This is a genomic window from Methylobacterium sp. Leaf117, from assembly GCF_001422985.1.
GTDB lineage: Bacteria > Pseudomonadota > Alphaproteobacteria > Rhizobiales > Beijerinckiaceae > Methylobacterium.
The window spans coordinates 1-41,519 of the sequence record NZ_LMNL01000007.1 but is presented as its reverse complement, the minus strand read 5'-3'; the positions used below and the strand labels follow the sequence as shown (position 1 = coordinate 41,519).

Sequence of the window (41,519 nt, the reverse complement as noted above, 5' to 3'; positions counted from 1 at the left end):
GCATCGCCACCCGCTACGACAAGCTGGCCCGAAACTACGCCTCGGCCGTCGCACTCGCTGCCGTCATCGCCTTCTGGTGCTGATCGAGTCCAGACCCTAGCACGGCGCCACGCGCTCGGGATGGAGCAGGTGGCGCCGGCACGCGCGCCCTACTCCGCTGCCTCGCTGTAGGAATCCATCGGCGGGCAGGAGCAGACGAGATTGCGGTCGCCATAGGCGTTGTCGACGCGGTTGATCGGGGGCCAGTACTTGTCCATCCCGAGGCTGCCAGACGGGAAGCACGCGGCCTCGCGGGAATAGGGACGCTCCCAGGTCCCGACGAGGTCCCGGACCGTGTGGGGCGCGTGCTTCAGCGGGTTATTCGCCTTGTCCATCTGCCCCTCCTCGATGGCGCGGATCTCCTCGCGGATCGCCAGCATGGCATCGCAGAAGCGATCGATTTCGCCCTTGGTCTCGGATTCGGTGGGCTCGATCATCAGGGTACCGGCCACCGGCCAGGACATGGTCGGCGGGTGGAAGCCGCAATCGATCAGGCGTTTGGCGATGTCATCGACGCTGACGCCCGCGCTTTTCTGGAACGCGCGCACGTCGATGATGCATTCGTGCGCCACGCGGCCTCCTGCGCCGGAATACAGCACCGGGTAGGCGCCCGCGAGGCGGGCCGCGATGTAGTTGGCGTTGAGGATGGCGATGCGGGTCGCCTGGGTCAGGCCGCGCCCGCCCATGAGCAGGCAGTAGCTCCAGGAGATCGGCAGGATCGAGGCCGAGCCGTAGGGAGCGGCCGAGACCGCGCCCTCTTCACCCGTTTGCGGGTCGGAGGGCAGGAACGGGATCAGGTGCGCCTTGACGCCGATCGGACCCATGCCGGGGCCTCCGCCGCCGTGGGGAATGCAGAAGGTCTTGTGCAGGTTGAGGTGGCTGACATCGGCGCCGATGTCACCGGGCCGGGCAAGGCCCACCAGCGCATTGAGGTTGGCTCCGTCGAGGTAGACCTGCCCGCCATGGCCGTGGACGATGTCGCAGATCTCGCGGACCTGCACCTCGAACACCCCATGCGTCGACGGATAGGTGATCATGCAGGCAGCGAGCTTGTCCGCGTGCTGCTCGGCCTTCCGGCGGAAGTCCGCGAGGTCGACGTTACCCTGGGCGTCGGCGCCCACCACCACCACGCTCATGCCGCACATCTGGGCCGAGGCCGGATTGGTGCCGTGGGCCGAGGATGGGATCAGGCAGACCGTACGGTGCGCTTCGTTCCGCGACAGGTGGTAGGCCCGGATGGCGAGAAGCCCGGCATACTCTCCCTGCGCCCCCGAGTTCGGTTGCATCGAGATCGCGTCGTAGCCGGTGATGGCGCAGAGCTTTTCGGAGAGGTCGTCGATGAGCGCCCGATAACCCAGCGCCTGGTCTAGCGGGACGAAGGGGTGGATCTCAGAGAATTCCGGCCAGGAGATCGGCAGCATCTCGGCGGTGGCGTTCAGCTTCATCGTGCAGGAGCCGAGGGGGATCATCGCTCGATCCAGCGCCAGGTCACGATCCGCGAGGCGGCGCATGTAGCGCGTCATCTCGCTCTCGGCCCGGTTCATGTGAAAGATCGGGTGCGTCAGATACGGGGAGGTGCGCACCAGGGCTTCCGGTAGGCGGGCTTCGGGCCAGGCCTCGTCGTAGGCCGGGTCCTTGGCTCCGAAGGCGCGCCACACGGCCTGGAGGATGTCGGGGCGGGTGCGCTCGTCCACCGTGATGCCGATGCGGTCGTCGCCAACCTTACGCAGGTTGACGCCGTTGGCCACCGCCTGTCCGAGTATCAGGCTCTGGAAGGCGCCGACCCGCACGGTGATCGTGTCGAAGAAGTGCTCCGGTTCCACCGTGAAGCCGAGGGCTTCCAGCCCAGCGGCGAGGCGCACGGCGTCGCGGTGGACGCGGGCGGCGATGGCCTTGAGACCGCGCGGGCCGTGGAACACCGCGTACATGCCGGCGATGACCGCGAGCAGGACCTGCGCGGTGCAGATGTTCGAGGTCGCCTTCTCGCGCCGGATATGCTGCTCGCGGGTCTGGAGCGCGAGACGGTAGGCCCGGTTGCCGCGGGCATCCACCGAAACACCGACCAAGCGCCCCGGCAGGGTCCGCTTGTGCGCGTCGCGGGTCGCCATGTAGGCGGCGTGCGGGCCGCCGTAGCCCATCGGTACGCCGTAGCGCTGCATCGAGCCGATGGCGATGTCGGCGCCCATTTCACCGGGGGACGTCAGCAGCGTCAGCGCCAGAGGGTCGGCCGCCACGACGGCGACCGCGCCGGCCGCGTGCAGGTCGGCGATGGGCTGTGTCAGGTCGCGGATGCCACCGCAGACGCCGGGATACTGGAAGATCGCGCCGAAGACCTGCCCCGGATCGAGATCGGTCGCGGGGTCGCCGACAATGATCGTCCAGCCCAGGGGCGCGGCGCGGGTGCGCAGCACTGCGATGGTCTGGGGCAGGCACTCGGCATCCACGAAGAAGGTTGTCTTCCCGTTGCCGGCGATGCGATAGGCCATGCCCATGGCTTCCGCCGCGGCGGTGGCCTCGTCCAGGAGCGACGCGTTGGCGATGTCGAGGCCGGTGAGGTCGCAGACCAGAGTCTGGAAGTTCAGCAACGCTTCCAGCCGACCCTGGCTGATCTCCGGCTGGTAGGGCGAGTAGGCGGTGTACCAGGCCGGGTTCTCGAAGATGTTGCGCTGGATCACGGGCGGCATCGTCGTCCCGTGATAGCCCTGTCCGATCAGCGAGACGAGGAGCCGGTTCTTGTCGGCGATGCCCCGCATGTGCTCGATGACCCGGCGCTCGGTCATGGCGATCCCGAAGTCCAGGCGCTCTTCCTGGCGAATGTCGGCTGGCAGGGTCTCGTCCATCAGAGCGTGCAGGCTGTCCGTGCCCACGACGCCGAGCATCGCGTCGATTTCCTGCGTCGTTGGACCGATGTGGCGGCGGTTGGCGAAATCGTAGGGGTCGTAGCGGTCGGTGGTCATGGGGGCCTCGAATGGTGAATTGTCGGGACTGCGCCGACGCTCTCACGGGTCTTTCCGAAAGGGAGCGGACGTCGCGAATGGCGTGTCCGGTAATCGCCTGAAGCGCCGCGTTATCCTGGGGCCGCGCAGCGGAGCCCCGGATCCCGAACCGCATGGGGGGCGCGGTCCGGCGCCGCAGGCGGTTCTAGATTGCACGCCACTGGAGCGCCCCTTCGGGTGCGGGCTCGCCTGCGGCGACTTCGAAGGCGCGCGCAGGGAGACGGTCGTCGTCATGCGCCAGCGGGGCGCTACTTCGCGAAGTCCGCGTAGGCCGCCTCGTCCATCAGCTCGTCGAGGCTGGCGGGATCGTCGAGGCGGATGCGATAGAGCCAGCCGGCGCCCTGCGGATCGGCACCCACGCTGGACGGGTCGGCCACAGCTGCCTCGTTAACCTCCGTAACCTCGCCGGAGACGGGTGCGTAGACGTCCGAGGCGGCCTTCACCGACTCGACTACCGCTGCGGCTTCGCCCTTCGTCAGCCGGGCGCCGATCTTCGGCAGCTCGATGAAGACGAGGTCACCGAGCTGCTCGGCGGCATGGCTGGTGATGCCCACCGTGGCCACGTCGCCGGCGCAGTCCAGCCACTCGTGCTCGTCCGTGAACTTCCGCATCGCTCTCTCCTGATTGTTGACGTGCGTTGGGGGTCGACGTGAAAGGGGGGTCAGGCGCGCTTGAAGCCCGCCGGAACGAAGGGCAGTGCCGAGACCACGACGGCGAGGCGCTTGCCGCGCACCTCCGCGAAGACGCGGGTGCCGGGGGTGCTGAGCGCTGCCGGCAGGTAGCCCATGGCGATGGGCGCCTGCAGGCTCGGTCCGAATCCACCGGAGGTGACGTGGCCGATCGCCTCGCCAGTCTCGTCGCCGAAAAGCGGCGCGCCGGCCCGAACGGGCGTCGGTCCCTCGGGGCGAAGGCCGACGCGCTTGCGGGGCGGCCCGTTCTCCAGGGCGTCCAGGATGCGCGCGGCGCCGGGGAAGCCGCCGCTCCGAGCGCCGCCACGCCGTCGCACGGCGGAAATCGCCCAAGACAGCCCGGCTTCCACGGGGTCGGTTCCCGCATCGATGTCGTTGCCGTGGAGGCACAAACCCGCCTCGAGGCGGAGCGAGTCGCGGGCTCCGAGCCCGATCGGCAGCACGGTCGGATCGGCCAGCAGTGCCTCGGCCAGGGCCTCGGCCCGGTCCTCCGGCACCGAGATCTCGAAGCCGTCCTCGCCGGTATAGCCGGAGCGGCTGACGATGGCGGCTGTGCCGAGAAGGCCGAGCATCCGCACGTCCATGAAGCGCATCTCCGTCACCTCCGGCACGAGGCGGGACAGGGCCGCTTCGGCGCCTGGCCCCTGGAGGGCGACGAGGGCGCGGGCGAGGACCGTCACCTTGCAGGCATGGGACAGGTGGGCCCGCAGATACGCCTCGTCGGCAACCTTGTTGGCCGCATTCACCACGAGGAAGAGGCTGTCGCCGCAATGCGCGACCATGAGGTCGTCGCGAATGCCGCCGGATGCGTCGAGGAGGAGTCCGTAACGCTGGCGACCTGGCCTCAAGCCGAGCACGTCGATGGGCAGCAGAGTTTCCAATGCGCGCGCCGCGTCCTCGACGTCGCCGGAATGCGGCGTAAGTCGAATCTGACCCATATGCGACACGTCGAACAGGCCCGCATGAGACCGGGTGTGCAGGTGTTCCTTCATCAGGCCGGCCGGGTACTGCACCGGCATGGCATAACCCGCGAATGGCACCATCCGGCCGCCATGGCGCAAGTGCAGCCCGTGCAGAGGTGTGCAGGCAACATCAGGGGACATCGGATGACTCCACGACACAAAGCTTCCGGATGCTCGGTTGAGCGTTTCCGGCTGCCCCCATCTGTCGCGGTTACCTGAGAGTTTCTCCCGGGCTGCGAGTGCGGCCCAGGATTTCTCCTTCGGTGGACGCCGTCAGGCGCCTCTCTCCAGATTGTCCAACGATACGGTGATTGTGCCTGAGAGTTTCCGGGGGTGGTTGCTCCGTCGGCGCCATGGTCCGGACGATTCGCTCAGCGAAACTTGCGGCCTGGGCTCTCCCGTATCGTCATTGCTGACCCGGACAAGGTTCCACACCGCACCGCGTCAGGCAAGCCGCCCGACCCCGCAAGCGTGTGACGCTTGTGGTGATCCGTCATTCCGAATGGTCTGCCGGCAGCTGACGATCGCCTGGGAACCGCGAAGACTCGGCAGGGATTCCCTCCGCATGCCGACCCCATCCGGGCACGACCTCGCCGGCCCCCGCCCTCGCCGGACCCGTTCCTCGAAACCGCCCAAGACGGAGGTCGATCCGGCCCTGACCGACAAGGCCCTGGCGATCCATGCGCGCCTCTGTCCGGTCTATGGCTGTCCGATCCCGTACTTCCACGCGCTCGATCCCTTGAGCGAACTCGTCTCGTCGCTCCTCTCGCACCGGACGCGCAACGCGGATTCGGGACGTGCCTTCAAAGCCCTGCGATCCCGCTATCCCGATTGGGACATGATGCTGGCGGCTCCCGTCGCCGAAATCCAGGCGACGATCGCGGGTGTGACCTGGCCGGAACTGAAGGCGCCGCGGCTCCAGGCGATCCTGTCCGCCGTGAAGGCGCGCCACGGCCGTCTCAGCCTTGACTTCCTCAGGGACATGGCGGTGGACGAAGCCCGGGACTGGCTGGAGACGATTCCGGGTGTCGGGCCGAAGACCAGCGCGGCCGTGCTCTCCTTCAGCGTCCTGCGGATGCCGGCCCTGCCAGTGGATAGCCACCATCACCGGGTCGCCCAGCGCACCGGACTCATCGGTTCGCGCGTCGACGTCGGACCGTCGCATCCGATTCTGCGGGCGCAATTGCCCGCTGACTGGAGCGCGCAGGCCCTCTACGACAATCATGAAGTGCTGATGCTGCATGGCCAGCAGATCTGCCACCATCGCAATCCGGCCTGCGGGCGCTGCGTGCTCCTCGACCTCTGCCCCGAGGGGCAGGCCCGAATGGGTGCTGGAGGCGCTATCCGCGAGCCCTGAACGCGGGTGCCTTCGCGGGCCTGGAGCCTTGACCGGTCCCGGCGCGGCGTCCAGAAACCGGCGCTTGGCTGCGGGATTGTTCGCCGGCGGCTGCCTCACCCCTATCCCTACGAGGACCACGCCGCGATGAGCGCGTTCAAGGAACTGGTGTTCTCGGGCGTACAGCCGACTGGGAACCTGCATCTCGGTAACTATCTCGGCGCCATCAAGCGCTTCGTCGAGATGCAGGCGCGCGACGCGCAGTGCCTGTACTGCGTCGTCGACATGCACGCGATCACCCTGTGGCAGGACCCGGCCGCGCTCAAGGGGCAGATCCGCGAGGTCACCGCCGCTTTCCTCGCCGCGGGCATCGATCCGAAGCGCTCGATCGTCTTCAATCAGAGCCAAGTGCCCCAGCACGCCGAGCTCGCCTGGATCTTCAACTGCGTCGCGCGCCTGGGCTGGCTCAACCGCATGACCCAATTCAAGGACAAGGCCGGCAAGGACCGGGAGAACGCCTCGATCGGGCTCTACGCCTATCCCGTCCTGATGGCAGCCGACATCCTGGCCTATCGGGCGACCCACGTCCCGGTGGGCGAGGACCAGAAGCAGCACCTCGAATTGACGCGGGACATCGCGCAGAAGTTCAACAACGATTTTTCGGAATCAATCGCCGCGCATGGGCACGACGAGGGCGCTGGCTTCTTCCCCGTCACCGAACCGCTGATCGGTGGGCCGGCCGCCCGTGTCATGAGCTTGCGCGACGGCACCAAGAAGATGTCGAAGTCGGATGCCTCCGACAATTCGCGCCTCAATCTCACGGACGATGCGGACGCCATCGCGGCCAAGGTGCGCAAGGCCAAGACTGATCCGGATGCCCTCCCCTCCGAGGTTGAGGGCCTCAGCGGCCGGCCCGAGGCCGACAACCTGGTGGGCATTTTCGCCGCCCTGAAGGATATCTCGCGCGAGGACGTGCTGCGCGATTACGGCGGCGCGCAGTTTTCGGCCTTCAAGGGTGCGTTGGTCGAACTCGCCGTCGAAACTCTGGCGCCCCTGGGCGCCGAAATGAAGCGCTTGGTCTCAGATCCGGCCGAGATCGATGCCGTGCTGGCCGATGGCGCCGAACGCGCCGAGGCCATCGCGGCCCCAACCCTCGATGCGGTCAAGGACATCGTCGGGTTCGTCCGCCGGGGACCGCGCCTGCGGATGGTGTGAGGCGTTCCGCCCTCTCCCATGCAGGGAGAGGGCGGGGCGTGATGTCAGCTCTCGCCGCGGGCGACCCGGGCCTCGTATTCCGGAAGTTCGAGACGTCCTTCCTTCTCGACGCGGGCCTTGTCCGCTTCGGGAATGACGTCCGCGACCATGTCGAGCCGCTTCCACAGGGCGAGAGGCGTCTCCTTGTCCGGGGTCGGTACGTACTTGTTCTGCGCCACCTTCTGGTACTTGTGGATGTAGCGTGGGCAGTTGACCCAGGCCTTCGTGACCTCGACGCGTACGAGGTACTTGGCCTCGGTGTACTCGGCCATCAGAGGATCGTCGCGAAGCATCCGGGCATGGCCCTGGACGCGGACCCTGTGCGGGGTCTCGAAATCGATGAACAGCAGGCCGACCTTGGACTGCCCCTCAATGTTGCCCATCGAGTACCACATGCCGTTGCCGTCGAAGCCCGGGAAGACGAGGGTGTTGTCGTCGAGCACCTTCACGAAGCCGGGGCTGCCGCCCTTGTAGGAGACGGTGGGCATGCCGTCGGGATCGACGGTGGAGAGAAAGAACATGTCTCGGTTGCCGATGAAGGCGGCTTCATCCTTGCCGATCGCGTCATGCACCCAGCCGGTATCCAGGCGCTCGGCGAGCTTGACGGTCTTGTACTCCTCCTGCAGCGCGCGATGCTCGTCGTAGTATAGCGATGCCATGGGTGTCCTCCGCGTTTCGGCTGCTCTCAAGATGGGCGGCCGTTGCGGAGCATGATCGCGGGAAAGCTGTTTGAGCACAACAGGCGGGACGTCTTGATCACGTCTCAGTGACGGCTGCGTGTCCGATGATCGACGCATGAAAAAGCCGACGCCGCTTGCGCGACGCCGGCTTCATCCGCAACCGGAGGCCGAGCGAAGCCGGCCTCCCAATCCCGAATTAATTCTTGGCTTTGTCGACCAGGGCCTTCTCGGAGATCCACGGCATCATGCCGCGCAGCTTGGCGCCGACCTCCTCGATTGGGTGAGCGGCGAGCTTGGCGCGGGTGGCCTTGAACGAGGTCTGGCCAACCTTGTTCTCGAGCATCCAGTCACGGGTGAACTTACCCGACTGGATATCGTTGAGGACGCGCTTCATCTCGGCTTTGGTCTCCGGCGTCACGATGCGCGGGCCGGTGACGTACTCGCCGTACTCGGCGGTGTTCGAGATCGAGTAGTTCATGTTGGCGATGCCGCCCTCGTAGATGAGGTCGACGATGAGCTTCACCTCGTGCAGGCACTCGAAATAGGCCATCTCGGGGGCGTAGCCGCCCTCGACGAGGGTCTCGAAGCCAGCCTTGATCAACTCGACGAGGCCGCCGCACAGCACGGCCTGCTCGCCGAACAGATCGGTTTCGCACTCTTCCTTGAAGGTGGTCTCGATGATGCCGGCGCGGCCGCCGCCATTGGCCGAAGCGTAGGACAGGCCGAGATCGTGCGCGTTGCCGGAAGCGTCCTGCGCGATGGCGATCAGGGTCGGCACGCCGCCGCCCTTGAGGTACTCGCCGCGCACGGTGTGGCCGGGGCCCTTCGGCGCGACCATCAGCACGTCGAGGTCCTTGCGGGGCTCGATCAGGTTGAAGTGGACGTTGAGGCCGTGGGCGAACAGGAGGGCGGCGCCCTGCTTCATGTTCGGCTCGAGCGACTCCTTGTAGATGTCGCCCTGTAGCTCGTCCGGGGTCAGCATCATGACGACGTCGGCCTGCTTGGCGGCGTCGGCGACGTTCATCACCGTGAAGCCCTCATGCTCCGCCTTCTTGGCGGTGGCGGAGCCCTCGCGCAGGGCGATGACAATGCCCTTGACGCCCGAATCGCGCAGGTTGAGGGCGTGGGCATGGCCCTGACTGCCGTAGCCGACGATGACGACCTTCTTGCCCTTGATCAGGTTCAGGTCGGCGTCACGATCGTAATAGACCCGCATGGCGGTACCTTCTCTTTTCTCTCGATTGAGCATGAGTGCGCTCCGGCGCCCTCATCTGAAACGACATCCGCGCGGCCGTGCGATCCGCGGAGCTTTTAGCGAGGCGATCCCCTTGACGGAAGGGGAATTGTCGCATGCCCCGCGCTTTGCTTCGCCTTCCGGTACTCAGGCCGGCAGTTTCAATCCCTCGCGGGCGAAGACCGCCTGCACGGCGGGACGCGCAGCCATGGCGCGGGCATGCGCCGTCCAGGCGGGGAAGCGCGCCGCCATGTCGAAGCCGAGGGCCGGGCCGCGGCCCCAGGTCCAGAACAGCAGGAGGTAGGGATCGGCGACACTGTATGTCTCGCCGATGGCCCAGCCGCCGTTGGAGAGCTTGACCTCGGTCATCGTGAAGAGGTCGCCGCAGGTCTCCGCACCCTTGGCCTGGATGCCCGGATAGGCTGCCTCGTCTCCACTGTAGCGCTCCGCCCGGCGGATATGCGCGTAAGCGATGTGGTGGCCGGTGGAGAGCCAGCCGAGCCATTCGTCGACCCGGGCCTGGTCACGCGGCGTCTCGGGCCACAGGCCGGCCTGCGGGTGAAGGCGCGCGATGTGGCGAAGGATCGCGGTGTTCTCGGTGAGCACCCAATCGGCCTCCACCAGCGCCGGCACGCGGCCGCGCTCGTTAACGGCGAGGTATTGTGGGGCCCGCTGATCGCCCTTGGCGAGGTCGAGCCGCACGGTCTCGTAGGGCGCGCCGGTTTCTTCCAGCGCGATATGGGAGGCAAGCGAGCAGGCGCCGGGGGCGTAGTAGAGGGTGGTCATGTGGCTTCGTCTTCCTCCGCCAGGTCGATCACCGGTACGCCGATGAGGGTAGCCAGTTTCGATCAGGCTTCTGCAAGGATGTTTCTCGGAACTCTGCCGAGGCGTCGGTCTGTTCCGGTCCGGAGATCGATGAAGCGAACCTGATCAACCAGGATCGCTTCGGACGCCTTCCGCGCGTTCAGATCCAAGCTTTCAGATCTAAGTGTTCAGATTTAGGACCTGGATCGGAATGAACGCGCGTCCCATCGCTGGCGGTCCAGGAGACCAGTGGGGATCGTCGTCCTTGATGATGTCGGAACCGCCATCCGCCCTCTCTGTTTGCGAATTCCCGTCACATCGGCTCGGCGCCACGTCCCATTGCGGCGATCCCGGTGCGGGAGATCTCCACGAGGCCGATCACCGTCATCAGGCCGATGAAGCGATCGATCTCCTCGGTGGTACCGGTGACCTCGAACACGAAGGAGTTCAGGGTCGCGTCGAGGGTCTTGGCGCCGAAGGCGGCCGCGAGGGTCAGCGATTCGGTGCGGTGCTCGCCGGTGCCCGCGACCTTCACGAGGCACAGTTCGCGCTCGAGGGCCTTGCCCTGGAGGGTCAGGTCAACCACCCGGTGCACGGGCACGAGGCGGTCGAGCTGCGCCTTGATCTGCTGGATCACCGCGTCGGTTCCGGCGGTGACGATGGTGATGCGGGAGAGATGGCGCGCCACCTCGGTCTCCGACACCGTCAGGCTCTCGATGTTGTAGCCGCGTCCCGAGAACATACCCGAGATCCGGGCGAGCACGCCGGGCTCGTTGTCGACGATGACAGCCAGGGTGTGCCGGTTGATCGGCTCGACCCGGCCGGCATCGGGATAGTGCGTATTCATGGCGTTCATGGGCGTGCCCCGGATCTTCGTCTGCGATGGCGTGTCGTGGGTGGCCCGGCGGGGCCGATGGAGAATGAAGGGGTCGGCCGGGCGTGTCACCGCCCGGCCCGGCTGCGCCTGGAGGCTCAGACCAGCATCTTACCCTCTTCGGAGATAACGTCGCCGATCTCGACCCCAGTCTCGCCGAGGTAGTCGGACAGCAGCATCTCGTTGTGCGCCTTGCCCGACGGGATCATCGGGAAGCAGTTCTCCTTCTTGTCGACGATGCAGTCGAAGACGACCGGACCGTCATAGTCGAGCATCTCGGCGATCGCGGCGTCGAGATCGCCCGGCTTCTCGCAGCGGATGCCCTTGGCGCCGTAGGCCTCGGCCAGCTTGACGAAGTCGGGCAGGCTCTCGGAGTAGCTCTGCGAGTAGCGCGAGCCGTGCAGCAGCTCCTGCCACTGGCGCACCATACCCATGTACTCGTTGTTCAGGATGAAGATCTTGACCGGCAGGCGATACTGCACCGCCGTCGACAGTTCCTGCATGTTCATCAGGATCGAGGCCTCGCCGGCAATGTCGATGACGAGGCCGTTCGGGTGGGCGAGCTGCGTGCCGATGGCCGCCGGCAGGCCGTAACCCATGGTGCCGAGGCCGCCGGAGGTCATCCAGCGGTTCGGCTCGTCGAACTTGAAGTACTGCGCCGCCCACATCTGGTGCTGACCGACTTCGGTCGTGACGTAGGTCTCGCGATCCTTACAGGCCTCGTAGAGGCGCTGGACGGCGTATTGCGGCTTGATGATCGTGCCCGATGGCCAGTAGGCGAGGCAGTCGCGCGCCTTCCAGGTCCGGATCTTGGTCCACCAATCCTCAAGGCGAGCCTTGTCCGGCTGTCGGGGCAGCGCGGTCCAGGCGGCGAGCATGTCTTCCAGCACCGAGCCGCAATCGCCGACGATCCCGACATCGACCTTGACGACCTTGTTGATCGAGGAGGCATCGATATCGACGTGGATCTTCTTCGAGAACGGCGCGAAGGCATCGAGCCGGCCGGTGATCCGGTCGTCGAAGCGAGCGCCGATGCAGACCATGACGTCGCAATCATGCATCGCCAGGTTGGCCTCGTAGGTTCCGTGCATGCCGAGCATGCCCAGGAACTGGTCGTCCGAGGCCGGAAACGCGCCGAGACCCATCAGGGTCGAGGTAACGGGAAAACCAGTCTCGGCGGCGAGCTTGCGCAGCAGCGCCGAGGCGTGCGGCCCCGCATTGATGACACCGCCGCCCGTGTAGAGGATCGGCCGGCGTGCGGAAGCCATCAGTTCGACAGCCGCCTGGATCTGGGCCGCGTCTCCCTTGAAGGCCGGCTTGTAGGTCTTGTGGCCGTTCTGGGTCGGGCGCTCGTAGACGCCGGACGCGAACTGGATGTCCTTCGGCAGGTCGATGACGACCGGGCCGGGCCGCCCGTTGGCAGCGACGTAGAAGGCCTCGTGCAGGATGCGCGGCAGGTCGTCGATCGATTTGACCAGATAGTTGTGCTTCGTGCAGTGGCGCGTGATGCCGACCGTGTCGCACTCCTGAAAGGCGTCCGTTCCGATCAGGTGCGTCGGAACCTGACCGGTGATGCAGACCAGCGGGATCGAATCGAGCAGCGCGTCGGTCAGGCCCGTGATGATGTTGGTGGCGCCGGGTCCCGAGGTGACGAGGACGCAGCCGACCTTGCCGGAGGAGCGGGCATAGCCCTCCGCCGCATGGACGGCGCCCTGCTCGTGGCGCACGAGGATGTGCTTCAGGGTCTCCTGGTGGAACAGTGCATCGTAGATCGGCAGCACCGCGCCGCCGGGATACCCGAACAGCGTATCGACACCCTGATCCTGAAACGCCCGGATGACCATTTCGGCCCCGGTCATGACCTCGCCGCCCATCGTCCTGCTCCTTGAAACCTGTCTGTGCTGCTCGTGTCGTCCAGCGCGTCGCGGCAATAAAAAAGGGTCCCGAGGGACCCTGCATGCGCCACCATCCGGATCGCGGACCCTGCTGTCAGGTCCGCCCCGTCGGTGGCGCTTCCGTTACGATAAGGATGGCACGCATCGCGTTGTCGTCTGCCCTGTTCGTTCGCCAAGACGGCGAATCGAAAATCGTGTGGGGTGTCATACTGGAGGCGAGGTCCCCGGTCAACGCGCAGGGCGCACAATCGTGCAGGTTCAGACGTCGCGATGTGGGTATTGCGACGGTAAAACCGGCCACCCTATTCGACTGGAACCTCGCCGAGGATCGCACCGGTTCTCGGATCGGCATCGAAGGTCATCCGCCGCCCGTTCTTGATGCCCTCGCCGTCCCAGTGACCATCATCGGCTTCGAGCTTGGTGATCTCGCTGTAGCCCGCGCTTTTCAGAGCTTCCTTCGTCTGCGCCGGGGTCAGCCAGTCGGCACCCGGCATCTCGGCCGATGCCGGCAGAGGCGCGGCAAATGCGACGATCGCCAGGAAAGCGAGACCGTATCGGATTGGACGGGACATGCGGGCGATCCTTGCAGGATGAATCTGGCGGGGCGGGCCTGGCGAGACGGGTCTGGCAAGGCGAGTCTGGGTAGGGCGGTTCTTGCGAAACAGGCTTTGCGAACGGTGACGCCCGTGGATGGCGTGGTCTGACCGGGAATACCCGACATCGCAAGACGGCGGGCTCGGCCGGAGATTCAGATTTGCCCGGTCCCGTCTCCCCGTCCTATCAAGGCCGGAGGCTGCGAGAGGTTCGCGCCCGACCCCGGTCCTCTACCGAACAAGGATATCCAATCCTGCCCGAGACCACCGCCTTTCTCCTCCTCGACGTGGCGGGTGTCGCCTGCGCTCTGGCGCGGACGTCGGTGAGCGAGGTCCTGCCGCTGCCAAATCTACATGCTCCGCCAGCCGGAGGCGGTCCCCTGGAGGGCTTCCTCAACCTCGGCGGCAATCCGATTCCAGTCGTCGACCTCGCCCGTCTTCTCGGCCTCCGCGCGGGCGGCACCGAGTCGGAGGCTACAAGTGCCTACCGGCATATCGTGCTCGATGCGCAGGGGAGCACCGGCTTCCTGGTCGACAGGGTCGAGGACCTCATCTCGATCGAGGCCTCCGCGATCCGGGCGGTCTCACCGGAGCGGACCCTCAACGGTTGCGTCATATCCGAGATCGCGCACGACGACGGCCTGATCCACGTGCTCGGCTTGTCCCATCTCCTCACGTCGGAGGAGCGCCTGCGCTTGGCGGCGCTGGCCGATGCGGCGGCCGAGCGCCTCGCCGCGTTGTCCGCAGCCTGAGCAAACAGCGACGCGAAATGCAGCGCCCATGACGCGTCCGCCGCGCTCCGGTCCGGAGGTCGATCCGGGCTTCCCGGCTCTCAAGGCCCGGATCATCGCCCGCACCGGCCACCATTATTACGCCGACAAGGACGATCTTCTCTTCGATCGCCTGCGCAAGCGTTTCCGGGTGCTCGGGCTCACCGATTCGACAGCTTACGCCGCATGGCTCGACGACCGGTTGGCGGGCGGCCCGGAATGGGCTGCGTTGGAGGCCGAGATCACCATCGGCGAAACGTTCTTCTTCCGCTACGCCGAGCAGTTCGCCGCCCTGCGCACCACGATCCTGCCCACCCTGATCGCCGCTCGTTCGACCGAACGTACCTTGCGAGTCTGGAGTGCCGGCTGCTCCACGGGGGCGGAGCCCTACTCCATCGCCATTTTGCTGCACGAGCTTCTCGGCCCCGCCCTCCCCGATTGGCGCCTCTCGATTCTCGGGACCGACATCAGCACGGCGGCCCTCGAGACCGCCCGGGCGGGGATCTATGGTCGCTGGGCCCTGCGGACCCTGCCCCCCGGGGAGCGCCTCCGCTATTTCGTCCCGGGGCCGCCCGTGGCGGGATCGGGCCGCGATGGCACCTATGCCCTGCGGCCGGAATTTCGCCGGATGGTGCGCTTCGAGCGGCGCAACCTCATGGACCTCATCGACGTCCGGGCGGTTCAGCCCCTGGCCGACTTCGACCTGATCCTCTGTCGCAACGTGCTGATCTATTTCGAGGCCGAGGTGGTCCTGGGGATCGTGCGCGGTCTTGGTCGGCGCCTGACCCCGGAGGGCTGGCTCCTCATCGGCCATGCCGAGCCGAATCCGGCCATCTCCGCCCTGCTCGAACCCGTCAACCTGCCCGGAACCGTGGCTTACCGTCCTTGGGGTGCACGGGCTCCGATCGCCCCTGCCCCGTCCTGGCGGCCGGAGCCGGTGGTTGCGGCGGCTGCAACGTTCCGGCTGGCAGACCCGCTTCCCCCCGCGATGGCCACCGGGGCGTCGTCCAGGTCCGAGGCCATGTCCTCTGATGCCCGGGAATCTCTGGCCGAATCTTCGTCCGATCCCTTGCCCGATCCACGGCCCGAGCCAGGATCTCATTCCAGCGAGCCGGCGGCTGTGCTTGCGCAGATCCGCGTGCTTGCGGATTCCGGAGACACGGCCGAGGCCTGGCGGGCTCTGCGGCGGGCAATTCCCGCCTCACCCGCCGATCCGGTGCTGCACTATTACGACGGCCTTCTCGCCCACAGCCTCGGACGCGAGGTGGAAGCCGAGCGCGCTTGGCGCGGCGCACTTTATCTCGACCGGGACTTCGTCATGGCCCACTACCAACTCGGCCTGCTGATGCTCGGCCTCGGTCGGTCCGCGGAAGCGGTCCGGGCCCTCGACAATGCCATCCGTCTGGCCCAAGCCCTGGCGCCCGATGCCAGGGTGGCAGAGGGCGACGGGATCGGTCCGTACGAGCTCGCGCGTAGCGCAGCCCTCGCCCGCGCTGCCGCGAAAGGAAAGGTGCCGTGACGGAGTTTGGTGGCGGCGAAACCGCCTCTCTGAACCTGCAGGTCTTGCGTGAGGAGCGCTCTCGCCTGCTCGCCCGTCGCGGGCACGCGAGGGCGGGGGCCGCGGGCGCGATGCGCGCCCTTCTCGTCTGCGCCTGCGGAGACGAACGCTTCGCCCTCCCCCTGACCCATGTCGCTCAGGTGCTGCCGGCCCGAACCGTGACGCCACTGCCGGACGCTCCTCCCGCGATCCTCGGGCTCATCGCGATCTCCGGCCGGGTCGTCAGTCTGATTGCCCTGGGGCGCGCGCTCGGGCGTGCTGCGAATGGAGGAAGTGAGGCCGGGCACGTGGTCCTGATGCGCGGGTCCGGAAGTCCCGTCGCGCTGGCTGTCGATCGGGTGCTCGGCGTTGCGGAGGTGGCGGAGGATTCGACTGACCTGACCTTCGGCGAGGCGGGTTTGAGCACCGAGGCGGTTTCGGGCTATGCCGCCCCCGGCGCCGGACCTGACGCGACGTCCGGGTTCGTCGTCGTCGACCTGCCGCGCCTGCTGCGCCAATTCCTGCCGTGAATTCGTCCCGTTGCGTGTCTCGCTGAGGCGCCGCTTCGGCTGAGACCCTTGTGAGGCTGACCCGGGCGCCGCCAGCCGGGATGTCAGTCGATTTAGCGAAGCCTGGAGCCACCTGTGTCGATCTCGATCGGAAAACGCATTCTCCTCGGCTTCGTCGCCATCACGGTGGTGAGTATCGCGCTCGGCCTCTACGCCCTCGGCCAGATCGCCGTCGTGCGCGACACCACGGACGGCATCGTCACCCGCGATCTCACCGTGGCGCGTCAACTCGACGAACTCGCGAACAAGGCCCGTGATATGGGTCTTCAGCGGCGCAACGCGATCATCGCCCTGCTGATGCGCGCGCGTGGCGGACCGGAGCGAGAGGATGTCTCCGGGAGCTGGCGCCGGGCGGCGACGGAAGCCGATGCGATCCTCGCCGACCTGATCCGCGCGAGCGATGGATATCAGAGCCGCTCAGCATCCGAGGAGCGCAGCCGGGCCTGGCGCAAGGTGAACGGCATCGCGCTCGAGGCCGCGGCCGATCTACGCGAGCTGCGTTCCGCCAGCGAGGCGCAGCTCGCTGCCGTCGCCGCCAAGGATATCGACGGTGTCGAGTCCCGGAACGACGCGGTGAATCGCAGTCAGGACGTGTTCCTCGCCGATGTCGAGCGCACGCGCTCTGCCCTTGATGAGGGCATCACGGCGGGACAACACCGGGTCGCCGACGTGTACGATCACAGCCGCTTCCTGATTCTGGCGACCCTCGGCGCCTGCATTCTCCTCAGCGTCCTCATCACCATCCTCATCAGCCGGGCGGTCGTGCGACCCCTCGAGGAGGTGATGGCCTTTGCCGAGCGCGTCGGCGAGGGCGACCTGTCGGGCACCCTGGATGCGCGGGGCAAGGACGAGATCGGACGCCTCGGGCGAACTCTCAACCGCATGGTCTCGGGTCTTGCCGATCTGGCGCGGACCAACCGGGCCGCCACCTCCGACCTGAATGCGGCGGCCGCCGAGATCCGCGCTTCCGCCCAGGAACAGGCGGCCAGTGTCGAGGAGCAGTTCGCCGCTGTGCAGGAGACCGCCGCCACCGTCGACGAGATCACCCATTCGGGCGCTCAGATCGGCAAGCGTGCCGGCGAGGTCATCGCCACCGCACAGTCGACGGCCCAGACCTCCCGCGCCGGTCTGCGCGCGGTGGCCGACACCGCGCGGGCGATGGATTCGATTCGCGAGCAGGCCGAGGCTGTGGCCGGCAACATCGTCGCCCTTTCGGAGAAGACGCAGGCGATCGGCGACATCATCACCACCGTCAACGACATCTCGGAGCGCACCCACCTCCTGGCGCTGAACGCCGCCATCGAAGCCGCGGCGGCCGGCGAGAGCGGACGCAGCTTCGCCGTCGTCGCGTCCGAGATGAAGCTCCTGGCCGATCAGGCCAAGGCGGCCACCGGACAGGTCCGCACCATCCTTGGCGAGATCCAGCGTGGCATCAATACCTCGGTGATGCTCACCGAGGAGGCGGTCAAGCGTGCCGCGACCGGTAAGGCCCGCTCCGACACGACGCAGCGGACCATCGAGGAGATCACCGCCCGGGTCGAGGAGAGCGTCCAGACCTTCCAGCAGATCGTCGCGTCGACGAACCAGCAGCAACTCGGCATCGAGCAGGTGATGGGCGCCCTGCAGAACATCCGTCAGGCGAGCCAGCAGACTGCGGCCGGCACCCGCGAGGTCGAGGCAGCCTCGGCCAACCTGACCGAACTCGCGCAAGCCCTGATGACGCTCGCCGAGCGCTACCGGCACTGATACGGCATCCGCACGAACCGAGCGGTTGTCGGGCAAGTCTCTATTGGGCAAGTCACTGTCGGGAAAGTCGCTGCCGGGTCACTCGACCCGGTGCGGTACTGGGGGCGGCTCGGATCACTCATTCGGATGGATCCGGGCGGATGGATCTGGGATGGGACGTTTTTCGCACTTCACCGGTCGTGAGAAGCCGGCGAAGCTCATCGCTCACGAATGGGTGGTCGGCTCTTCCGAAGTTTTGGGAGCCGCGCTGACTCCGAGGTGGCCCTAGGCGACGGATGGATATTCGCCAGCTTCTTCTTGCGGCATTCGAGGTCGAGCATCGCGAGCATGTCGATGCGATTCGCGCCGCCCTGGGTGGCGAGGCCAGCACGCACGCCCCCGATTGGAACGATATCTTCCGGCGGGCGCACAGCCTGAAGGGTGCGTCACGCGCCGTTGACCTGCCAGCGGTGGAGGCCGTTGCTCATCGGTTGGAGACCCTGTTCGAGCGCGTCGTCGCACAGGACGGGGGTCTGTCGCGCGCCGCCGCCGCTGCCGTGCATCTCGCCCTCGACCGGATCGAGGCTTATGTCGCCGGCCTTACCGATGGAGCCGGCCCGGACATGCCGGGCGATGCCCTCGCGGCGCTGGACGGAGCGCTCGACTCGAAGGCCGCGCTTGCGCCGGAACCAGCGCCGCCAGTACCCCCGGCCCCATCCCCTCCTCCTGTTGCCGCTGCCAAGCCCACGGCGACGGAGCCACCGGCCGAGGGGGTTCAGACCCTCCTGCGGGTCCCGGCAGACGCGGTTGAAGCCCTGACCCGGGCGACGCATGAACTTGCCAGTGCGCTTGGCGGCGAGGCCGTGCTGGCCGAAGGCCTCGCGCGGCTGGGCCGCCGTGCCAACGATCTCGCCCGCCTGATCGAGACGCAGCGCGGCAGCGTGAGGCGTCGAACCGCGGTTGCGCGCGGGGCACTCCGACAGGCCGGCTCGGACGCGGAGGCGCGCGCCCTCGAGACCGGTCTTCTCGCGCTCGCTCGCGATGCTGCCGATTTGGCGCGGGTGCGCGGCGCCCTCGCTTCCTCCGTCGACGGCGCCATGGCCCGGGTTGCGGGCGAAGCCGAGCGTTTGGCGCTCGTGCCGGCTGAGACCGCTTTTGGAGGCTTTGCCCGGACCCTGCGCGATCATGCGCGCGGCGAAGAGCGCGAGATCGAAGTGACGGTCCACGGCCTCGACCTTCCCGTCGACCGAGCGATGCTTCAGGTCCTCAAGGACCCTGTTCTACACGCCCTGCGCAACGCCCTGAGCCACGGCGCCGAACCGCCCGAGACGCGCCGACGCCTCGGCAAGCCGGCCGCACTGGCGATCGGTCTCGACGTCGCGGTTCAGGGCGGCCGCCTCGTCGTTCGCGTGCAGGACGATGGGCGTGGACCCGATTTTGCCGCCATCGCCGAGACCGCCCGGCACCGAGGGCTGCTGAATGGCGGCGCCGATCCCGCGCCGGAGGCGCTTCTCGCCCTGGTGTTCGAACCCGGATTCTCCACCGCCTCCGCCGTCGATACCCTGTCCGGGCGCGGGATCGGCCTCTCGGTAGTGGCCGATGCGGTGCGCCGGCTCGGCGGTGCCGTCCGGCTCGCGCCACGCGTGCCGTTCGGTACTGAACTGACCATGACGCTGCCGCTCTCGGCTGCGCGCCGGGCGATGCTCCTCGTCGAAGCAGCCGGTATCACCTACGCGATTCCAAGTGGATCGGCGGAGCGGTTGCTCCGGCTGGACCGACTCGACCTGATCTCCGTCATGGGCCGCACTGTGACACAGGTGGAGATCGAGGGACGCGCCATCAGTCTGCCGGTCCTTGATCTGAGGAGCCTTCTTGGATTGGCGGCCCAGTCCGACGAGACGGGGACGACACGTCCGGCGATTCTGCTCCGCGGCGGCGGGCGCCGCTGCGTGCTTGCCGTGGATGCGCTCTCGGATGTCGTGTCGCTGCGGGTGTTGCCGGCGCCCCCCATCGGCACCGATCCGCGCCTGATTTCCGGAACCGTGATCCTGGCCGGGGATAGGCCCGCCGTCGTCCTCGATGCCGACGGCCTCGTCGCACGAGCGGGTGAGGCAGGCCGCGCCGCGGCGCCGCAGCCGATAGGCCCACACGGAACGATCGCGCAGGGACCACGTTCGACGATCCTCGTCGTGGACGATTCCATCACCACGCGCACCTTGGAGAAAGGTATCTTGGAAGCCGCAGGATACCGCGTTGTCGTCTGTGTCGACGGTCAGGATGCGCTCGATCGTCTGCGGGCGGGCATCGAGCCGGTCGACCTCGTCGTCGCCGACGTGGAAATGCCACGCCTCGACGGCTTCGGCCTCCTGAAGGCGCTGCGCGCCGAGGAGGCGTTCGCGCGCCTGCCGATCATCCTGATGACCTCGCGCGGCGATGCGGAAGACGTGGCACGCGGCCTCGACCTCGGCGCGGATGCCTACCTGACGAAGCAGACCTTCGATCAGCGCAAGCTCCTCGACACCATCGGGCAATTGCTGTGAGCGGACAGGGACGGGACGGAGCGATTCAGGAGGGACGATTGGCGCGGGTGCGCGTGATGCTGGTCGAGGATTCCCTGGTGGTGCGGCAACTCCTCATCCACATCGTCGGACGGGATCCGCGCCTGGAAGTGGTGGCGGCGGTGGCGTCCGGCGAGGAAGCCCTCGCGACGATCAGCCAGGTTCGGCCGGATGTCGTCTCGATGGATATCCGTTTGCCCGGCATCGATGGTCTGGAAACCACGCGGCGGATCATGGCCGAGCATCCGACGCCCATCGTGGTGATCGCGGACTCGATCGAGGATTCATCCCTCCGCATCTCGATGAACGCCCTCAGGGCCGGTGCGCTGTCCGTGGTACAGAAGCCCGTAGCCACCACCCATGCGGGTTATGACGCGGCGGCCAGCGAGATCTGTACGCAGCTGCGCATCATGGCGGCCGTTCCGGTCATCCGGCGCCGGCCGATCGGATCGGAATGGGCCGGCCGGGCGGTCAACCCGGTGCCGATCGCCGCCGCACTCAAGGTGCCTGAATCGGCCAGTGTGCTCGCCATCGCGGCGTCCACGGGCGGTCCGCCAGCGCTGGCCCGGGTCATCGGTGCCCTGCCGGCAAGTTTTCCTCTGCCGATCCTGGTGGTCCAACACATGGGCCCGGCCTTCATGGAGGGCTTCGCGTCCTGGCTGAACGGCGTCGTCGGACTCACCGTGTCCGTGGCTCAGGAGGGTGAACGGGTGGCGCCCGGTCGTGTCTACGTTGCGCCGGGAGACCGGCATCTCGAGCTCGGCGGGGGTGGTCACCTGCGCATCACCGATGCCGCACCGGTCGGAGGCCAGCGCCCGGCCGCTACCGCCCTGTTTCGCTCCGTCGCCCGGCACGCGGGAACGCGCGGTATCGGAGTCCTGCTGACGGGGATGGGCGAGGACGGCGCGACCGGGCTCCTCGACATGCGCCTGGCCGGTGGCCTGACCGTCGCCGAGGACGAGAGCACGGCGGTCGTGTTCGGTATGCCGGCGGCCGCGATCCGCCTCTCCGCGGCCGGGAGCGTCTTGCCTCTGGACCGGATCGCCGCTCACCTCGTCCGCCTTGCGGAGGGGGGTCCGTGAGCGAGACCAATCCGGCGCGCCTCCTGCTCGTTGAAGATTCCGAGACCCAGGCGTTGGAGTTGCGGCTCCTGCTCGAATCGAAGGGGTTCGTGGTCGAGCGCTGCGCCACGGCCGAAGCCGCTCTCGATCACCTGAACACCCGCCTGCCCGATCTGGTGGTGGCCGACCACCACCTTCCCGGCATGAACGGGGACGAGTTCGCCCGGCAGCTTCGCCTCTCCCTGCGCACCCGCGCCCTGCCGCTCCTCATGCTCACCGGTGCCCGCGACGGGGAGCGGCAAGGACTGGAGAGCGGCGCCGATGCCTACGTAGCGAAATCCGCCGATCGCGACCTTCTGGTGCTCCGCATCCGTGCGCTTCTGCGCGAGCGCACGGGCGGCAGCGACGGTCCGGGCATCTCGGCGTTTCGGCGGGGCCGCGTCCTCGTGGTCGACGGGAGCGCGACCTACCGGACCTTCCTGGCGGGCCTCCTCGCCCATGAGGGCCACGAGGTCGCCACCGCGGACACTCACGCCGCCGCCATGGAAGCGCTGAGCACAGAGGGGGCGGCGTTCGACTGTGTGACGATCGACCTTCTCGCCACCCGCTATGACGGCCTCGCCCTGTGCCGGGCGATCAGCGAGCATCGCAATGCCGAGCTTGCGCGCCGCGAAGCTGGAGGCCCGACTTTCCAGGTGGTCGGCATCGCCGGCACCAGCCCGGCGAAAGACTTCCTGGTCGAGGCCTTTGCGGCGGGGGCCGATGACGTCGTCTCGAAGTCCGACGGCGAGATCCTCGTTCTGCGGGTCCGCAGTCTCGTCCGCCGCAAGCTGCTCGAGGAGGACAACCGCCGGATCGCCGGAGAATTTGGTGCACGCGAGCGGGCCCTCGAACGTGCCCGCGCCGAAGCCGAGGCCGCGGAAGCGCGCGCGGCTCTCGCGGGTGCCCTGGAGCAGGCCAATGCCGATCTTGCCACGGCCAACCGCAAGCTCACCGACGCCCAGGCCAAGCTGGTCCAGGCGGCCAAGATGGCGTCCCTCGGCGAGCTGGTCGCGGGCATCGCCCACGAAATCAACAATCCGCTGGCCTTCATCCTCGCCCATCAGGGTACGGTGGAGCGCATCCTGGGTGAGGTGTCCACGGCACCCGATGCTGCCGACAATCCCCGTCGCCTGAAGAAATGCGGCGATCGCGTCGGCGCTATGCGGATGGGCCTGACCCGGATCCAGGATCTCGTCCTCAACCTGCGAAAGTTCTCGCGCTTGGACGAGGGCGAGCGGACTCTCGTGCATGTCCCTGAGGCGATCGAAACGGTCCTCGCCTTGATCCAACACAAGCTTGGCGACCGGATCGCTGTGGTGCGTGATTTCTCAGGGCGGCCGGAGATCCACTGCACGCCGGCCCTGCTCAACCAGGTGGTGATGAACATTCTTGGGAATGCCGCCGATGCCATGCCGGAGACCGGGACCATCGTCATCGAGACCCGCAGCAGCCCTGACCTTGATCTGATCCGCATCAGCGACACCGGACCGGGCATCCCTGAACCCCTGCGTGAGAAGATTTTCGAACCCTTCTTCACCACGAAACCCGTCGGTTCGGGGACGGGCCTGGGTCTCGCGATTGCCTACAGTGTCGTCCAGGCGCATAGCGGCACGCTCAGTGTTGAGGCCGCTCCCGGAGGCGGAGCCTGTTTCGTGATCGGCATTCCACGGCAGACGGGTTGAGCATGTCCCAAGGCACGATCCTCGCCGTCGACGACGAACCGGACATCCTCGTTGCCCTCGAAGACCTGTTCGAGGACGCGTTCCGCGTGCTGACGACAACGAAGCCGGCGGAGGCCCTCGAAATTCTGGCCGGCAATCCGGATATCGCCGTCATCCTCTCGGATCAGCGCATGCCCGGCATGACCGGCGACGCCATGCTGGCGGAGGCACGCCGGTTCCACGATGCCCAGGCGATCCTGCTCACTGGCTACGCCGATATGAGCGCCGTGGTCGCAGCCCTGAACCAGGGTGGCATCACCGGCTATGCCACGAAGCCGTGGGACGCGAACCTCCTGCGCAATACGGTGCGGCAGGCCTTCGAGCGTCACCAGCTCGCCCGGGAACTCGCAACCGAGCGCGCACTGCTGCGTGGGCTCCTCGACAATGCCCAGGATGCCATTTCCTTCAAGGATTCCGCCGGCCGCTTCATCCGTCTCAATGCCTACAAGGCGGAGAGCCTGGGCAGCGACGTCTCCGACTGCATGGGGCGAACCGAGGACGACGTGCTCGGGCAGGATGGCATCATCCAGGCTGCGGACGTAGCCGCGATCACCACTGGGGCGCCGAGCGACAGCTTGGTATCCGAAGGGGCGGTGGGAGCTGAGCGCTGGCGCCACGTCACCCGCGTGCCGATCCGTGACGCGGCTGGGGGGATCACACATCTGGCGACGATCGAGCGGGACGTCACCGCGCAGAAGTCCCTGGAGGCACGCCTGCGCCAGTCCGACAAGATGCAGGCCTTGGGGACCCTGGCCGGCGGTATCGCGCATGATTTCAACAACCTTCTGATGGCGATCCTGGGGAGCCTCGAGCTGGTGGCGCCCAAGGTTGCGGATCAGCCGCGGGTGCAGCGCCTCGTCGGGAACGCGATGCAGGCGGCCCAGCGAGGCGCTTCCCTCACCAAACGCCTGCTCAGCTTCAGCCGATCGCGTGACTTGCGTCCCCGCGCCGTCGACGTGAACAGCCTGATCGAGGGAATGAACGATCTCCTTGCTGGCAGTCTCGGCGGCCTCGTCACCATCCAAACCACGCTCGCTCCCGAAGCGCCGGCGGCCTGTGTCGACCCCGATCAGCTCGAGCTCGCGATCCTCAACCTGTGCATCAACGCCCGCGATGCGATGCCGGAGGGCGGCCAGATTGCGATCGGCACCCGCAACCTCCGGGTAGCTGACGATCCGGACCTGGACCCTGGGGATTACATGATGGTCGAGATCGCCGATTCTGGCAGCGGCATCGCGCCCGAAATCCTCGCGCGGGTGTGCGAGCCGTTCTTCACCACCAAAGCGGTCGGCCAAGGCACGGGCCTCGGGCTTGCGATGGTTTTCGGTCTTGCGCAGCAATCCCACGGTCGTCTGCGCATCGAGAGCGAGCTTGGTGCCGGAACCCGGGTCCAGATCACCTTGCCGCGCGTCGAAGCTGCGGGACCGGCTGAGGTCCTGGCGCCCGGCCCGACAACTCCAGCAGTCCGCGGTGCCCGTATCCTCGTGGTGGATGACGACCCGGAGGTCCGGCATGTCACCGCCTCATTCCTGTCGAGCTTCGGCTATACCGAACGCGAAGCCTCCGATGGATCGACGGCCGTCTCCCTGATGGAGCAGGACGCCTTCGATCTCGTGGTGGCGGATCTCGCGATGCCGGGCATGACGGGCGTCGAGCTCGCCGAGATCGTGCGGACGCGCTGGTCCGATGTGCCGGTGCTCATCGTCACCGGCCATGCCGAGGCGATCCCGATTCCTCCGGATCTGCCTGTCCTGCGCAAGCCTTTCGAATCCGCCGAGCTCGCCGCAGAGGTCTCGCGCTTGCTCGATAGGGCGGCCTGAGCGAAGTAGAGACTTGCTCTTCACGGCAACCCATCTGGGATGGATGACGTGGCCGTGGCGACCGCAGCGACAACGAAAAAAGGCGGCCCAAGGGCCGCCTTTTCCTATCCAATGACGCGGACGCGTGATTTACGCGGCGTCGTCCAAAACCGGGCCGGAATCCTTACCGCGAGCGTCGACGTCACGATCAACGAATTCGATCACCGCGAGCGGGGCATTGTCGCCGTAGCGGAAGCCCGCCTTCATGATGCGGCAGTAGCCGCCCGGACGCGCGTTGTAGCGCGGGCCGATGACGGCGAAGAGCTTGCGGACCATGTCCTGGTCGCGGATTTGCGACATGGCGAGACGACGGGCATGCAGCGTGTCGGTCTTGCCGAGGGTGATCAGCTTCTCGATGACCGGACGCAGGTCCTTGGCCTTCGGCAGGGTGGTGACAATCTGCTCGTGCTTGATCAGCGCGGCCGACATGTTGGCGAACATCGCCTTGCGGTGTTCGGTGGTGCGGTTAAAGCGACGACCGCGAAATCCATGACGCATGATGGCTGATCCTTGGTTGATGGCCGCCGTGCCACGGTACGGCCAAGCGCCCCTCAGAATGGATCTTCGGGGCTGTTGATTCCGCGTAACCCTGCGGCGGGATTCCTTCACCCTGACGCTGACCGAACCGGGCTTGCGTCAGGCCTTGCTCATCCCGGGCTTCCCAAGGCGATCCCGGGAGGCGGATACCACAACACCGAACGGTCGAAACCATCGGCGTTCTGGTTGTCCGGGCTCTGCGGCGCAGCGCCGGGACAGACGTGCGGTGTTGCCTAGTAGTGCTCTTCGAAGCGCTTGGCGAGGTCTTCAATGTTCTCCGGCGGCCAGCCGGGGATATCCATGCCGAGGTGCAGGCCCATCGCGGCGAGCACTTCCTTGATCTCGTTCAGAGACTTGCGTCCGAAATTCGGAGTGCGCAGCATCTCGCCCTCCGACTTCTGGATCAGATCGCCGATGTAGACGATGTTGTCGTTCTTCAGGCAGTTCGCCGAACGCACCGAAAGCTCGAGTTCATCGACCTTCTTGAGCAGGGCCGGATTGAAGGGAAGCTGCGGCGCGAGCGGCTGAGCCTCTTCCTTGCGGGGCTCCTCGAAGTTCACGAACACCTGGAGCTGGTCTTGGATGATGCGTGCGGCATAGGCCAGTGCATCCTCCGGCGAAACGGCACCATTGGTCTCGATCGTCATCGTCAGCTTGTCCTTGTCAAGATCCTGGCCCTCGCGGGTGGTCTCGATGCGGTAGGACACCTTGGTGACGGGAGAAAACAGGGCATCCACCGGGATCAGGCCGATGGGCGCATCTTCGGGGCGGTTGCGCTCGGCAGGCACGTAGCCCTTGCCGGTCGCGACCGTGAACTCCATGCGGATCTCGGCGCCATCGTCGAGGGTGCAGATTACCAGGTCCGGGTTCAGGATCTGGACGTCACCCACCGTACCGATATCACCGGCGGTGACGATGCCGGGACCCGTCTTCCGCAGGGTCAGGCGCTTGGGCGCCTCGGTCTGGGAGCGAATGGCAATGGTCTTGATGTTGAGGACGATGTCGGTGACGTCTTCACGCACGCCCGGGATCGACGAGAATTCATGCAGCACGCCGTCGATCTGCACGGAGGTCACGGCCGCGCCCTGGAGCGAGGAGAGCAGCACCCGGCGCAGCGAATTTCCGAGCGTCGTGCCGAAGCCGCGCTCCAGGGGCTCGGCAACGACGGTGGCGACCCGCTTGGGGTCGTGTCCGGTCGAGACCTGAAGCTTGTTCGGCTTGATGAGCTCTTGCCAGTTCTTCTGAATGACCACGATGCTACCTCTCGCAAGATCGGCGCGGGCCCCACACGTGGTCCGCGCGTCGCCCGTCGACGCCGCGCCATCGGCGCCCGGCGGGCCTGAAACTGATGTGTCCGCGCTGAGCGCCGACAATTATTGCGCAGCGACCCAGAGTTCCGGGACGAAACGGTAACCGGCTCCATCCCGAGCAACGAAGCCCAGAGCGGGAAATTCCAGATGGGCACCTGCCACGAAGGCCCGGTCCTGAGAGACCGAATCAAGCATCCGGCGACGCACGTCGCGTGCCTGATTTTCATCGACGTCGAAGACCATACCGGCTTCCGGCTGCTTGAACTGGATCGCCGGCAGATGAACGATATCTGCCCACATCAAAAGCGACGCATTACCCGATGTGATGCGATAGCCTGTGTGTCCCGGAGTATGCCCCGGCAAAGGCACAGCCTCGATTCCCGGAGCGACGCTACCGCCCGTCATCGTGCGGATGCGTTCCGCGTAGGGTGCCGTCGCCTTTCTCGCCATCTCGAAGTAGGGCTTCGCTTCCTCGGATGCACGCGAGAGCGCCCCGTCGTCGAGCCAATGTGCCGCCTCGTCGGAATGCAGCACGAGTTCCGCATTCGGGTAGGCCGCCATCCCTTCGCCGGCGAGCAGCCCGCCGGCGTGATCTGGATGCAGATGCGTGAGCAGCACCGTCTCGATCGAGGCGGGCGCCACACCCGCTGCCGCGAGAGCCGCCGGAACGCGACCGAGAGACGGTCCGCCGAAGCTGCCCATCCCCGAGTCGATCAGGACCGGTTTGCGACCGGGGCCCGTGATTAGAAACGCGTTCAGCGTGATGCGAGGATCCTGCGCGCGAAAGCCGGCAGCCTGCAGGGCACCGGCCTCCTCGCGTTCGATCCCGGTGACGAGATCGAGCGACCCCTGAAGGTAGCCGTCATTCATCACCGTGATCGTGAGATCACCCAAGCTCCACCGCAGCACACCCGGAAGCGGATTCTGAGCATTCGACACGCGCGTCTCCGTGGCAGGCCCCAAGAGTTCGTGTTCGCTTTCGCTTAGACGCGACGACGCTTGCGCGGGCGGCAGCCGTTATGCGGGATCGAGGTCACGTCACGAATCGAGGTCACGGTGAAGCCGGCGGCCTGCAGGGCGCGCAGAGCCGACTCGCGACCCGATCCAGGACCGGAGACCTCAACCTCGAGGGTCCGCATACCGTGCTCGGCCGCCTTGCGGGCAGCGTCTTCGGCCGCAACCTGAGCGGCATAAGGGGTCGACTTACGCGAGCCCTTGAAGCCCATCGCGCCGGCAGACGACCACGAGATGGTGTTGCCCTGGGCATCGGTGATGGTGACCATCGTGTTATTGAACGACGCGTTCACATGCGCGACGCCCGAGACGATGTTCTTACGTTCGCGGCGACGAACGCGGGTGGTTTCCTTGGCCATGTGTTCTCTCGTCCTTCAGGCGCGCCCGTGATTCCAGGCGCTCGGGAGTCTTCTGATCTCGGCAAGCGAGCACTGGATGAACGATCCAGGACCGCCGTGCCGCCACGTGGTTCCCGATAACGGGATCCGCGACACAACAGAGGGGGGCCGTACGAAGCCGACCTGCCAATCTCGAATGATTACTTCTTCTTGCCGGCGATCGGCTTCGACTTGCCCTTGCGGGTACGCGCGTTGGTATGCGTGCGCTGGCCGCGGACGGGCAGGTTGCGGCGGTGGCGCAGGCCTCGGTAACAGCCGAGATCCATCAGGCGCTTGATGTTCATCGACACTTCACGACGCAGATCGCCCTCGACGATGTAGTCGCGGTCGATGGTCTCACGAATCGAGAGCACTTCGGCGTCGGTCAGCTGGTTGACGCGGCGCTCGGCCGGAATACCGACCTTTCCGGTGATCTCCTCGGCCTTCTTAGGGCCGATGCCGTGGATGTACTGAAGCGCGATGACAACGCGCTTGTTGGTCGGGATGTTGACGCCGGCGATACGAGCCAAGGGAACTCTCCATGAGGCACCGGGCGAAGGCACGGGCCAGAGTGTGACGCGCGTCCGGTGGAGACCGGCCCATGCACGCCGTCCGAAACGAAAAATCGGCCCGCATCAGCCCCTCAATGAGGCGATCCGAACCCACTTCCGCTGAACGAAGACCGGCCCACTAGCGCGGACCAGAAAATGTGTCAACCCGAGCAGCGGGTAAAATCGAAGACGCTACCGGCGCCTGATCAGGACGCGGCGGCGGCCGACAGACGATCAAGGCTCGCGACAAGATCCTCGGTTACGGCATCGACCGCCTTCATGCCATCGATCGTCTGCAGCAGACCGGTACCGGCGTAATAATCGGAAAGCGGCGCAGTCTGCTTCCGGTACGCATCGAGGCGCGTCTTGAACACCTCCGGCGTATCGTCCTTACGGACGGGCTGGCCGCGCGCCGCAGTCTCCTCGGCACGCCGGGCGATGCGGCCGACCAGGGCATTCTCATCGACCGCGAACTCGATCACGGTATCCAGGGCGATGCCCTTCTCGGACAGCATGGCATCGAGGGCCCTGGCCTGTTCCACGGTGCGCGGAAAGCCATCGAGGATGAAGCCACGTTTGGCGTCGGCCTCCTCGATCCGGTCTGCGACGATCCCGACCACGATCGCGTCCGAGACCAGTCCACCCGCCTCCATCACGCTCTTCGCCTGCAGGCCGACCGGAGTTCCTGCCGAAACCGCCGCCCGCAACATGTCGCCGGTCGATAGTTGTGGGATGCCGTACCGTGCAACGATCCGCTCAGACTGCGTCCCCTTCCCCGCGCCGGGGGGCCCAAGCAGGATGATGCGCATGGTGTCGTTTCCTCAGTACGTTTTGTCTTGATCGCTCGGCAGTCCGACCCGGGAAAGCCGGTAGTCTAGCAACGGGCGCGGCAGCCGGAAAACCACCGCGGCCGTCATGTCAGCGACGGCGCGATGCCCCACGCAGTTTGGCCTTCTTGACCAAGCCCTCGTACTGATGCGCCATCAAATGACCGTGGATCTGCGCCACCGTATCCATGGTCACGGAGACAACGATCAGAAGCGAGGTCCCGCCAAAGCCAATGCTGGCTGAGGAGTAGGAGGCCAGAATCTCCGGCACCAGGCACACGAAGGTCAGGTACAGGGCGCCGATTAGGGTAATCCGCGTCAGAACCTTGTCGATGAACGCAGCCGTACGCTCACCGGGCCGGATGCCGGGGATGAATCCTCCCTGCTTCTTCAGATTGTCCGCGGTTTCCTCGGGGTTGAACACCACCGCGGTATAGAAGAACGCGAAGAAGATGATCAGCGCCGCATAGAGGACCATGTAGAGGGGCCGGCCATGCCCGATATAGGTCGTGATCGTCGCCAGGATACCGGTGCCGCCATTGTTGGCCGAGAAGCTCGCGACGGTCGCGGGAAGCAGCAGCAGCGATGAGGCGAAGATCGGCGGAATGACGCCGGCGGTGTTGAGCTTCAAGGGCAGGAACGAGGTCTGACCCTCGTACATCCGATTGCCGACCTGCCGCTTCGGGTAGTTGATCAACAGGCGGCGCTGAGCACGCTCCATGAACACGATGAAGTAGACCAGCGCGATCGCCGCGACGCCCATCCCGAGAATCACCGCGGAGGACAGCGCACCGGTTCGGCTGAGCTCGAGAGCGCCCACGATGGCGACCGGCAGGTGTGCGACGATGCCGGCGAAGATGATCAGGGACGAACCGTTGCCGATGCCACGCGAGGTGATCTGCTCGCCGATCCACATCAGGAAGAGCGTACCTCCCGTCAGCGTGATCACCGTCGACAGGATGAAGAACGGACCTGGGTCGATCGCCGCACTCGAGCTCTGCAAGCCGAAGGCGATCCCCCACGATTGAACGAGCGCCAGCACCACCGTGAGATAGCGTGTGTACTGGTTGATGACCTTACGGCCCGACTCGCCTTCCTTCTTCAGCGATTCCAGGCTCGGGATCACCGAGGTGAGGAGCTGGATAATGATCGAGGCGGAGATGTAGGGCATGATGTTGAGCGCGAAGATCGCCATGCGCTCGACCGCACCGCCCGAAAACATGTTGAACAGGCCGAGCACGCCGCCCGCCTGCTGCTGGAAGTTCCGCGCGAACTGCTCCGGATCGATCCCGGGGATCGGGATGTAGGTGCCCAGACGGAAGACGATGAGCGCACCCAGCGTGAACCAGATGCGCTTCTTGAGTTCATCGGCCTTGGCGATGGCCCCGAAGTTGAGGTTCGCGGCGAGCTGCTCGGCGGCTGAGGCCATGACACCGTTTCCTGAGATGGGTCATACGGGAGCTGCGGATCGCCTCAGACGAGACGCTCACGCTCCCCGATAAAACGGGAACGGCGGCCACGCGCGAGGTCGCACGGGCCGCCGCTCAGAGCATCGACTTAAAGTCAGACTCGGGGCTACGCAACCACGCGGGCGGGCTTGCCGCGCGTGGAAACGCCGTCGCCGTAGGTCACGGTGACCGCACCGCCGGCCTTCTCGACACCCTCGATCGCCGACTTCGACGCGCGGGTGACCTCGAACGTCAGCTTGGTGGTCAGCTCACCGACGCCGAGCAGCTTCACGCCGTCACGGGCGCGAGCGCAGACACCGGCGGCGATCAGGGTCTCGACGGTGACGGTTGCGCCCGCCTCAATGCGGCCGGCATCGACAGCCTGCTGGACGCGGCCGAGGTTCACCTCGTTCAGGTCCGTCGAGTACAGGTTGTTGAAGCCGCGCTTCGGCAGACGACGATGCAACGGCATCTGGCCGCCCTCGAAGCCCTTGATGGAAACGCCAGTCCGGGCCTTCTGACCCTTCACGCCGCGTCCCGCGGTCTTGCCCTTGCCGGAGCCGATGCCCCGACCGACGCGCATCCGGTTCTTGGTAGCGCCGTCGTTATCGCGAAGTTCGTTGAGTTTCATGATGCCCTCCCTCAGGCCGCGTCGCTGACGACGCGCACGAGGTGCTGCACCTTGCGGATCATGCCGCGCACGGAGGGGGTATCCTCCAGCTCGGAAACCCGGTGCAGCTTGTTCAGCTTCAGGCCGATCAGCGTCGCGCGCTGGTCACCTTCGCGGCGAATGGGCGAGCCGATCTGCTCAACCCGGAGAGTCTTCTGTGCCATCGGACCCTCCCTTACGCTACGGCTGCTTCGGACATGTCGGACGGATCGGCATCACGACGACGGGCCTGGAGGGCCGACACCTTGAGACCGCGACGGGCCGCGACCGAACGCGGACTGTCTTCATTCTTGAGCGCCTCGAAGGTCGCCCGCACCAGGTTGTAGGGGTTCGAAGAACCCAGGCTCTTCGCCACCACGTCCTGCATGCCCAGCGTCTCGAACACGGCGCGCATCGGACCACCCGCGATGATGCCGGTACCCTGGGGGGCAGCGCGGAGAATCACCTTGCCGGCGCCATGACGACCATAGACGTCGTGGTGGAGCGTACGACCCTCGCGCAGTGCCACGCGGACGAGACCGCGCTTGGCAGCTTCCGTGGCCTTGCGGATCGCCTCCGGCACTTCGCGCGCCTTGCCGTGGCCAAACCCGACGCGGCCCTTCTGGTCGCCGACGACGACGAGTGCAGCAAAGCCGAAACGACGGCCGCCCTTCACCACCTTGGCGACACGGTTGATGTGGACGAGCTTGTCCACGAACTCGCTGTCGCGCTCCTCGCGCTCATCGCGACGGCCGCGGCCCCCGCCTTCACGTTCACGTGCCATTCTGTATGTCCATCTCACTGGCGCGGGTGGCGGACCCGCTCGCTTGAATCGTCTGGAACGGAGAGCGGCCGAAGCCGCCCTCCTCCGCCAATCTTAGAACTCGAGGCCGCCCTCGCGGGCAGCGTCGGCGAGCGCCTTGACGCGCCCGTGATAGAGGTAGCCCGAGCGATCGAAGATCACCTGGGTGACGCCCGCAGCCTTGGCCCGCTCGGCGACGAGCTTGCCAACCGCCTGCGCGGCGGAAACGTCGGCACCGGTCTTGAGGCCGGTGCGGAGATCCTTGTCGAGGCTCGAAGCCGAAGCGAGGGTCTTGCCCGCCGCGTCGTCGATGACCTGAACGTAGATCTGCTTGGATGAACGGAACACCGAAAGCCGGGGCCGCCCATTGGCCGCCGCCCGCAGCGCGCGGCGCACACGCGCCTTGCGGCGGTCGAGTGCATCGAATTTGCGTGACATGTTGGCCGGCCCTTACTTCTTCTTGCCTTCCTTGCGGAAGATGAACTCGCCCGCGTACTTCACGCCCTTGCCCTTGTAGGGCTCAGGGCCGCGATAGTCGCGGATCTCGGCTGCCACCTGTCCGACCACCTGCCGGTCGATGCCGGTGATGACGATTTCGGTGGGCTTCGGCACCGCGATCGTGATCCCCGCGGGGATCTCGTACTCGATGTCGTGGCTGTAACCGAGCGAGAGCTTCAATGCCTTGCCGGCCATCGCGGCGCGGTAACCCACGCCGGTGATCTCGAGCTTCTTCTCGAAACCCTTCGAGACGCCCTCGACGAGGTTCGCCACCTGAGCTCTGGAGGTCCCCCACAGCGAGCGGGCCTCCTTCGTCTGGTTCCGGGGCTGCACCGAAACGGCGCCATCCTCGAACTTCACGTCGACCACATTGGGAACGACGTACTGGAGCTCGCCTTTGGAGCCCTTCATCTTAACCGTCTGACCGGTCACCGTGGCCGTCACACCGGACGGGACGGGAACGGGCTTCTTGCCTACGCGAGACATCGCCTTATTCCTCCAAGTCCGAGATCAGAACACCTTGCAGAGCACTTCACCGCCGACGTTGCGCTCGCGCGCCTCGTGGTCGGCCATGACGCCCTGCGGGGTGGACACGATGGTGACGCCGAGACCGTCGGCGACGCGCGGCAGCTCGCCAACCGACGAGTAGACGCGGCGACCTGGCTTCGACACGCGCTGGATCGAGCGGATGACGGGCTGGCCGTCGTAGTATTTCAGCTCGATCGCGAACTCGGTACGGCCGTTGCCGTAATCCGTGGTCGCGTAGTCGCGGATGTAGCCCTCGGACTTGAGGACGTCGAGCACGCTGGCGCGCAGACGTGAACCGGGCGTCTGGACGACGTTGCGACGGCGCTGCTGACCATTGCGGATGCGGGTGAGCATATCACCCACGGGATCGTTGACCATGGTGGTTGCTCCTTACCAGCTCGACTTGACGAGACCGGGGATCAGACCCTGGTTGCCGAGTTCGCGCAGCGCGATGCGCGAGATGCCCATCTTGCGATAGAAGGCACGCGGCCGGCCGGTCATGCCGCAACGGTTGCGGATGCGGGTGGGGGACGAGTTGCGGGGCAGTTCCGCGAGCTTCAGGCGCGCTTCGAAGCGCTCCTCCATCTCCAGGGACTCGTCATTCGCCGTGGCAAGCAGCGCCTTGCGCTTGGGAGCATAGAGCTTAACCAGCGCTTCGCGGTGCTTGTTCTTCTCGATCGAGCTTTTCTTTGCCATTTCTCTCTCCGGTGTCCGCGTCTGAGACCCTAGCGGGGGCTCACTGCCGGAACGGGAATCGGAACTGCGTGAGGAGCGCGCGCGCCTCAGCATCGGTACGGGCCGTCGTCTGGATGACGATGTCCATGCCCCAGGTGGCCTCGGCCTTGTCGTACGAGATCTCCGGGAACACGAGGTGCTCTTTCAGACCGAGGGCATAGTTGCCGTTGCCGTCGAAAGAACGCGGGTTCAGGCCGCGGAAGTCGCGAACGCGCGGGAGGGCAATCGTGATCAGCCGATCCATGAACTCGTACATGCGCTGCTTGCGCAGCGTCACCTTGCAGCCGATCGGCATTCCCTCACGGACCTTGAAGGTCGCGATGGCCTTACGGGCCTTGGTGATGACCGGCTTCTGGCCGGCGATGAGGGCCAGATCGCCGGCGGCAACCGAAGCCTTCTTAGAGTCCGCGGTCGACTCGCCGACACCCATGTTGATCACGATCTTCTCGATGACCGGAACCTGCATGGGGTTCTTGTAGCCGAACTCTTCGATCAGCTTCTGGCGCACGACTTCATCGTAGTGCTTGCGCAGGCGCGGGGTGTACCCGTCAGTGTTCTTCTCAGCCATCGATCAGATCCCCCGAGCGCTTGGCGAACCGGACTTTGCGGCCGTCGTCGAGAATGCGGAAACCAACGCGCGTGGGCTGACCATCCTTGGGATCGGCGACGGCGATGTTGGACAGGTGAATCGCAGCTTCCTTGGAGACGATGCCGCCTTCCTGGTTCTGCGTCTGCTTCTGGTGCTTCTTCACCAGGTTGATGCCGCGAACGAGCGCGCGATCTTCCTTGGGGAGCACCTGGATGACCTCGCCGGAACGACCCTTGTCGCGACCGGTGAGGACGACGACCTTGTCGCCTTTCTTGACCTTAGCGGCCATTACAGCACCTCCGGCGCGAGCGAGATGATCTTCATGTGGTTGCGGGCGCGCAGCTCGCGCGGAACCGGTCCGAAGATACGGGTGCCGATCGGCTCCTTCTGATTGTTGATCAGAACGGCAGCGTTCTTGTCGAAGCGAATCACCGACCCATCGGGACGCTTCACTTCCTTAGCCGTGCGAACGACGACCGCCTTCATGACGTCGCCCTTCTTCACGCGGCCCCGGGGAATTGCTTCCTTGACGGAGACCACGATGATGTCGCCGACACCGGCGTATTTACGCTTCGACCCGCCCAGAACCTTGATGCACATCACGCGGCGCGCACCAGAGTTGTCGGCGACGTCCAGATTCGTCTGCATCTGGATCACGGGCAGTGACCTTTCCTTGTTTCAGGCGGGTTTCCGCACGCGGACGGTATTGTCCGGCGGACGACGCCTGATGGGGATCTGATGTCCCCGGCTCATATGAAGCACCGCGCTATCGGTGTCCGTAGACCCCGGCGCGGTCGCCGCGTACGAAGGGTGCGAACACCCCTCTCACCTGTCGCGAAGGCATGGCCATTACACCGGCAGGCCAAATCACGCAAGGTGTATTTCCGTAACTGGCGGTACAGCCGGGAACCATCGGGCACAGCCTCAGCCGATCCAGAATCGGCCGCCACAACGAAAAAGCGGGCGCAGGGATCTGCGCCCGCTTCGACGTCGATGCATCTCAGTCAGGCCTAAGCCGGAGCCACCTCGTTGGCGGGAGCACCCTCGACGAGCTTCCAAGTTTTGGTCTTGGAGAACGGACGGCACTCCTCGATCGACACGGTCTGGCCGACCTTGGCGATGTTAGTCTCATCGTGAGCGTGGTAGTTCTTCGAACGACGGACGGTCTTCTTCATCACCGGGTGGGTGAAGCGACGCTCCACCTTGACGACGATGGTCTTCTCGCCCTTGTCGCTAACAACGACACCCTGCAATACGCGCTTCGGCATGATGTACTCCTCAGGCCTGCGCGGACTTCAGCGTCTTCTGACGCTGAAGCGTGCGAACGCGGGCGATATCGCGGCGGACTTCGCGGACACGCGCGACGTTCTCGAGCTGACCGGTGGCACCCTGGAAGCGCAGGTTGAACTGCTCCTTCTTCAGGTTCAGCAACTCATCGGTCAGCTGATCGGGCGACAAGGCGGCCAGATCCGACTGTCTTTGCGACGACTTCATGATCCCCTCCCTCAATCAGCGATGCGCTGGACGACGCGCGTGCGGATGGGAAGTTTCGCTGCGCCGAGGCGCAGGGCCTCCTTCGCAACGTCCTCGGCCACGCCGTCGACTTCGAACATGATTCGTCCAGGATGCACGCGAGCAGCCCAGAACTCCGGAGCACCCTTACCGGAGCCCATGCGGACTTCGGTGGGCTTGGCAGTGACCGGAACGTCCGGGAAGATCCGGATCCAGACACGGCCCTGGCGCTTCATTTCGCGGGTGATCGCGCGGCGAGCCGCCTCGATCTGACGCGCGGTGATGCGCTCGGGCTCGATGGCCTTCAGGCCGAACGTCCCGAAGTTAAGGTCGAAACCGCCCTTGGCCGCACCGTGAATGCGACCCTTGAACTGCTTACGAAACCTGGTCTTCTTGGGTTGCAACATGGCAGCCTCTCAACACCTTTCTGGGTGACGGGGACACGAACACGCCGTTAGGCGTGCTCGCGCCGGCCGCGCTCGCGGCCACCCTCACCATCGCGCTCGCGACGGCCGCCCGAACGGCCACCCTCTTCCTGCGCCTTCTTATCCTGTGCCATCGGGTCGTGCTCGAGGATTTCGCCCTTAAACACCCAAACCTTGATCCCGCACGTCCCGTAGGTTGTGAAGGCGGTCGCGACGCCATAGTCGACATCGGCGCGGAGCGTGTGCAGCGGGACGCGTCCCTCGCGATACCATTCCTGGCGAGCGATCTCGGCGCCGCCGAGACGGCCCGAGCAGTTGATCCGGATGCCCTCGGCGCCGAGACGCATCGCCGACTGAACAGCGCGCTTCATAGCACGACGGAAAGCGACGCGGCGCTCGAGCTGCTGAGCGATCGAATCGGCCACCAGCGTGGCGTCGATTTCGGGCTTACGCACCTCGACGATATTGATCGTCACCTCGGCCTTGGTCAGCGTACCGACCAGCTTGCGCAGCTTCTCAATGTCCGCACCCTTCTTGCCGATGACCACGCCCGGACGACCCGAGTGAATGGTGACACGGCACTTCCGGTGCGGACGCTCGATGACAATCTTCGAAACTGCAGCCTGCTTGAGCTGCTTCATGAGGGCGGCGCGGATCGCGACGTCCTCGTGCATGAGCTTCGCATATTCACCCTTCTGGGCGAACCAGCGGGAATCCCAGGTCCGGTTGATACCGAGCCGGAGACCGATCGGATTGACTTTCTGGCCCATCAGGTCCTCCTCACGCCGCTTCGGCGGTCGGGACTTCGCGCACCACGATGGTGAGGTTCGCGAAGGGCTTCAGGATACGGGCGCCGCGGCCACGCGCACGGGCGTGGAACCGCTTCAGCACGAGGGCTTTGCCAACGAACGCCTGGGTGACGACGAGATCGTCGACGTCCAGGTTGTGGTTGTTCTCAGCATTGGCGATCGCGCTCTCGAGGCACTTCTTGACCTCCCGGGCGATCCGCTTGCGGGAGAATTCGAGATCGGCCAATGCCGAATCGACCTTCTTGCCGCGAATGAGCTGCGCGACGAGATTGAGCTTCTGGGGGCTGACGCGCAGCATGCGCGCGACGGCCTGAGCCTCGTTCTCGGGGAGCGCGCGGGGAGTGGCGGGCTTACCCATGATCAGCGCCTCTTCGACTTCTTATCGGCTGCGTGACCGTGGAAGGTGCGGGTCGGCGAGAACTCACCGAACTTGTGGCCCACCATTTCCTCGGAGACGTAGACCGGGATGTGCTTCTGCCCGTTGTGCACACCGAAGGTGAGGCCAACGAACTGCGGCAGGATCGTGGAGCGGCGGCTCCAGATCTTGATGACTTCGTTACGGCTGGAACCGCGAGCGGCTTCAGCCTTCTTGAGGAGGTAGCCGTCGATGAACGGCCCCTTCCAGAGCGAGCGTGCCATGGGCGTTACTTCTTACGGTTATGACGGCTGGACAGGATGAAGACGTCGGTCCGCTTGTTCGAGCGGGTCTTCTTCCCCTTCGTGGGAACGCCCCAGGGCGTGACCGGGTTACGGCCGCCGGAAGTGCGTCCCTCGCCGCCGCCGTGCGGGTGGTCGACCGGGTTCATGGCAACGCCGCGAACGTGCGGGCGCTTGCCGAGCCAGCGGTTGCGGCCGGCCTTGCCGAGCGAGATGTTCATGTGGTCCGGGTTCGAAACCGCGCCGACGCTGGCGAAGCACTGACCATGGACCAGGCGCTGCTCGCCGGAGTTCAGACGAAGCGTCACGTAGCCCTGATCGCGACCCACGATCTGGGCGTAGTTGCCGGCTGAGCGGGCGATTGCGCCGCCCTTGCCGATCTTCAGCTCCACGTTGTGGACAATCGTGCCCACCGGCATGTTGCCGACCGGACCGGCATTGCCGGGCTTGATGTCGACCTGTTCGGCCGCGATCACCTTATCGCCGGGCGACAGACGCTGCGGAGCCAAGATGTAGCTCTGCGTGCCATCGGGGAAGGCGATCAGCGCGATGAACGCCGTGCGGTTCGGATCGTATTCGATCCGCTCGACGGTGGCGGACACGCCCATCTGCTCGCGACGCTTGAAATCCACGTTGCGGAGCGTGCGCTTGTGACCGCCGCCGCGAAAGCGAACCGTGATGCGGCCGAGGTTGTTGCGGCCGCCGGACGACGACTTGCCCTCGGTGAGCTTCTTGACCGGCTTGCCCTTGTAGAGCTCACGGCGGTCGACGAGCACGAGCTGGCGAAGGCTCGGCGTGACCGGTTTGAATGTCTTCAAGGCCATCGGTGGTAATCCTTAACCCGACTTGTCTCAGAGGCCGGTCGTGACGTCGATCGTCTCACCCTCGGCGAGGGTCACGATCGCTTTCTTCACGTCCGAGCGCTGTCCGCGAAGCCCGCGAAAAATCTTCTTCTTGCCCTTGGTGACGAGCGTATTCACGCCCGTGACCTTGACGTCGAACAGCTTCTCGACCGCTTCCTTGATCTGCGGCTTCGTCGCCTTCGGGGCTACCCGGAACACGACCTTGTTCTGTTCGGTGAGGTTCGTCGCCTTCTCGGTGATGACCGGGGAGACGATGATGTCGTAGTGGCGCGGATCGGCACTCATTGGAAACGCGCCTCCAGCGCATCGATCGCTGCGCGGGTCAGCACGAGCTTCTCGCGACGCAGGATGTCGTAGACGTTGATGCCCTGGACCGGAAGCACGTCGATCTGCGGAATGTTCCGGGCGGCGCGGGCAAAGTTCACATCGACCTCGGCACCGCCGATGATCAGAGCGCTGGACAGCCCCATCTTCTCGAAACGCTCGACCAGCGCTTTGGTCTTACCCTCGGCCAGCTTTACGTCGTCGATGATGATGAGGGTGGAATCCTTCACCTTTGCCGAGAGGGCATGCTTGAGAGCGAGAGCACGGACCTTCTTCGGCAGGTCGTGTGCGTGGCTGCGAACAACCGGTCCAAAAGCGCGTCCACCACCGCGGAACTGCGGAGCCGACGCCGCGCCGTGACGTGCGTTACCCGTACCCTTCTGCTTGTACAGCTTCTTGCGGGTGCGGTTCACGTCGGATCGGTTCTTCACCGCGTGGGTGCCCGCCTGACGCTTGGCGAGCTGCCAACGCACCATGCGCTGGAGCAGGTCGACGCGCGGCTCGAGACCGAAGATGGTCTCGTTGAGGTCGACCGACCCGGCACCTTCGCCGTCGAGCGTGGTGATATCGATCTGCATCACGCGTTCTCCTCGGAAGCGGGAGCCTCGGGAGCCGGTGCCTCGGTCGCGGGAGCCGAAGCGCCCAGCTCACGGAACTTACCAGGCTGCGGAACGTCCGCGGGGAGCTTACGCTTCACCGCGTCGCGGATCTGAATCCAACCGCCAGCGACACCGGGGACGGCGCCCTCGACGAGGATGAGGCCACGCTCAGGATCCGTGCGCACGACACGCAGGTTCTGGGTGGTGACCCGATCGACGCCCATGTGACCGGGCATCTTCTTGTTCTTGAACGTCTTGCCCGGATCCTGGCGGCCACCGGTCGAACCGATCGAACGGTGCGAGATGGACACGCCGTGGGTGGCGCGAAGGCCGCCGAAGTTCCAGCGCTTCATACCGCCGGCGAAGCCCTTACCGGTGGTCGTGCCCGTCACATCGACGAACTGGCCCGGAATGAAGTGGTCGGCGGTGATCTCGGCGCCGACCGGGATCAGCTTGTCTTCGGACACGCGGAACTCGGCAAGCTTCTGCTTGGGCTCGACCTTGGCAACTGCGAACCGGCCGCGTTCTGCAGCCGACACGTTCTTCACCTTGGCTTTGCCGACGCCGACCTGAAGGGCGACGTAGCCATTCTTCTCGACGGTGCGGTGGGCAACCACCTGACATTGATCAATTTTGAGCACTGTGACGGGGACATGTTCGCCTGCATCCGTAAAGATGCGGGTCATGCCGACCTTCTGTGCGATGACGCCTGAGCGCATAGGTGTCTCCCTCGCGCGATTCTACGGTAAGCTCTAAATCCCGGCGGGACTTAGAGCTTGATCTCCACGTCCACGCCGGCGGCGAGGTCGAGCTTCATCAGCGCGTCCACGGTCTGAGGCGTCGGATCGACGATATCGAGGACGCGCTTGTGGGTGCGCATCTCGAACTGCTCGCGCGACTTCTTGTCGATGTGCGGCGAGCGGTTGACGGTGAACTTCTCGATATGCGTCGGCAGCGGTATGGGACCACGGATGGTCGCGCCGGTGCGCTTGGCCGTCGAGACGATCTCGCGGGTCGATGCATCGAGGATGCGATGGTCGAACGCCTTGAGGCGGATACGAATATTCTGACCGTTCATGACCTGAAACCTTGGCGGGGCGATGTGGGGCGGGCGCGAGGACCCGCCCCTCAATCGTTCCCTGCAGACGTGACCGTTGAGGCGGACGATTACTCGTTGATGGCGGCGACGACGCCGGCGCCGACGGTGCGTCCGCCTTCACGGATGGCGAAGCGCAGCTTCTCTTCCATGGCCACCGGCACGATCAGG

47 protein-coding genes, 1 pseudogene and 1 riboswitch are annotated in these 41,519 nt (G+C 65.9%); of the genes and pseudogenes, 10 read left to right on the top strand and 38 right to left on the bottom strand.

Going from position 1 to position 41,519, the window contains the following annotated elements; all coding sequences use genetic code 11:
- Positions 1 to 149: 149 nt before the first annotated feature.
- The 3 genes from gcvP to gcvT all read right to left on the bottom strand — a co-directional run bounded on the left by gcvP (position 150) and on the right by gcvT (position 4,827).
- On the bottom strand, positions 150 to 2,996 hold the full coding sequence (gene gcvP, locus ASF57_RS06245; RefSeq protein ID WP_056481127.1) for an aminomethyl-transferring glycine dehydrogenase: 2,847 nt from the start codon (positions 2,994 to 2,996) through the stop codon (positions 150 to 152).
- A gap of 287 nt (positions 2,997 to 3,283) precedes the next feature.
- Complete coding sequence (gene gcvH / locus ASF57_RS06240) at positions 3,284 to 3,646, bottom strand: glycine cleavage system protein GcvH (protein WP_056481125.1); 363 nt, start codon at positions 3,644 to 3,646, stop codon at positions 3,284 to 3,286.
- 50 nt (positions 3,647 to 3,696) lie between these two features.
- Positions 3,697 to 4,827 (bottom strand): glycine cleavage system aminomethyltransferase GcvT, encoded by a 1,131-nt coding sequence (gcvT, locus tag ASF57_RS06235; RefSeq protein ID WP_056481123.1) that lies wholly within the window; start codon positions 4,825 to 4,827, stop codon positions 3,697 to 3,699.
- 51 nt (positions 4,828 to 4,878) lie between these two features.
- A riboswitch (glycine riboswitch) is annotated at positions 4,879 to 4,987 on the bottom strand.
- A gap of 264 nt (positions 4,988 to 5,251) precedes the next feature.
- Between gcvT and ASF57_RS06230 the strand changes: the two genes are divergently transcribed.
- Both ASF57_RS06230 and trpS read left to right on the top strand, forming a co-directional pair.
- A complete protein-coding gene (locus ASF57_RS06230) occupies positions 5,252 to 6,043 on the top strand; it encodes a Fe-S cluster assembly protein HesB (RefSeq protein WP_056183576.1) in 792 nt (263 codons plus the stop codon).
- Positions 6,044 to 6,169: 126 nt separating this feature from the next.
- Positions 6,170 to 7,237 (top strand): tryptophan--tRNA ligase, encoded by a 1,068-nt coding sequence (gene trpS, locus ASF57_RS06225; protein ID WP_056481121.1) that lies wholly within the window; start codon positions 6,170 to 6,172, stop codon positions 7,235 to 7,237.
- A 44-nt stretch (positions 7,238 to 7,281) separates the two neighbouring features.
- On the opposite strand, the gene ASF57_RS06220 is transcribed toward trpS, so the two are convergent.
- From ASF57_RS06220 to ASF57_RS06195, 6 genes are all read right to left on the bottom strand, one after another.
- Entirely contained in the window at positions 7,282 to 7,935 is a 654-nt protein-coding gene (locus tag ASF57_RS06220; RefSeq protein WP_056481119.1) for a pyridoxamine 5'-phosphate oxidase family protein, read from the bottom strand.
- 217 nt (positions 7,936 to 8,152) lie between these two features.
- Positions 8,153 to 9,172, bottom strand: a complete 1,020-nt coding sequence (gene ilvC, locus ASF57_RS06215; RefSeq protein WP_056183570.1) for a ketol-acid reductoisomerase — start codon at positions 9,170 to 9,172, stop codon at positions 8,153 to 8,155.
- Positions 9,173 to 9,337: 165 nt separating this feature from the next.
- Positions 9,338 to 9,976: a glutathione S-transferase gene (locus tag ASF57_RS06210; RefSeq protein WP_056183568.1), complete on the bottom strand. Its 639-nt coding sequence runs from the start codon at positions 9,974 to 9,976 to the stop codon at positions 9,338 to 9,340.
- Positions 9,977 to 10,307: 331 nt separating this feature from the next.
- The gene (ilvN, locus tag ASF57_RS06205; protein WP_056183565.1) at positions 10,308 to 10,850 is read right to left on the bottom strand and encodes an acetolactate synthase small subunit; all 543 of its coding nucleotides are present in this window, start codon (positions 10,848 to 10,850) and stop codon (positions 10,308 to 10,310) included.
- Positions 10,851 to 10,966: 116 nt separating this feature from the next.
- Entirely contained in the window at positions 10,967 to 12,742 is a 1,776-nt protein-coding gene (locus ASF57_RS06200; protein WP_056183563.1) for an acetolactate synthase 3 large subunit, read from the bottom strand.
- A gap of 323 nt (positions 12,743 to 13,065) precedes the next feature.
- Positions 13,066 to 13,335 (bottom strand): PepSY domain-containing protein, encoded by a 270-nt coding sequence (locus ASF57_RS06195; protein WP_056183560.1) that lies wholly within the window; start codon positions 13,333 to 13,335, stop codon positions 13,066 to 13,068.
- Positions 13,336 to 13,607: 272 nt separating this feature from the next.
- Here ASF57_RS06195 and ASF57_RS06190 point away from each other — a divergent pair, with 272 nt between their 5' ends.
- The 8 genes from ASF57_RS06190 to ASF57_RS06155 all read left to right on the top strand — a co-directional run bounded on the left by ASF57_RS06190 (position 13,608) and on the right by ASF57_RS06155 (position 25,159).
- Positions 13,608 to 14,108 (top strand): chemotaxis protein CheW, encoded by a 501-nt coding sequence (locus tag ASF57_RS06190; protein WP_200935826.1) that lies wholly within the window; start codon positions 13,608 to 13,610, stop codon positions 14,106 to 14,108.
- 28 nt (positions 14,109 to 14,136) lie between these two features.
- On the top strand, positions 14,137 to 15,645 hold the full coding sequence (locus ASF57_RS06185; protein ID WP_056481116.1) for a CheR family methyltransferase: 1,509 nt from the start codon (positions 14,137 to 14,139) through the stop codon (positions 15,643 to 15,645).
- Positions 15,642 to 16,193, top strand: coding sequence for a chemotaxis protein CheW (locus tag ASF57_RS06180; RefSeq protein ID WP_056481114.1), 552 nt, complete (start codon positions 15,642 to 15,644; stop codon positions 16,191 to 16,193). Before ASF57_RS06185 ends, ASF57_RS06180 begins: the two co-directional genes overlap by 4 nt.
- A gap of 114 nt (positions 16,194 to 16,307) precedes the next feature.
- Positions 16,308 to 17,978, top strand: a complete 1,671-nt coding sequence (locus ASF57_RS06175) for a methyl-accepting chemotaxis protein (RefSeq protein WP_056183555.1) — start codon at positions 16,308 to 16,310, stop codon at positions 17,976 to 17,978.
- A gap of 275 nt (positions 17,979 to 18,253) precedes the next feature.
- Positions 18,254 to 20,497, top strand: a complete 2,244-nt coding sequence (locus ASF57_RS06170) for a response regulator (RefSeq protein WP_056481112.1) — start codon at positions 18,254 to 18,256, stop codon at positions 20,495 to 20,497.
- 56 nt (positions 20,498 to 20,553) lie between these two features.
- Positions 20,554 to 21,597 carry a chemotaxis-specific protein-glutamate methyltransferase CheB gene (gene cheB / locus ASF57_RS06165; RefSeq protein ID WP_056481110.1) on the top strand — a complete coding sequence of 348 codons (1,044 nt, stop codon included), beginning with the start codon at positions 20,554 to 20,556 and terminating at the stop codon, positions 21,595 to 21,597.
- Positions 21,594 to 23,300 carry a response regulator gene (locus tag ASF57_RS06160; RefSeq protein ID WP_056481108.1) on the top strand — a complete coding sequence of 569 codons (1,707 nt, stop codon included), beginning with the start codon at positions 21,594 to 21,596 and terminating at the stop codon, positions 23,298 to 23,300. Before cheB ends, ASF57_RS06160 begins: the two co-directional genes overlap by 4 nt.
- 2 nt (positions 23,301 to 23,302) lie before the next feature.
- Positions 23,303 to 25,159 (top strand): response regulator, encoded by a 1,857-nt coding sequence (locus ASF57_RS06155; RefSeq protein WP_056481106.1) that lies wholly within the window; start codon positions 23,303 to 23,305, stop codon positions 25,157 to 25,159.
- Positions 25,160 to 25,288: 129 nt separating this feature from the next.
- Here ASF57_RS06155 and rplQ read toward each other — a convergent pair whose 3' ends face one another.
- The 29 genes and pseudogenes from rplQ to ASF57_RS24455 all read right to left on the bottom strand — a co-directional run.
- Positions 25,289 to 25,696 (bottom strand): 50S ribosomal protein L17, encoded by a 408-nt coding sequence (gene rplQ, locus ASF57_RS06150; protein WP_056183546.1) that lies wholly within the window; start codon positions 25,694 to 25,696, stop codon positions 25,289 to 25,291.
- A 272-nt stretch (positions 25,697 to 25,968) separates the two neighbouring features.
- Positions 25,969 to 26,988 carry a DNA-directed RNA polymerase subunit alpha gene (locus ASF57_RS06145; protein WP_056183544.1) on the bottom strand — a complete coding sequence of 340 codons (1,020 nt, stop codon included), beginning with the start codon at positions 26,986 to 26,988 and terminating at the stop codon, positions 25,969 to 25,971.
- A 120-nt stretch (positions 26,989 to 27,108) separates the two neighbouring features.
- Positions 27,109 to 27,984 carry an MBL fold metallo-hydrolase gene (locus ASF57_RS06140; protein WP_056481104.1) on the bottom strand — a complete coding sequence of 292 codons (876 nt, stop codon included), beginning with the start codon at positions 27,982 to 27,984 and terminating at the stop codon, positions 27,109 to 27,111.
- Positions 27,985 to 28,028: 44 nt separating this feature from the next.
- The gene (rpsK, locus tag ASF57_RS06135; protein WP_055949325.1) at positions 28,029 to 28,418 is read right to left on the bottom strand and encodes a 30S ribosomal protein S11; all 390 of its coding nucleotides are present in this window, start codon (positions 28,416 to 28,418) and stop codon (positions 28,029 to 28,031) included.
- A gap of 179 nt (positions 28,419 to 28,597) precedes the next feature.
- Positions 28,598 to 28,966 (bottom strand): 30S ribosomal protein S13, encoded by a 369-nt coding sequence (gene rpsM / locus ASF57_RS06130; RefSeq protein WP_019904471.1) that lies wholly within the window; start codon positions 28,964 to 28,966, stop codon positions 28,598 to 28,600.
- Positions 28,967 to 29,193: 227 nt separating this feature from the next.
- Positions 29,194 to 29,796: an adenylate kinase gene (locus ASF57_RS06125; RefSeq protein WP_056481102.1), complete on the bottom strand. Its 603-nt coding sequence runs from the start codon at positions 29,794 to 29,796 to the stop codon at positions 29,194 to 29,196.
- A gap of 109 nt (positions 29,797 to 29,905) precedes the next feature.
- On the bottom strand, positions 29,906 to 31,243 hold the full coding sequence (secY, locus tag ASF57_RS06120; protein ID WP_056183538.1) for a preprotein translocase subunit SecY: 1,338 nt from the start codon (positions 31,241 to 31,243) through the stop codon (positions 29,906 to 29,908).
- Between the two features lie 146 nt (positions 31,244 to 31,389).
- Complete coding sequence (rplO, locus tag ASF57_RS06115) at positions 31,390 to 31,893, bottom strand: 50S ribosomal protein L15 (RefSeq protein ID WP_056481100.1); 504 nt, start codon at positions 31,891 to 31,893, stop codon at positions 31,390 to 31,392.
- Positions 31,894 to 31,904: 11 nt separating this feature from the next.
- Positions 31,905 to 32,096 (bottom strand): 50S ribosomal protein L30, encoded by a 192-nt coding sequence (rpmD, locus tag ASF57_RS06110; RefSeq protein ID WP_056183534.1) that lies wholly within the window; start codon positions 32,094 to 32,096, stop codon positions 31,905 to 31,907.
- An 11-nt stretch (positions 32,097 to 32,107) separates the two neighbouring features.
- Positions 32,108 to 32,695 carry a 30S ribosomal protein S5 gene (gene rpsE / locus ASF57_RS06105; RefSeq protein ID WP_055949312.1) on the bottom strand — a complete coding sequence of 196 codons (588 nt, stop codon included), beginning with the start codon at positions 32,693 to 32,695 and terminating at the stop codon, positions 32,108 to 32,110.
- A 93-nt stretch (positions 32,696 to 32,788) separates the two neighbouring features.
- Positions 32,789 to 33,151: a 50S ribosomal protein L18 gene (gene rplR, locus ASF57_RS06100; protein WP_056183532.1), complete on the bottom strand. Its 363-nt coding sequence runs from the start codon at positions 33,149 to 33,151 to the stop codon at positions 32,789 to 32,791.
- Positions 33,152 to 33,163: 12 nt separating this feature from the next.
- Entirely contained in the window at positions 33,164 to 33,697 is a 534-nt protein-coding gene (rplF, locus tag ASF57_RS06095) for a 50S ribosomal protein L6 (protein ID WP_056481098.1), read from the bottom strand.
- 24 nt (positions 33,698 to 33,721) lie between these two features.
- Positions 33,722 to 34,117: a 30S ribosomal protein S8 gene (rpsH, locus tag ASF57_RS06090; protein ID WP_055881679.1), complete on the bottom strand. Its 396-nt coding sequence runs from the start codon at positions 34,115 to 34,117 to the stop codon at positions 33,722 to 33,724.
- A 12-nt stretch (positions 34,118 to 34,129) separates the two neighbouring features.
- Positions 34,130 to 34,435: a 30S ribosomal protein S14 gene (rpsN, locus tag ASF57_RS06085; protein ID WP_056183527.1), complete on the bottom strand. Its 306-nt coding sequence runs from the start codon at positions 34,433 to 34,435 to the stop codon at positions 34,130 to 34,132.
- Between the two features lie 40 nt (positions 34,436 to 34,475).
- Positions 34,476 to 35,042, bottom strand: a complete 567-nt coding sequence (gene rplE, locus ASF57_RS06080; protein ID WP_056183525.1) for a 50S ribosomal protein L5 — start codon at positions 35,040 to 35,042, stop codon at positions 34,476 to 34,478.
- The gene (gene rplX, locus ASF57_RS06075) at positions 35,035 to 35,352 is read right to left on the bottom strand and encodes a 50S ribosomal protein L24 (RefSeq protein WP_056183523.1); all 318 of its coding nucleotides are present in this window, start codon (positions 35,350 to 35,352) and stop codon (positions 35,035 to 35,037) included. The genes rplE and rplX overlap by 8 nt, the downstream gene beginning before the upstream one ends.
- On the bottom strand, positions 35,352 to 35,720 hold the full coding sequence (gene rplN, locus ASF57_RS06070) for a 50S ribosomal protein L14 (protein ID WP_055949294.1): 369 nt from the start codon (positions 35,718 to 35,720) through the stop codon (positions 35,352 to 35,354). The genes rplX and rplN overlap by 1 nt, the downstream gene beginning before the upstream one ends.
- Before the next feature lie 353 nt (positions 35,721 to 36,073).
- Positions 36,074 to 36,331 carry a 30S ribosomal protein S17 gene (gene rpsQ, locus ASF57_RS06065; RefSeq protein WP_056183521.1) on the bottom strand — a complete coding sequence of 86 codons (258 nt, stop codon included), beginning with the start codon at positions 36,329 to 36,331 and terminating at the stop codon, positions 36,074 to 36,076.
- Positions 36,332 to 36,341: 10 nt separating this feature from the next.
- Positions 36,342 to 36,557 (bottom strand): 50S ribosomal protein L29, encoded by a 216-nt coding sequence (gene rpmC / locus ASF57_RS06060; RefSeq protein ID WP_056219869.1) that lies wholly within the window; start codon positions 36,555 to 36,557, stop codon positions 36,342 to 36,344.
- Between the two features lie 11 nt (positions 36,558 to 36,568).
- Positions 36,569 to 36,982, bottom strand: coding sequence for a 50S ribosomal protein L16 (rplP, locus tag ASF57_RS06055; protein ID WP_056091591.1), 414 nt, complete (start codon positions 36,980 to 36,982; stop codon positions 36,569 to 36,571).
- A gap of 47 nt (positions 36,983 to 37,029) precedes the next feature.
- The gene (rpsC, locus tag ASF57_RS06050; RefSeq protein ID WP_056481096.1) at positions 37,030 to 37,770 is read right to left on the bottom strand and encodes a 30S ribosomal protein S3; all 741 of its coding nucleotides are present in this window, start codon (positions 37,768 to 37,770) and stop codon (positions 37,030 to 37,032) included.
- Positions 37,771 to 37,780: 10 nt separating this feature from the next.
- Positions 37,781 to 38,167 carry a 50S ribosomal protein L22 gene (gene rplV / locus ASF57_RS06045; RefSeq protein ID WP_056183517.1) on the bottom strand — a complete coding sequence of 129 codons (387 nt, stop codon included), beginning with the start codon at positions 38,165 to 38,167 and terminating at the stop codon, positions 37,781 to 37,783.
- Positions 38,168 to 38,169: 2 nt separating this feature from the next.
- On the bottom strand, positions 38,170 to 38,448 hold the full coding sequence (gene rpsS, locus ASF57_RS06040) for a 30S ribosomal protein S19 (RefSeq protein ID WP_055949278.1): 279 nt from the start codon (positions 38,446 to 38,448) through the stop codon (positions 38,170 to 38,172).
- Positions 38,449 to 38,453: 5 nt separating this feature from the next.
- Positions 38,454 to 39,290, bottom strand: a complete 837-nt coding sequence (gene rplB, locus ASF57_RS06035; RefSeq protein ID WP_055949274.1) for a 50S ribosomal protein L2 — start codon at positions 39,288 to 39,290, stop codon at positions 38,454 to 38,456.
- A 27-nt stretch (positions 39,291 to 39,317) separates the two neighbouring features.
- Positions 39,318 to 39,614: a 50S ribosomal protein L23 gene (locus tag ASF57_RS06030; RefSeq protein WP_056091577.1), complete on the bottom strand. Its 297-nt coding sequence runs from the start codon at positions 39,612 to 39,614 to the stop codon at positions 39,318 to 39,320.
- Entirely contained in the window at positions 39,611 to 40,231 is a 621-nt protein-coding gene (gene rplD / locus ASF57_RS06025) for a 50S ribosomal protein L4 (protein WP_056481094.1), read from the bottom strand. The genes ASF57_RS06030 and rplD overlap by 4 nt, the downstream gene beginning before the upstream one ends.
- Positions 40,231 to 40,971, bottom strand: a complete 741-nt coding sequence (rplC, locus tag ASF57_RS06020) for a 50S ribosomal protein L3 (protein WP_056183512.1) — start codon at positions 40,969 to 40,971, stop codon at positions 40,231 to 40,233. Before rplC ends, rplD begins: the two co-directional genes overlap by 1 nt.
- 50 nt (positions 40,972 to 41,021) lie before the next feature.
- On the bottom strand, positions 41,022 to 41,330 hold the full coding sequence (gene rpsJ, locus ASF57_RS06015; RefSeq protein WP_018044230.1) for a 30S ribosomal protein S10: 309 nt from the start codon (positions 41,328 to 41,330) through the stop codon (positions 41,022 to 41,024).
- Between the two features lie 89 nt (positions 41,331 to 41,419).
- Positions 41,420 to 41,519: pseudogene (locus ASF57_RS24455) on the bottom strand (elongation factor Tu); the annotation flags it as partial.

Bases quoted from the DNA above. Each gene is read 5' to 3' on its own strand.
- gcvP (WP_056481127.1), bottom strand. From the start codon at position 2,996: ATGACCACCGACCGCTACGACCCCTACGATTTCGCCAACCGCCGCCAC.
- gcvH (WP_056481125.1), bottom strand. From the start codon at position 3,646: ATGCGGAAGTTCACGGACGAGCACGAGTGGCTGGACTGCGCCGGCGAC.
- gcvT (WP_056481123.1), bottom strand. From the start codon at position 4,827: ATGTCCCCTGATGTTGCCTGCACACCTCTGCACGGGCTGCACTTGCGC.
- ASF57_RS06230 (WP_056183576.1), top strand. From the start codon at position 5,252: ATGCCGACCCCATCCGGGCACGACCTCGCCGGCCCCCGCCCTCGCCGG.
- trpS (WP_056481121.1), top strand. From the start codon at position 6,170: ATGAGCGCGTTCAAGGAACTGGTGTTCTCGGGCGTACAGCCGACTGGG.
- ASF57_RS06220 (WP_056481119.1), bottom strand. From the start codon at position 7,935: ATGGCATCGCTATACTACGACGAGCATCGCGCGCTGCAGGAGGAGTAC.
- ilvC (WP_056183570.1), bottom strand. From the start codon at position 9,172: ATGCGGGTCTATTACGATCGTGACGCCGACCTGAACCTGATCAAGGGC.
- ASF57_RS06210 (WP_056183568.1), bottom strand. From the start codon at position 9,976: ATGACCACCCTCTACTACGCCCCCGGCGCCTGCTCGCTTGCCTCCCAT.
- ilvN (WP_056183565.1), bottom strand. From the start codon at position 10,850: ATGAACGCCATGAATACGCACTATCCCGATGCCGGCCGGGTCGAGCCG.
- ASF57_RS06200 (WP_056183563.1), bottom strand. From the start codon at position 12,742: ATGGGCGGCGAGGTCATGACCGGGGCCGAAATGGTCATCCGGGCGTTT.
- ASF57_RS06195 (WP_056183560.1), bottom strand. From the start codon at position 13,335: ATGTCCCGTCCAATCCGATACGGTCTCGCTTTCCTGGCGATCGTCGCA.
- ASF57_RS06185 (WP_056481116.1), top strand. From the start codon at position 14,137: ATGACGCGTCCGCCGCGCTCCGGTCCGGAGGTCGATCCGGGCTTCCCG.
- ASF57_RS06170 (WP_056481112.1), top strand. From the start codon at position 18,254: ATGGATATTCGCCAGCTTCTTCTTGCGGCATTCGAGGTCGAGCATCGC.
- cheB (WP_056481110.1), top strand. From the start codon at position 20,554: ATGCTGGTCGAGGATTCCCTGGTGGTGCGGCAACTCCTCATCCACATC.
- ASF57_RS06155 (WP_056481106.1), top strand. From the start codon at position 23,303: ATGTCCCAAGGCACGATCCTCGCCGTCGACGACGAACCGGACATCCTC.
- rplQ (WP_056183546.1), bottom strand. From the start codon at position 25,696: ATGCGTCATGGATTTCGCGGTCGTCGCTTTAACCGCACCACCGAACAC.
- rpsK (WP_055949325.1), bottom strand. From the start codon at position 28,418: ATGGCCAAGGAAACCACCCGCGTTCGTCGCCGCGAACGTAAGAACATC.
- ASF57_RS06125 (WP_056481102.1), bottom strand. From the start codon at position 29,796: ATGCGCATCATCCTGCTTGGGCCCCCCGGCGCGGGGAAGGGGACGCAG.
- secY (WP_056183538.1), bottom strand. From the start codon at position 31,243: ATGGCCTCAGCCGCCGAGCAGCTCGCCGCGAACCTCAACTTCGGGGCC.
- rplO (WP_056481100.1), bottom strand. From the start codon at position 31,893: ATGAAACTCAACGAACTTCGCGATAACGACGGCGCTACCAAGAACCGG.
- rpmD (WP_056183534.1), bottom strand. From the start codon at position 32,096: ATGGCACAGAAGACTCTCCGGGTTGAGCAGATCGGCTCGCCCATTCGC.
- rpsE (WP_055949312.1), bottom strand. From the start codon at position 32,695: ATGGCACGTGAACGTGAAGGCGGGGGCCGCGGCCGTCGCGATGAGCGC.
- rplR (WP_056183532.1), bottom strand. From the start codon at position 33,151: ATGTCACGCAAATTCGATGCACTCGACCGCCGCAAGGCGCGTGTGCGC.
- rplF (WP_056481098.1), bottom strand. From the start codon at position 33,697: ATGTCTCGCGTAGGCAAGAAGCCCGTTCCCGTCCCGTCCGGTGTGACG.
- rpsH (WP_055881679.1), bottom strand. From the start codon at position 34,117: ATGGTCAACGATCCCGTGGGTGATATGCTCACCCGCATCCGCAATGGT.
- rpsN (WP_056183527.1), bottom strand. From the start codon at position 34,435: ATGGCAAAGAAAAGCTCGATCGAGAAGAACAAGCACCGCGAAGCGCTG.
- rplE (WP_056183525.1), bottom strand. From the start codon at position 35,042: ATGGCTGAGAAGAACACTGACGGGTACACCCCGCGCCTGCGCAAGCAC.
- rplX (WP_056183523.1), bottom strand. From the start codon at position 35,352: ATGGCCGCTAAGGTCAAGAAAGGCGACAAGGTCGTCGTCCTCACCGGT.
- rpsQ (WP_056183521.1), bottom strand. From the start codon at position 36,331: ATGCCGAAGCGCGTATTGCAGGGTGTCGTTGTTAGCGACAAGGGCGAG.
- rpmC (WP_056219869.1), bottom strand. From the start codon at position 36,557: ATGAAGTCGTCGCAAAGACAGTCGGATCTGGCCGCCTTGTCGCCCGAT.
- rplP (WP_056091591.1), bottom strand. From the start codon at position 36,982: ATGTTGCAACCCAAGAAGACCAGGTTTCGTAAGCAGTTCAAGGGTCGC.
- rpsC (WP_056481096.1), bottom strand. From the start codon at position 37,770: ATGGGCCAGAAAGTCAATCCGATCGGTCTCCGGCTCGGTATCAACCGG.
- rplV (WP_056183517.1), bottom strand. From the start codon at position 38,167: ATGGGTAAGCCCGCCACTCCCCGCGCGCTCCCCGAGAACGAGGCTCAG.
- rpsS (WP_055949278.1), bottom strand. From the start codon at position 38,448: ATGGCACGCTCGCTCTGGAAGGGGCCGTTCATCGACGGCTACCTCCTC.
- rplB (WP_055949274.1), bottom strand. From the start codon at position 39,290: ATGGCCTTGAAGACATTCAAACCGGTCACGCCGAGCCTTCGCCAGCTC.
- ASF57_RS06030 (WP_056091577.1), bottom strand. From the start codon at position 39,614: ATGAGTGCCGATCCGCGCCACTACGACATCATCGTCTCCCCGGTCATC.
- rplD (WP_056481094.1), bottom strand. From the start codon at position 40,231: ATGCAGATCGATATCACCACGCTCGACGGCGAAGGTGCCGGGTCGGTC.
- rplC (WP_056183512.1), bottom strand. From the start codon at position 40,971: ATGCGCTCAGGCGTCATCGCACAGAAGGTCGGCATGACCCGCATCTTT.
- rpsJ (WP_018044230.1), bottom strand. From the start codon at position 41,330: ATGAACGGTCAGAATATTCGTATCCGCCTCAAGGCGTTCGACCATCGC.